Here is a 56714-nt window from a genome sequence, read left to right as displayed (position 1 = left end):
AGTTACCGGGATTTTTAGGAAATGACCAAGTTGTGGTAAACGGAATGAGAGGAATTTTCATTTACGACTTGGAAGGTAATTTGACCAAAGAAATCAAACATCCTGAGGCAGTAGGAGGAGCAGCATTTATGCCTCAAGTCGGGAAATCCATCGAAACCTTTACTCATCAAAACCAAGAATTCATTTTATCAAAATCCGTTCGGCCCAGAGACACCTACCCGGGAGAACAAGCTTTTTATGATCGTTTCAGAGCTTTGGAGTGGATCAATGTAGCTTCAGGTGAATCCACCGAAATCATCCCTTTTGAAACAGGTAGTATTTTTAAAAACGGGAAAGGTTACATCGAGAGTGACTATACCCCCTCTGTCGAATGGATAGAAGGTAAATTGTATATAAGTTTGGGAGGGGAGTCAATATTGAGAATTTATGATATGAGCGGGGAAAGTGTCAATCTGGATACCGCGATCAACTTAACCATTCCTGAGTTTAGGGAGCTACCAGTACGAGAGCGAAATGAATTTTCGGAAGGAAGTATTACAGTCGACGGAAGCACTCCTTCTGTCCGGAATATTCATCGAGTAGGTGATAAATTGATCCTTCATTATTATGCAGGAATGGACCCCGAGAAAGTAAAAGAAGCTGGAGAGCTTTGGCAATCCGGAAATCAAGAGGAAGCAGGGTTATTGTTTGATAAATTGGAAGAGGACGTACCCAAGGGTTTTTTGGTTTTTGATCTGGAAACACTCCAACTGCTGGACCGGATAGACTTACCTCAAGGAGTGGATACGGGAGGTTTCTTGGCGGCAGGAAATGTACTTTGGTTTCAAAAATCCGCCTCTGAAGAAGTGGAAGAAGATTTTGTGAGAATTTTTAAGTACAAATTTGATTGATTAAGTTTTTTGTTTTTACTAAATAAATAATTGACAGAATAAGCTTACTTTTAAAATATTAATTAGAGCACAAATGAGAGTTAATATCATTCTTTTTTCAATCCTCGTGGGATTTTTGACTGCCTGTGGTGAATCCGAAAGCGAAAAGCTTGAAATATCTTTAAGCGAGCAAAATTTAAAATTCGAAGTCTACGACTCCTTGGTTATAGATTATTTGGGGAATTTATTACTGATGGATATCAGTCCAGATGGGCAAAATTATCTGATGATCGATCAAAATACGGATACAATTTTAATTGCGAACCCAAAGGGAGATATCCAAGAGAAACTCTTTCTTAAAGGCGAAGGGCCGGGCTTATACAAAGATACTCGTTGGGGTCTTGCTAAGTTTATTTCCAACCAAGAATTTATTTTATCCACAGGCTCCACATTTTATATATTTAATAATACAGGGAAATTGGAGGAGGAATATGAGTTGGGTTTTTCTGTTTTTTCTACCTTACAAATCACGAATGGCAACAATATTCAGGTCCTAGGGAATCAGGTTTTTGCGAACATTTCAGGAAGAGATATTGATAAATGGGGCGCTGGAGGTATAGATTATCAGCAGAATGCTCGACATGTTGAAGTTTTAGATTTGACAACAGGTGAATTTGAGCCTGCCATCAAATTCCCTAAATCCTCAAAATTCAGCAACACTGAAAAAGCCTATTTTGACCTTCTTTATTTTCGTCAATTAGCGGTAACCAAAGACAGTCTCTTTTTGGTATTTAGAAACGAACCAAAAATTTATGGCTACCCAATAAATGACCTAGGACAAACTCCATCTGTAAAAAAAATCCCTTTTGAAAATTTTATAGAAAATGAACCAACAAGCGATAAAACATCGGATTCATTCAATATAAGAGATCTTTTTGTAGGGACTATCAATGGAATTCATGTGACGGAAGATCGGCAATTTTTAATTGATTATTTATCTGGTTTGACCGAGGAAGAATTCCAAAAAGTAAATTCAGAAACCGGCGGAAATTTTAGTAAAATTTTTGAAATCGCTGAAAAATCAAACCGCGGTGGCTTTGTGCTTTTCGATGGCTCCCAACTCAGTCCTGTTATCAAGAAACCAGAAATTCTGGGAAACCTTTATAAATCCATCTCCAAAGATGAAATCTGGTTCTCGCTTAATTTTTCAGAGGCCGAAAATGATTATTCAGTGATCTATAAAACCAGACTAGTCAGTCAATAAAAACCACTTATCTCTTCCCATTTCCATTTGCGGGCAAAGCTGATTCGGTTTTGCCCTCTTATGCTTATATTCCATCCTGATCTAAAAAATCCACATGAAATGCCCATGAGAATTAATTCTCACACGGGGGATGCCCCGATACATCGGGGTAGGGCATTCCATGTGGCAATTGAAAATCAAATTATAAACACATGAAATCGAGCATGACGCAAGCGACACACACTGGGATGATTGTAAATTGTGCGAGATTCCATCTGACCTCTAAAAAACAAATTATAATCAGATGAAAAAATCACCTACCTACCTGATTTTAGCTGCTGCAGGGATGCTCTTCATGGGCACAGCTTCCGCTCAGCAAATCAAACCCACCACGGAAAAAGAACTTATTGAAGCAGTCGAAAAACACAGACAACTCTATGCTTCCACCCCACTCAAAGACTTCAAGGCTCGAAATATCGGCCCCACGAATATGTCTGGCCGAATCGTAGACATCGAAGTAGCCCAAAATCCCAACACCTTTTATATCGCCGCAGCATCTGGAGGCGTATGGAAGACGGAAGACAATGGCCAGTCCTTCACTCCGATCTTCGACCATCAGGGAGTGCTGGGAATTGGAGATATGGCACTTTCCTCATCGGATAATAATGTCCTTTGGGTAGGCACCGGAGAAAACAATTCCAGCCGATCCACCTATGCTGGTGCAGGAGTCTACAAATCCACTGATGCCGGAAAAACCTGGCAATTCATGGGCCTACCCCACTCACAGCACATCGGTCAGATCCAGATTCATCCGACCAATCCTGATATCGTTTGGGTAGGTTCTATGGGAGGACTTTACTCTCAAAACAAGGAGAGAGGACTTTACATGACCACAGATGGAGGAGCATCTTGGAAGAAAGCCCTTTACATCGATGATAATACCGGAATCATTGACATCAAAGTGCATCCCAATAATCCTGACATCTTGCTAGCAGCTTCCTGGGAGCGTTTTAGGCAAGCACATGATTTCATTGGTAACGGAGAAGGCTCGGCTATCTGGCGCTCAGAAGATGGAGGTAAAACCTGGAAAAAAGCAGTGGATGGTTTCCCCCAAAACGAATTTGTAGGCAGAATTGGTTTTGATTTTGCACAGAGTAATCCTGATGTAGTCTATGCTTTGCATGACAACCAAGGCCCTTCAGACAAAGAACAAGAGGAGCCAAGAAGGCGGAGAAATCAAGAAGAGAACCCTTTGAAGTTTGAAGACTTTCAAGGCTTGTCTATAGAAGATGCTATGGGCCTAGAAGATGCTCGCTTAAATTCATTCCTTCGAAGAAATCAATTTGCTTCCAAATACACAGCCAGTGAAATCAAGCGACAGCTTCGAACCGGAAAAATCACAACAGCGCAAATCGCTAACTACAATGGAAATGCAAATGATGCCAATGAAGCTTTATTTTCAGCACCCATCATCGGAGCTGAGGTCTTTCGCTCCGAGGATGCTGGTAAATCCTGGAAAAAAGTATCAGAATCTGATCTAAGCAGACTTTACAATACCTATGGGTACTACTTTGGGGAAGTCCGAGTTGGTACCGAAAATGAAGATGAAGTATTCGTCTTGGGAGTACCGCTGTTGGTCTCAAGGGATGGAGGTAAAAACTTCACCCGAACTGATTCTGTGGGTCGCCCACACTCCGATCATCAGTCCATGTGGATCAATCCACAAGATGGAAAGCATATTCTTCTTGGGAATGATGGTGGACTCTACAGAAGCTATGGCGGTGGAGCCATTTGGGATCATCTGAATACCCAAATGCCTATTTCGCAATTTTATTCCATCATGACAGACAATGCTTCCCCGTACAATGTCTATGGCGGGATGCAGGACAATGGGGTATGGTTTGGTAGCTCTAAAAATGACCCATCCGATCGCTGGGAATCCTTGATGGGGGGTGATGGAATGGTCGTGGCAGTAGATACGAGAGACAATGACATTGTCTACACTGGGTTCCAGTTTGGAAATTACTTCCGTATCGACAAATCGACTGGTGACAGAAAACGGATAACACCGGGACATGATATCGGAAATGAACCCAATCGCTGGAACTGGAGGACACCTGCTCGTTTGAGCCACCATAATCAAGACATCATTTACATGGGCTCCCAGTATGTGTACCAAAGCCTGGATCAGGGCAGCACCTGGACTACTATATCTCCTGACTTGACCAAAAATCAAAAAAGTGGAAATGTTCCATTTGCTACTTTGACCGTTGTAGAAGAATCACCTTTTGAATTTGGGACCTTGTACGCGGGCTCTGATGATGGAAATGTATGGATTACCAGAAATAATGGAGGTATCTGGGCATCACTCAATGATGGTCTGCCTCAGGACCGTTGGGTAAGCTCCATCGCACCTTCAAAACACCGGGAGGGTTTGGTCTACATCACTTTGAATGGCTATCGCTATGATGAATTCAAAACCTATGTTTTCAAAAGTTCCGATTATGGCAAGAACTGGACTTCCATCAAAGGGAACCTTCCTGAAGAGTCTACCAATATCATCGTGGAAGATCACACTAACCCGAATATCCTTTATTTAGGAACAGATCACGGATTGTATGTCAGCATGGATGGAGGAAACAACTGGAATCTTTTCCAAGGCGAACTTCCAAACGTAGCCATCTATGACATGGTCATTCAGGAACGAGAAAATGATCTTGTCATCGGTACGCATGGCCGAAGCGTGTACATCGTTGAGCTGGAAGAAATCCAAAAACTAGCCCAACCTGATCAAAAAGTGATGCAGTGAATTAGGCTTTAATTAAAGTAGCCCGGTGAGATTCATACTTACCGGGCTATTTTTTTGGATTGAAATAGGATTTTAGAAGATTTTGAATCCAACAGAAAGAATCCACTGATTCAGTCGGTTGTCAGTCTCGAAACCAGCAACCTGTTGGGTTACACTACTCAAACCGCCTTCATATTTTACGTCTATAAAAAGATTGCCTATATCCACCCCTGCACCTGCTTGATATCCTATACTAGCCTCTTTAAAGTTGACATCATTTACCGTTCCGGCCGCATTTTCCAAATTGGAATTCACATTGAATGAAGCAATCGGTCCTGCTTGTAGCCGGATTAATTTGAACATTTTAACTCCCAGCATGACAGGTAAATCGATGCGGTTAAAATCTGCCCGGTAGCTTTCAGTGCCATTATTCCCTTGAAGATTGAGCTTAAATTCGCCGCTTGTTTGGGTAAAGAGTAATTCAGGCTGCACGTAAAAACCAGCTCCTCCAAGTCTTGCAAAAATCCCTAAATGATACCCGGTAGTAGATCCATCTGGAATGAATTGCTGAGATTCAAAATCCACCTTTGAACTACTGAGTCCAGCTTTAATCCCGAATCCTGAGTTTTGACTGAAGGCAGGAAGACTAAGACCTGCCAATAAAATAATGACAAATAGCTTTTTCATAACGGTATTGAGGTTTAATGATCAAACGAAAAGACTTGATCAACCGTACAATTCCATTGCCAAAAAATCAATTTAAGTCATGAAGTGCTTTTTCCTTCGCAATATGATGAAGGTCTGAAAAGTTTAAGGGTTTTGGCACAAGAGAATCAAATGGTATAGAAGATATTTTTCGGTAGTAACCCACATCTCCTGAGGTAAAGCCTACTACAGGTATCTTATTCGTTCGACCGTTTTCCTTTACTTTTGCCAAAAGTTCTACCCCATCCATCTCCGGCATTTGGATATCTGTAAGGATTACATGGAAATCCGAATTCTCACTCAAAATCTCAAGGGCCTCTTTACCGTTATGCGCGGTCACGACGATATCCTGCGAAGTTTCAAAAATTCGCTTTAAGATTAAAAGATGCATCAAATCATCATCGACAAGAAGGACCCGCATTTTTTTATATTTGAAATGATCATTCAATATTATGAAATAATCGTTCCAAACTTTTACTCCAGCTTGATTTTTTTAAAAAATAAAAAAAGCTGCCTTGTGAAAGACAGCTTTTCAATCGTATGATTTAATAAGATTATTAAGCAGCCTGAGGTGCTCCAAACAATCCTACCATGTTCAAAATCAATAGAATAATTACAATTGGACAAACCCATTTGATAAAGAAAACCCAGCCTATACGATAGATTCCCTTAAAACCTGGAGAACCCAACGCTAATTCGTCAGCAAACTTTCCAATTTTCTGCGCCCATCCGGTGTAAAGAGAAAGCATCAAACAAATTACAATTACTGCGAAAGTACCGAAGATAAAGTCCATTGCTCCAAAGAATCCTTCTATCGGATTGCTCAAGAAGTTGAATCGAATCTCAGCAAAGAAATTACCCTTAATTGAGGAAAGTGCAGAAGGTACAGACATCAACATCGCTGCAATACCTACAGTCCAAGTAGCTTTGGTACGATTCCACTTTCTATCATCAATCAAGTAAGAAACAGGAACCTCTAGCATCGAGATTGTAGAGGTCAAAGCTGCAACCATTAGCAATAAAAAGAATAGTGCACCAATGATGCTTCCGCCCGGCATGGCATCAAATACCCTTGGTAAAACGTCGAATACAAGTGCTGGTCCTGCTGCTGGATCTTTTCCTGGAAGAAGGGCAAACAATGCGGGAAACACCATCAAACCTCCCAAAAGGGCCACCATGGTATCCATTCCAGCAATCCAACCAGAGGACTGGATAATGTTGGAGTCTTTTGGTAAATAAGAACCGAAAGTGATCATCAAACCCCAACCAACAGACATGGAAAAGAAAGCTTGTCCCAAAGCTTGTAATACTACAGTACCGTTGATTTTAGAGAAATCAGGATTTAAGTAGTATTGAATACCTGCTTCTGCACCTTCCAGAGTGACAGAGCGTCCGGCGATGAAAATGATAATGATAAAGAGGATAGGCATTAGAAACTTAGCTGCCTTCTCGATACCACCAGAAATACCACCCAATACAATCAAAATTGTAATGAGGATAAACAAGAATGTCAGCGGGATAACGTAAAGAGGAGTCTGTACAAACTCTTCAAAATTCACCGGAATATTGATAATCTCTGTAACGATATATCCAACTGTCCAGCCTGCAATCACTGAATAGTAGCTAAAAACAAAAAAGCAGACCATCACACAAAGTACGCCTGCTAATTGCCAGAATTTATTTCCTCCCGTATCACGAATCGCTCCAATGGGGTTTTTACCCGATTTTCTACCTAGTGCGATCTCATTAAATAGAAGGGGTAAACCAATGAAGAGCACGCAGATGAGATAAACAAAAACAAAGGCTCCACCTCCATTTTCACCTGTCAAATAAGGGAATCTCCAAATATTCCCAAGGCCGACTGCCGACCCTGCTGCTGCCATGATAAACCCTAAGCTAGAACCAAATTGTCCCCTCGATTCGGGGTTTGCACTTACTGCCATAGATGATGCGAATGTTAAATTTTTGGGAAATAACGCTTTTTAAGAGCGGGCTAAGATAATTTGTTTTGCCAAAATACCAATTGCCGCTCGGAAAGTTTTCGGCTCGTATCCAAGCTCTTTTTGGGCTTTTTTGATTACAAAACCTGTTTTTAAGGGGCGTTTGGCTGGCTGGGTAAACTTCGTGCTATCCGTTTCCTGAATCAAGCTTTGATCCAAATCAAAATAGTCTGCTACTTCTAAGGCCATTTGATAGGGAGTCAATAAATCTGGACCAGAAATATTAAATACCCCTTTGGCACCCTTTTGAGCAATCAAGAAACAGCCCATTGCTAGATCTTCTGCCAAAGTAGGAGTACGGAACTGGTCATTGACTACCTGAATGGTCTTTCCTTGCTCCAGACTTTCCTTCACCCACAGCACAATATTACTTCTACTCAAACCGGGTGAGATTCCAAAAACTAAGACTGTTCGTGCTATTGCCCATTTAAGGCCCGATTTTTTTACGAGCTCCTCTGCCTCCAGCTTTGTCTGACCATAATAATTGACCGGAGCTGCGTCCTCCTCTTCGGTCAATAATTCTTTCTCTCCGGAGAAAATAAAATCTGTCGATACGAAAATAAAATGCGGGCTAAAGGACTGGGAAGCATCAATAAGATATTTTGTCGCCAAAACATTAGCGCTATAGCAGGCCTCCTGGTTTTGCTCACAAATATCGACATGAGTCATGGCAGCACCATGAATAATGATGTCAGGCCGAATTTCTTCAAGGGTTTTGGTGACAGTCTCCTTGTCTTCCAGATTACAGGAGACATACTTCACTGCTCTATCCCCAAGACGGGATGCTCCTCGTCCAGAAGCAATGAGCTCATAGTCTTGATGATTATCCAGCAAGTCTATCAGCTTCTGCCCCAGAAGACCATTTGCTCCCGTTAAAAATATCCGCTTTTTATTTTTCATTTTGATACACATAACCAAACTCCCGCTCGATTTGAGATCGGGACATGGATTCGACTTTGACGGTCATATATACAGGATTCACAGGCCTATCTCGAGAAGCTCTCGGCTCTTGAGCAATCTTCTCGGCGACATCGATTCCTGAAATCACCTCACCGAATACCGTATACTCCCCATCCAAATGTGGCGTTCCTCCTACGGTGGTATAAGCTTGAATTTGCTCTGCTGACATATCCTTGGTCAATTTCATGTTCAGCGACTGTTCTATCTCGTCCCGCTTTGATAAAATCACCTGTGTAAGCGAATCAAATTCCTCCTGCTCATATAGCTGATTGTATAGCACGCGTAGGGAATCCTGACTTTGAAGTTGCACATACTGCATAAATGCTGCCTGAAGCTTAGGCATATCAGTCGTAAGCTCTAATTCCGTGTATTCCTCGCCAAGGACAATGTAAAACTGTGAACCACTAGATCTACGTTCAGGATTGATATTGTTCCCTTGTCTGGCAGCGGCGATCATTCCTTTTTTGTGAAAATGATGAGGCAATATCTCAGCCGGCAATGTCGGCCACTCCTCAGCCGGCATTTCTTCCTTGCTAAAAACATCCCCACCCTGTACCATAAAATCAGGAATCACTCGGTGAAACTCAGTGGAATCAAAGCGACCTGATTCAGCCAAATCAAGGAAATTCGACTTGTGAACCGGAGTATCATCAAATAGCACAGCCACGATTTCACCATGCCTAGTATCTATTCGGATGACTTGTTCCTTCTGACCTGCGCAGCCAAGCATTGCGAATACAGCCAGCGCAATACCAAGAAATGATTTTATACTCATTGATTTAAATTGGATTTTATATCTTCTAAAATTTCTTTTCCTCCTGCTGCAAATACTTTCGCTGCGAGCTTTTCTCCTAGGCCCTCTGGATCAGTAACTGGCCCCTCTACTTCGAAGAAAATTCTTTTTTGCCCATCCAAACTGACAATTCCGCCTTTGAGTGTCAAGTCGTCATCTTTATGTCCAGCCAAAGCAAAAACAGGAATGCTACACCCACCTTCTAAAACTCTCAAATAAGCTCTTTCCGCCCTCAACTTTTGGGATGTCTGGGGATGATCACAAGTGGCGATTATTTTTTCCTTTAGAAATGGATCAAGATTGGTAGATGCTTCGATGGCGACAGAGCCCTGCCCCACCGCCGGAATGAATTTGTCCAGTGACAAATTCTCAGCAATCATCTCATCATACCCCATCCGATGAACCCCGGCATAGGCTAAAAGCAGGGCATCACACAAACCCTCTTCCATCTTTCGGATGCGGGTTTGGAGGTTGCCTCGAACTTCTACTGTTTTGACATGGGGATAAAAATGCTTCAAGGTGGCCACACGTCTAGTAGATGATGTACCCAAAAGAAGAGGCTTGGACGAATCGTCCAGATAAATGGATTTTTTGTGAGAAAGAATCACATCGTGGGGAAGCTCTCGCTCGGTAAATGCGATGATTTCGAAACCTTCCGGAAGGGAAGATTGCATATCCTTTGCAGAATGAACTGCAATATCTATTCGCCCATCTTGTAGTTGATCTTCAAGCTCTTGGGTAAAAACCCCCTTGCTTCCAATTTTTGAAATGGAGACATCCAGTATCTGATCTCCTTTGGTATCGATGATGACAATCTCGGCTTCTAACCCACCTTGCTCCAATAAATCCTGAACATGGTTTGCCTGCCAAAGCGCCAGTTTGCTCCCTCTCGTCCCTATTTTTATTTTCGTCATTGATCTGCACTACGTTTTGGAGAATTTTTCTGTACTCCTTCTTCTATAAATTTGATAATTGCCCCGGCGACATCTACACCTGTAGCCTTTTCGATACCTTCTAGTCCGGGAGAACTATTCACTTCCAAAATCAAGGGACCCCGGTCAGACTGAAGCATGTCCACACCCGCTACGTCAAGTCCTAGCGCTTTAGCAGCCCCCAAAGCCGCTGCTCGTTCAGCTCGGGAAAGTTTGATCACGGTAGCTTTCCCTCCACGATGTAAATTGGAGCGAAACTCACCCTCAGCTCCTTGTCGCTTCATTGCCCCGACGACTTTGCCATTGACTACGAAAGCTCGGATGTCAGCTCCTTTAGCTTCTTTGATAAATTCCTGAACAATAATTCTAGCCCTAAGCCCATGAAAAGCCTCGATGACAGACTGCCCGGCCTTTTTGGTCTCTGCCAAAACTACACCGAGCCCTTGAGTGCCTTCCAATAGTTTGATGATCAAAGGGGCTCCTCCCACATGCTCAATGATTTGCTTTTCTCCACCTTTGGAAAAATTAGTGAATGCCGTCTTAGGCATACCCAAACCTGCTCTAGAAAGAATCTGAAGGCTACGCAACTTATCTCTACTTCGGACAATTGCCTGGGAATTATTTGCCGAAAATGCTCCCATCAGCTCAAACTGACGAACCACGGCGGTACCATAAAAAGTTACAGACGCGCCAATCCTGGGAATAATAGCATCAATATCAGTAAGACTTTGGCCTTTAAAAATGATCGAAGGGCCTTCCTGCTCGATGATCAGATCACATATACTATGATCGACTACGACCGCCTCATGGCCTGCAGCTTTGACCGCCTCCACAAGTCTGCGCGTAGAATACAAGTTACTGTTTCGGGATAGTATGGCGATCTTCATGAATTCTTTGAATTTTTGTTTTTGGAAAGATTGATGGAGTCTACATCTACCAAAAATCTCCCTTTTAAAATTTTACGCCCGAGCAAGATGGCGTTTTTCATTTTGGACCGATCAGTCAGGGTAAACTCAGCCTGAAACTTCTTTCCTCCTAGCTCCAACTCGGTCTCAATCAAATATCGGATTTCTGCCTGCCCGAATGAATTTTTAACTTTCTTTTCTCTGAAGTTTTCAAAAACGACTTCCTCTCCTGTGAATTTTTTATGTCCGGGCATCAAAACCTGAAATACGAGTACCTCTTTTCCTTCTTGCTCCTCCAATCGGATATGCTCAGCATGTAGCGCGCTGGTGTAGGCCCCTGTATCAACTTTGGCCCAGACAGAGTCTAGTCCCAATCCATGTAAGCTGATGCGCTCTTTTCTTCCGATGGTGGTTTTAGGCTGCTTTGACATTGCGATACATTAAAAGCAGGACCTGCAAAGAGAGATCGGTAAATATCAACTTCGCATTTCCATTTCTATTTAAGTGATAGATGGCTGTATTAAATTTCTCATACAAAAGAGCTGCAGAGTCGGCATCAATTACAGACGCACTGATCTTTTGGATAAAATCCCGGTCATCACCTTGGGTACGCAAAAGCTTTTCGGCATTGGCATTTTGAAGCAAAATCTCCCGCACGACATTCAGGCCTGTTTGTAACAAGGACATTTGATAGTCAAGGTTGGATTTACTGAATTCATCAGCTCGCTGAAATAAAGCGGCAAACTTTCGTGTCATACAAAGCCTAAACCAGTCCCGGATCCAAATCACCTGCTTATCTTCGACCTGATCGACCATTCTCACAGCTGTACGAATATTGCCATCAGCTATCATCGCTACTTGACGTGCCACTTCTTCGTTACATCCTTGAGAGGCGATCAAATAATCCTGTATCTCCTGATCGGTGAAAGAGCGAATGTTAATTTTTTGGGTTCGAGATAAAATAGTCGTCAACAACTGATCCGGCTGGGAAGTGATTAGCATAAAAAACGTCCCGGGTTGTGGTTCCTCCAAAATCTTCAATAATGCATTGGAAGCTTCTGTATTGAGATGCTCCACAGCCCAAATCATCATAATTTTGTAGCTGCCCTCGAAGGAAGAGAGTGAAAGAGACTGGATGACTTCCCTTGCAGCGGCTACTGAGATATTGAGCTTTTTCTTTTCAAATTTATTCAGCTGAATAAAGTCGTGAATATTTGCATAGGGCGTTTTGGAAGCAAACTCACGAAAATTGGCTAATAGTTGAGCATTGATCTGATCTGCTTTTTTCTGCTCCTCTTTGGTTAGTGCTACACGAGGGAAAACGAAATTAAAGTCAGGAAGAACCAATCGGGCCATTCGCTGACAGTTGGAGCAAGTGCCACAGGAATCGGTTTCTGTTGGATTCTCACAGTACAGGTAAGTGGCAAGAGCCAATGGCATAGTCAGTGATGCCGAACCTTCCGGCCCATGAAAAAGCAAGGCATGCGCCAGATGGTTATTTTTAACCGCCTGTACAAGCCTGGTTTTGGTATCTTCTAGTCCGGGAATTTGAGCAAACTGCATGCAAATGAGGTATTATATTATTTTTCCCAAATTCTATAGTTCTTGCTGAAATCAAAAACTTTCTGAAGCATTTCTTGGTCTTTTTCCCCTAGCTCAACCTTTCTGCGCTGCATGACGGCTTGGGCAGTTTGGAGAAATTTTGGAAACTGGAAGGTAGAAAAACCTGCTGCCCCACCCCAGGCAAATGAAGGGATGAAATTTCTTGGAAAACCATCTCCAAAAATATTGGCACCTACCCCTACAACAGTTCCTGTATTAAACATGGTATTGATCCCACATTTGGAATGGTCTCCCATCATCAAGCCACAAAACTGCAAACCAGTATTGGTAAAGCCACCTCGGATATAATCCCAAAGTTTGACAGGAGCATAGTTGTTTTTCAAGTTGCTTGTATTCGTATCCGCTCCTAGGTTACACCATTCACCGATGACCGAATTTCCTAAAAAGCCCTCGTGGCCTTTATTGGAATAGCCAAAAATCACCGAATTTGAAACCTCACCTCCTACTTTGGAATGAGGACCTATTGTGGTATCTCCCCGGAGTTTTGCACCCATATTCACCGTAGAGCCTTCACAAAGGGCAAATGGTCCACGAATCAAAGAACCTTCTTGGATTTCTGTATTCTTTCCGATGTAGATCGGCCCTCCCTCAGCATTCAAAATAGATGCCCGAATGACAGCACCTTCTTCGATGAAAATATTTTCAGGAGAATAGACTTTGGTGTGAGGGTCTGTGATGACTTGACTTCTTCTGTCCTTGGTCATTAGCTCAAAATCCCGTCGTATTTCTCTGCCATTGAACTGGAAAATCTCCCAGCTTTTTTGAATCATCACAGGTTCAAAATTGAGCTGTACAGCTTGCTTTTTTGAGATGTGGCTCAAATTCTTTTCAGTCTCACCGATATAGCTAGCCACCAGTGTTTTTCCAAAATACAACGCCTGTCCATCACCTAACTTACCTAATTCCTCCCATAATTCCGGAGTGGGAATAAGTGCTCCGTTTACAGCTAAGTGAGCACCAGATTGACGAGGAAAAAGGTCCTGCAGATAGTCTTGGGTCAAAAAAGAAGGGGTAAAACCTGAGAACTTCTCCCATTTTTCGGATATTTTCAAAATACCTACTCTGATATCAGCGATGGGACGGGTAAAAGTGAAAGGTAGTAATGCCCCACGAATCGAAGGGTCATCAAACAAAAGGATATTTTCCATGAGGCAAAAATAAAAAAGTCTCCCAGAAACTTTGCTCTGGAAGACTTTTTGAATTTTGTGATAAATACGACCTTACTTTTTCGCGTATCTTCTGTTGAATTTCTCTACTCGACCAGCAGTATCCAAAAGCATCTTCTTTCCGGTGTAGAAAGGGTGCGACTGAGAACTTACCTCTATTTTGTATAGGGGATATTCATTACCATCTTCCCAAACGATTGTCTCGCTGGTTTCGATAGTAGACTGGGTTAAGAATTTAAACTCAGAAGAAGTGTCATAAAAGACTACTGGTCTGTAGTTTGGATGAATATCTTTTTTCATATTTTCAGTGTTTTTGTCGGCGCTTGCTCAAATGAGGCACAAAGTTACCCTTTTTGTAAAAAGAGACAAAATCTTTGCTAAAAATAATCTGACCATCAGACTTTTTTTAACAGAAATTGCCCTTACGGCAACTGAGTAGAATACAAAACTACTATTTTTCGATTTAAACAGCCCATAAAGGGCTTGCTATTTAAATTTCAGCCCTACATGAAGCAGCTCTTTTCTTGGGATAAATCTATATCAACTCTAATTATCGTCCTTTTCTTTAGTGCTTTCGCTTTGGAAAGCTTGGCACAAGGAAGTTACATCCCTTTTGAGCGGGACTACTATCACCGATTTGAGCGATACGAAATCCTCCAAGGGTACAACAATCCCTTTTTCCAGACAGGCTATAAACCCATACGCAGGGATAAACTGGCCCTATTTTTAGACAGCCTCGCTAAGGACCCGGTCATCCAAACTGCTTCGGATCGATTCAACCTCTCCTATCTCGCACAGGATAATTGGGAATTTGTAAATCAAGAAACTCCTGATTCCAAGAAACCTTTTCTCAAAAAGCTTTACCGACGACCCGGAGACTTTGCCCATTCCTACTCGGAGGACTTTGATATTCATCTCAGTCCCGTTATTTATTTGGCCGGAGGCATGGAAAATGACTACGATGATCGCCCGGCTCAACTCAGCCGTGGATTTGTAGTACGGGGAGCGATTGATAAAAAAGTGAGCTTTTTCACCTACCTCACGACTACCGAATTGTTTTTCCCAAGTTGGGTGAAAGACTATGCCGAGTACCGAGGAGCAGTACCCGGTGAGGGTTTTTGGAAAGAATATAATTCGAGCGGATATAGCTTTTTCTCCGCTAGAGGACATGTCAACTTTCATTTGACTAAAAGTATTCAAGCGCAGGTTGGGCATGATCGCAATTTCATTGGCGAAGGGTACCGATCCTTTCTGCTTTCAGATTTTTCAAACCCCTACATGTTTGTCAAAATCAACACACGATTTGGAAGGTTTCAGCTGACTAATCTCTGGACTCAGATGACCGCGGATGTGATTTTTGACAGGGGAAGACCTACCGACGGACGCTATCCCCAGAAGTATTTCTCTATGCATCGATTGGGAGTCGATATCGGCAAAAAACTGAATCTTGGTTTCTTTGAGTCTGTCATGACAGATAAGGTCAATTTCAATTATTTCAACCCTGTCGTGTTTTTCCGCTGGGTGGAGCAGCAGCTCGGGACACCCGACAAAGTGATGCTCGGAATGGATGCCAAATGGAACTTCCGCCCCGGGATGCAACTCTATGGGCAATTTGCACTGGATGAGTTTGTATTCAATGAATTCTTCGGAATAGACGGAAAAGGCTCAAAAAGAAATAAGTACGGAGTACAGGCAGGATATAAGTATATCAACGTGTTGGGGCTATCCAATCTCGATGTTCAATTGGAATTCAATACGGCTAGACCTTACACTTTTCAAGAAAAATTTGACTACCAATCCTACTCCAACTGGCGAACTCCACTAACTCATCCTCTTGGAGCCAATTTCAAAGAATTCCTGGGTATCCTTCGATACCAGCCTATCCCGAAACTTCAAATGACATTGCTAGGCAATTATCAACTGTATGGAAGCGATCCTGACCCTGAGACCAACTGGGGAGGTGATGTATTAAAAAACAGGCTGGAAGGAAGTCCGACAGGTCTTTTTGGAAATGTGACTGGACAGGGAATCGAGAATAAGGTATTCCAAACAAATCTGGTGGCTAGCTACATGCTCAAGCATAATCTCTTTGTGGATGCCACACATATATTCCGGAGACGAACAGCACAAGACCTTGATGCCCCTGATAATTCCCAAGTCATTCAGTTGGGTTTACGATGGAATTTCATTCGTCCGGAATATAACTTTTGAATTTGAAGAGCTTTCCTGGAATCACGATTCTGACCATCCAAGTGGAAAGCTCCTCACTAAATTTGCGTAACTTGCAAGCAAAAATTGGATTGTTTACTTCATGAAGACCTATCTAAGGATCCTGTCCTATGCCAGACCCTATGGCAAGTTCGTTCCTGCTTATATTCTTTACACCTTACTGTCCATTATTTTTGGCTTAGTCAATTTCACCCTTCTCAAGCCACTTTTTGATGTGATTTTTGATCAAGTTTCGGCAGATAAACTTGATCAGTTTCGGGAAGCTCCTTCATTCGAATTAAGTCTTTCCTATTTCTCTGGGCTGTTTAATCATTATTTTATTCAGGCTCAGGAAAGCTATGGCAAAGTAGGTACACTAGCCTTTGTCTGCATCGTGATTGTATTTTCGGTCTTTTTGGCCAACCTCTTCACTTACCTATCAGGGGTAGTTTTGGCTAAAGTTCGGGCAAAAGTCATCAAGGGAATGCGTACTGATATTTTCCAACGAGTCAGCGGTCTTCATTTGGGTTATTTTTCTGATGAGCGCAAAGGTGACTTGATGTCTAAAATGACCAACGACGTGCAGGAAGTTGAAAACACCATTGTACAGTCCCTTCGGGTGGTTTTCCGGGAACCCGCTACGATCATCCTCTATTTCGCGGTTCTATTTTTCATGTCAGTCAAATTGACCATTTTCACCATTTTATTGATTCCCATCTCAGGGGCAATCATTGGAGGCATCACCCGAAGACTAAAAAAACGGGCCGTAGAAAGTCAGCAGAGTTTGGGACGAATCGTCAATATTTTGGATGAAACGCTGGGCGGCATGCGGGTCATCAAGGCCTTCAATGCGGAGCGTTTTATGTTTGGAAAATTTGACGAAGAAACCGATCAATATGCGGCAGTCAATATTAACATGGCTCGTAAAAACGAACTAGCTTCTCCCATTTCTCAATTTTTGGGAGTGACCGTAGTGGCAGGCATTCTGGTCTATGGAGGAAGCTTGGTACTCAGCGGTGAATCCAGCTTAGATGCAGCGGAATTTATTACTTACATTATCATTTTCACGCAAGTGCTAAATCCGGCAAAGGAAATTTCCCGGGCTGTTTCAAGCATACAGCGGGGTATTGCCTCGGCAGAGCGGATATTTGAAGTAGTGGACACACAGCCAAAAATCCAATCCAAAGCAAAAGCCGAGAAACTTCAGGGCTTTCAAGACAGAATTTCTTTTCAACATGTCAGCTTTTCTTACGGAGATAAGCAAGTACTGAGGGACATACACTTTGACTTGGAAAAAGGAAAGACCATCGCGCTAGTGGGGCCTTCGGGAGGTGGCAAATCCACTTTAGCCGATTTGGTACCAAGGTTCTACGATCCTAGTGAGGGAAAAATTTTAATTGACGGAATAAACCTACAAGACCTCGACTTGCAATCTCTTCGAAGACAAATGGGCATTGTGACCCAGGAATCCATCTTATTCAATGATACGGTCTTCAATAATATAGCATTTGGACTGGAAGGAGTGACGGAGGAAGCTGTCATCGAGGCGGCTAAGATTGCCAATGCTCATGAATTTATCCTTAAAATGGAGAATGGCTACCAAAGCAGCATCGGTGAGCGGGGCAGTAAACTTTCCGGAGGACAGCGACAAAGACTGAGTATTGCTAGAGCTGTGCTTAAAAATCCACCCATTCTAATTTTGGATGAGGCCACTTCGGCCTTGGATTCTGAATCTGAAAAACTAGTGCAGGAGGCCCTAACCCAATTAATGAAAAACCGGACTACCTTGGTCATTGCACATCGACTGAGTACTATTCAGCATGCCGATGAAATTTTGGTCATCGAGCAGGGAAGAATCATCCAAAGGGGAAGCCACCAAGACTTGATTCAGGAGCAGGGCTTGTACCAAAAGCTTTCCAGTATTCAGTCCGTTTAGTATATTCGAATGATTTAATATTTATACCCATGCAAAAATTTCACAGGATTCTTCAGATTATTCTCCTTGTCTATTTTGTAGGCATTTTGATCTTTTTCATTGCATTTGACACCATGGGAAGCCTCGTGGGTATTGCAGAGGTCACTTCCAATTCGGTCGTAAAAATCATGCTCACGGGCTTGGTCCTTTTCTTGATTTCGTGGCTGATAGGAAAAGCTGTAAAATCCTCCCTAAATGGAAGAATCAAAAATTTGGAGTCTGAAATGAATTCCTTAAAAGCCAAAATTTACGATTTTGAGCATCCCAAGACAATGGACAAACCCAAGAAGGAGACACCACAAAAACCTGCAGAAGGAGATTCAGGGTCAATTCCTCCAAGACAAAATTTCACCGAAGATTAACGGTTTCAATCCGAAACCTGTATATTAAGGAAACCAAAAACGGTTTCCTTTTTTATTATGGTAGCAAAAACTTTTGGCAGTGCGGTATCAGGAGTAGATGCCAATCTCATCACGATAGAAGTCAATGTCGGACAAGGTACCAGTTTCTACATGGTGGGACTACCCGACTCGGCGGTCAAGGAATCTCAACAACGGGTGGAATCCGCTCTGAAGTACTTCGGATTTCGAATGCCGAGGCAAAAGGTAGTGATTAACCTAGCCCCTGCCGATATTCGGAAAGAAGGCTCAGCCTACGACCTTCCGATCGCCATGGGAATCTTGCAAGCTTCAGAGCAGGTGGAATTTCCTGAGCTAGATCGCTATGTCATCATGGGTGAGCTGTCCCTAGACGGTAACCTCAGACCGATCAAAGGAGTACTCCCTATCGCCATCGAAGCACGAAAGCGCGGATTCAAGGGTTTTATTCTTCCTCTGGAAAATGCCAAAGAAGCATCCATCGTCAATAATCTAGACATCATTGGAGTGGAAACTCTCCAGCAAGCCGCTGATTTTTTGATGGGGGATTTGGAGATCGAACCGCTCGTCACCGATACCAGAGAGATTTTCTATCATTCTCTGGATGATGTCGAATTTGACTTCGCTGATGTGCAAGGCCAGGAAAACATCAAACGGGCAATGGAAATCGCCGCAGCGGGCGGCCATAATGTGATCATGATCGGCCCTCCTGGAGCGGGCAAAACCATGCTTGCCAAGCGACTGCCATCCATCCTTCCTCCACTTTCACTTCAGGAAGCCTTGGAAGCTACAAAAATCCACTCAGTAGCTGGAAAGCTTGGAAAAAATGCATCCCTACTTGCCAATCGACCCTTCCGGAGTCCCCACCATACCATTTCAGACGTTGCTTTGGTTGGAGGTGGAGGAAATCCCCAACCCGGAGAGATCTCCCTTGCACATAATGGAGTGCTGTTTTTAGATGAATTGCCCGAATTCAAACGGACGGTATTGGAGGTAATGCGACAACCCCTCGAAGAGCGAAAAGTGACCATTTCCCGAGCAAAGGTTTCCGTAGACTATCCGGCCAATTTCATGCTCATTGCCAGTATGAACCCCTGTCCCTGTGGCTACTACAACCATCCCGAAAAGGAATGCGTCTGCGGTCCGGGCATCGTGCAGCGCTATCTCAACAAAGTCAGCGGCCCCCTACTCGATCGAATAGACCTACATGTGGAAGTCACCCCGGTGAAGTTTGACGAGATGACCTCCACCCGTAAAGCAGAATCCAGCAAAGCCATTCGTGAACGAGTAATCCAAGGGAGGGAAAGACAAAAAGACCGCTTCCAAAACAATCCTGAAGTCTATTGCAATGCCATGATGCCTTCACATATGGTCAAAGAAGTCTGCCAAATCAACGAAGCCGGAAAAGCCCTGCTCAAAACTGCAATGGAGCGCTTAGGGCTCTCCGCCCGAGCCTATGACCGAATACTTAAAGTTGCCCGAACCATAGCAGACATTGCCGACAGCAAGGACATCAAAGTGGAGCACCTAGCCGAGGCCATTCAGTATCGAAGCTTGGACCGTGAAGGCTGGGCAGGGTGAGCCTTTAATTCATTTTTTCGTACATTCAAAAAAAGAAATAAAGCCATGACAAAAGAAGCTATAATCCAAAAAACCATCGAAATCCTGGAAAAACTTCCTTCAGAAAAGATTAATGAAGTTTCAGATTTTGCTGACTTTATTTTGAAGAAATATGAAGAGCAACTGATTCAAAAAGGAATGGAGAAAATAGTCTCAGAGTCAGAAGCTTTTTCATTTTTACAGGAAGAGGAGGACTTATATGAGGAAAAAGACCTAAAGGAAAAATACTGATGGTGAAGGGTGACATCGTTCTAGTTCCATTTCCATTCACCGATTTGTCAGGAACGAAAAAACGTCCTGCATTGGTTCTTTTTGCTCGTAATTTAGATGTTACCGTTAGCTTCATTTCTACCCAACTACAGTGGAAGGAAGATTCTGATTTGTTGTTAAACCCAAATTCATTTAATGGTTTGAAGAAAGCCTCCCTCCTAAGGACTTCAAAAATTGCCACCTTGGATAAATCACTGGTAATAGGTAGGCTTGGTTCGCTCTCTGTTCCGGAAGTCAAAATGCTAAACAAAAAACTTTTGTCTCTTTTCGAGTTGGAATAACATTTTCAAGCTGATTTAAATTGATGTAGATGAAATCGAGCATGACGTACCCGTCACACAGAGGGATGATTATAACTGCGAGATTCTCCCGAATCAAGTTCGGGACAAGCTATGTGGCCTTTGAAAATCAAATTATAAACACATGAAAAAAAGAAAAGGTCAGGCTGAATTCGTACAATGGTTTGGACCATTATTAGACGCACTTAGAGAACTCGGATATTCCGGTAAACCTCGAGAAGTGTCTGAAAGGATAGCCCAAAATCTTGCGTTAGAAGATGATTTTTTAGATGAGACATTAAAGTCAGGAGGGAATAGGTTTCACAATCAGGTAGCTTGGGCTAGACAATATCTCATTTGGGAAGGACTTTTAGACTCTACTGAAAGAGGAACTTGGAAACTTACAGAAAAAGGCAAAAACACGCATTTGACACCGGTTGAATCACGGCAGACATTCCTCAAATGGGTAGATATCAATCAAAAAATTAGAAAAGAAAAATCGAAAAAAGAGATTATTGAAGACCAAGAGGAAGAAGAACCTGAGACAGCGGAAGTAACTGCTGAAAACAACCTTCTTTCCGTCCTAAAATCCCTCTCTCCCTTTGGGTTTGAAAATGTTTGCAAAGAGCTATTGAGAGAACATGGCTTTGAGAATGTGGAAGTCACCGGAAAATCTCATGATGGGGGAATTGATGGATTTGGGGTTTTAGAGTTAAACCCTTTTGTGAGTTTTAAAGTGATTTTCCAATGCAAACGATATGAAGGATCTGTCTCTAGAGCACAAGTTGGCGATTTTCGAAATGCAATGTTAGGCCGAGCAGAAAAGGGAATTATCCTAACAACTGGGACTTTTTCTCGCGATGCTGAAAAAGAGGCATCCCGAGATGGAGCTCCTCCCATTGAATTGGTGGACGGAAAAAAACTAATTCAAATGTTTGAAATGGTAAAATTAGGCCTTAAGCCAAAAACAGTCTATGACGTGGACTTAAATTATTTTCAAAAATTCAAAGAATAAACACTCTATTCCCACTATGAAAAAAATAACCAAAAGAGAAATCATAGCCTTTATCCTAGGCCTATTTACCTTTATAGTCTTGGATACTGCATTGAACTGGGAGGAAGCCAAAGAAGCCATGCGAAAAGGATATGAGGATGGTCGTGACCGTGGACTGGAATCAGTAAAATAAAAACAATTTATGCCCCACCCCAACGAATTTTTCTCGAAGGAATTTGTCCTAAAACTTCATCGAGAGCTTCGCGATGCAGATACGGAAACCAAAGTCCAATTCACGTTGGATTATATTGAAACTGTCAAAGCAGACTATCCCCTTGAGCTAGTCGAGTACAAGACAAAGACCCAACTCGCATATATTTATTTTCAGCAAGAGGAGTTTAAAAAGGCTCTACCCCTCCTAGAAGAAATCAATGAGCTAGATGTCCCAAAGGATACCGCAGGAAAACACCTTTACATCCTCCTCCTTATCCGGACAAATCGGCTACTTGGAAATTTCAACGCGGCATTCTCTCACTTGGAGCAAAATTTACTTTCTGAAGGAAATCCAGATAAAGGGTTCGATACTTTAGATTTTTTGGAAGAGTACCAAAAGCTATGTCAAGATACCGGATGGGCATTTGATCCAAGATTCAAGGCTAAAATTGATTTTGTTGTTGAAAGTTTGGGCTTTGAAGCCATAGACCTGGATTCGCTTGAAATGATTGATTATTTAGCCAAAACCAATAGAGAATGGAATATCCGGATGGGTAAGATCATTCTGAAAAAGGATATTTCAGGAGAAGAAAAAACCCAATTATTCGAAGATTTCCTGAAAGAGTGTCCAATCAGGTGCTATAGAGATTATGTAAAAGACATGATCAATCACTACAAAAGTCGAAATCAGAATTGATTTGTAAAAGAGTCATACAACAGCCCTGATTCATTCTGCACAAACTTTTATCATTCAGAAATCTTTGCTGTAGATATCTTTTTCCTAAAATTCACCCAAATCGACATCCCAAATGCCAAAAGGGTAAATGCTAGGGTACCCATATCCACCCACTCTTGTTTGGGCTGCCAGTTTAGAAGTCGTTCCAAAAGGTAGCTGATATAAGAATTGGGCAGTCCTTCAGTCCCCATCTTTTCCAATACTTGCCAGTGCCAGTCAGTCAGCGGACAATAACCCCAACCGTACCAAATCCCCAGAAAACCCCATGAGAGTAGCGTGAGGCTAATCGTAATGAGGTGGGCTTTTCTGGTTTTTCTCCATACCCAACCAAAAAGATTAAAAAGGATAAGTACCGAATGAAAAATGACAAAAAACCAATCTGCAAGAAATAGCGGTAAATTCAATACTATGGTGAAAATCATCATTTAATGGATTTTCTACAAGATAGTAAAGCGTCAGTTTTTTCTCTTTTTGGAAAAAATCACATGCTAAAAAGCAAGTACTATTTCTCTAAAACTTTTTGGTTTCAAAAAGGCCAGGGATCTTTAATTTTGGCACCCTTTTCAAGCAAATCCAATTCTCTCTCGGTCATCAAACAGACAGTTAACTCAAAAGTGATTTTCCCTACTTCCGGGTATTGACCGATGAGGACCAACTCATTCATTCGATCACCAAAGCGCTTATCCCATCTCGACTCGATCCATTCCTGATTATCCAAATAAGATGCATAGCGAATCCGCTTTTGAAAAGGCATAGATGCCCACCAAACTCCTGCAGGTTCGGCTTTGAGACTACCTCCAGCCTGAGACCAGGAAATGGCCTCATTCATCCGGGAACCGATGTAAAATAAGCCTTTGCTTCGGATAATCGACGCCGGCCAGTCTGACTGAATGTAGTTCCAAAATCGCTGAGGGTGAAAAGGTCTTTTGTCCCGAAAAACAAAGCTACTGATCCCGTATTCCTCCGTTTCGGGAGTATGTTCTTTTTCCAATTCATCCATCCAGGCCGCTGAGGATGCCTCCTGGGCCTCGTCATACAAGCCGGTATTGAGGATTTGATTCAGTCCAACCTGCCCCCTTTCAGTTCGGATGACCTGAGCATTGGGATTGAGTTTCCGGATTATGGCCTCGAGCTCTTCGGCTTGTTCCTTTGGCACCAAATCACACTTGTTCAGCAAAATCACGTTGGCAAATTCGATCTGATCGGTCAGTAGATTGACAATGGACCGTTGATCTTCAGGGTCATCGTTCATCTGTCGAGTCCAAACGGTATCTCCACTGCCAAAATCCTTCGGAAAGTTAAAAGCATCCACGACTGTCACCAAAGTGTCCAATTGACTTACGTCTCCCAAGATCGCCTTACCTTCCTCATCCACAAAGGTGAAAGTTTGCGCCACTGGCAAGGGTTCAGATATTCCAGAACTTTCAATCAACAAGTAGTCAAAACGCCCCTCACGGGCAAGCTTGCCTACTTCCTCCATCAAATCCTCCCGTAGTGTGCAGCAAATGCAACCATTGCTCATTTCTACCAGTTTTTCCTCAGTTCGGGAAAGGGTATTTCCCTGCTGAATGACTTGTGCATCCACATTGATTTCACCCATATCGTTGACGATTACGGCTACTTTCAACCCTTCTTTATTATTCAAAACATGGTTAAGTAAAGTGGTTTTTCCAGCTCCCAAGAATCCGCTCAGTACAGTTACGGGTAGTTTTTTCATAGTCAATCAGATAATAGTAGCATTTTGGATAATGAAGGTCATTTCTTCCACATCTGTGGCATTTAGCTCTAAAATCCCTCTGACCTCCACGATTTCATCGACCTTCATTCGAGGAACTTTTGATTGCAAATAGACCACGGCAACAGATTCAGGTCCTGCTGCTCCACAAAAGAAACATTCTGCCATAGGGTACTTGGACAATACCAGCATTTGGGAGTCGATAAGGTCCAGAGGAATATAGAATCCCCTCAATACCACCTCTTTACCTTTTAAAGCTTTCAGTTCCTCAGTAAATTCAGGATAGAAGAAATACATCCCAAAATCACGGTTTAGCTTTTCTTTGAAAGGAACACGTTGAAACATGCTCCATAGGTCCTCTTTAGGTTGAGTTTGGAATTGAAAACCTATGCCTCCAAACAACAGAAGCACTGAGACCAATATGTTTAAAATGATTTTCATTAATGTTTTGCAACAAAGTTGCAATTTTTAACAATAACTTTCCCTCTGTTTAATATTTTTTTTGCAACTTTATTGCACTTTCACTTCATATCTACTCATTTATGCTTGAAATTCAAGGAGTAACCAAAAAATTTAAACAGCAAACTGCTGTGGATGGGCTGTCTCTTTCCATTCCAGAAGGAGAAGTTTTCGCACTTCTTGGGCCCAATGGAGCCGGGAAGACGACCACATTAAATCTGATTTTGGGTTTTGAAAAAGCCGATCAAGGTAGCATCCTTGTAGATGGGATTGATGTAGCCAAAGATCTTGGAGAGGTCAGAAAGCGATTGGCCTTTATTCCTGAAAATGTACAACTCTACCCTCATCTTTCCGGGAAAGAAAACCTCGCCTACTTCTCTCAATTAGCCGGAATCCAATACAGCGATGAGCAACTTAAGAATCTTCTTTTGGAAGCGGGGCTTCAGGAGAAAGCCCATGACTCGCCCATATCTACCTACTCCAAAGGTATGCGCCAAAAGGTCGGGGTGGCTATCGCCTATTCCAAGAAGGCAAAACTCCTGCTTTTGGATGAACCAGCTAGTGGATTGGACCCGCTTTCCAGTGCAGAATTATCCCAACTCGTCCGAAAAGTGGCTGCGCAGGGAGCTACTGTCTTGATGGTGTCCCATGATCTTTTCCGGGTAAAAGAGACGGCCGACCGGGTGGGAATTTTCAAGAATGGAGAACTGAAAAAAATTGTCAAAGCCAGCGAGGTCACTGCCAATGACCTGGAACTTATCTATCAAGGAATCGTCGTATAGCCATGAAATCGAGCCTTTCTGAAGCAGACAGGCATGTCGAAAGCAACATACAATTGTATATGCCTATGGATCGGGGAATTCATTCGACCTACCTACCGCGAGCAGGAATTCTGCCGATTCTCAGGATAGGCTATATGACCTCTAAAAAACAAATTATAAAAAGATGAAATCAATCCTATCCACCGAATGGAAAAACCTCCTCCGAATGCCAGGGATGGTTTTTGTCTTACTCGTACTGGCAGCAGCCCTTGGATTCACTGCTTGGGCTGGTCTGGAGGAGTATCGGGTAGTAGCCCGGATGGAGACAGAAGCCAAGACCCATCTCCGTCAACAATGGGAATCCATGGGGCCGAGCAATCCGCACTCTGCTGCACACTACGGAACCTATGTTTTCAAGAAAAATCACGCACTCACGGCTTTTGACGAAGGTGTGAATGGCTATGTCGGTCGAACACTTTACTTGGAAGGCCACCGGCAAAACGAACTGGTGCAGAGTGATGCGGCTCAGGGAGACATTCTTTCCCGATTTGGCAAGCTCCGACCTGCATTGATTCTTCAGATCATCCTGCCACTTTTGCTCTTGCTTTTTGCCTTCCAATCCGTCCGAGGCGAGCGGGATGCCGATCGAGTTAGGATTTTGCTGGTGCAGGGAGTTTCTTATTCCAAGATTCTCTTCGGAAAACTTTGGAGTCTGTGGATTCCGGGGATGCTGTTTGTACTGATCACTTTGGGGATTCAAATAAGCTTACTGGGCTTTTCGACTCACCTTCTGGGAAGAGCATTACTATTGGCTATCGGGTATGGCTTATTTTATTGGATAGTCATCGCCTTGGCCCTTTGGCTGAGTTCCAAAACTGAAAAATCCTACACAGCTCTCTCCTGGTTGCTTGGAATTTGGATCGTTTGGGTGGTTTTTTACCCAAAAGTCACCTATTCTGTAGCCGCCTTACTCTATCCCTTACCGGATAGGGTGGAATTTTCCGCAGGCATGAAAGAAGACAGAAGTGCGCTTTTGGACGGGCATAATCCAGAAGAAGAAGCTCTGAAATCCCTGGAAGACAGTGTACTCCAAGCTTATGGCGTCAGTTCTAAAGAAGAACTCCCCATCAATTTTGACGGACTGCTGATGCAGGCAGATGAAGAGTTTGGCAACCGGGTATGGGACAAGCATTTCGGAGAGCTTTACCAGCAGATGCAAAAGCAAAAAAGCCTGGTACAATGGGCTTCCCTGCCCAATCCTTTTGGCAATCTGCAAAGTCTGAGCATGGGTGCGGCAGGCACGGACAATTTTCACCAGGTGGATTTCCTACAAGAGGCCGAGTCCTACCGAAGAGTTTTTATCCGCACGCTCAATGAGCGCCATGCCTACGGAGGGTCCCGAACCGGTGACTGGGGACACAAGGAGGATCAGGAATTTTTCAATTCCATCGCGGACTTTCAGTATGCTGAGCCTCCTTTTCTTTCCCTTATAAGCCAACAAATGCCCTCCTTACTTCTATTATTAGCTTGGATAGGACTACTCGGAATCGGACTGGCGAAGGTAAAACCTAAAATCTCTGCGCTATGAAGCTACACCAAACAATTCGCTGGGAGTGGAAAAACATTCTCTCTTCCCCTTTTCTAAAAAGTATCATCTTGATATTTTTCCTAGCCTCGGTCTATGGCTTGTATAAGGGAAAACAGGTTTATTCCCATCAAAAGGAGGTTTTGGAACGTCTACATTCCGAGTCAGAAACCCAAATAGCAGAAGCATTAGAGCTGTATCAAGCCGGAAAGGTAAGTCCAGATGATCGCCCTTGGCTGAATATCCGCACGCCATTTTATGCCTATTTGATTTATTTGCAACCTTTGGTAGGATTGAAACCAAGCCCTCTGATGGTTTTTTCTGTGGGCCAGGCTGAGTCTTTCCCATTTTTCAAACGAGTTTCGGTGTTCAGTTCACCCTACGATCATGACCTAGCCCCAGAAATCAGCAATCCAGAACGGATTTCCATCGGTAGCCTGGACTTTGGCCTGATATGGATTTATCTCCTTCCTTTAGTGCTAATTGCATGTGCCATGCGGATTGGGAGCTTTGAGCGGGAGGTGCAGCTTTACAAGCTAATTGGCATCCTAGGAAACGAAAAGAAATGGAAAATCCAGCGATTTGTCGCTTTGGCTAGCTTCTTTTTGATCCTTCTGGGTCTGCTTCTCCTGATCGGCTGGTTCATGGGAGAAATGAAAGCTTCGGTTGCAGAAATCGGCACCATGGGCTTTTGGGCTGGCCTTTACCTTTTCTTTTGGTTGGTTTTAATGTTTTTCCTTTCCGAATTCCGACTTCATCAAACCGGGCAGGCTTTGATTTTCTTCTTGGCTTGGATTCTTTTTGCACTACTCATCCCCGGAGCGGTACAGCTGGCCCTAGCCCTGCAGTTTCCCAATACACTGTCACTGGAAATGATCGATGCCAAGCGAAGCGGAAGAACAGAAATCTATGAGCAGGAGTTTGAAACTACCAAAAAAGAAATTTTACAAAAACATCCAGAATTAGACCGAAGCCTGCCTGATAGTCTCCGAACAGAAAGAGCCTTGGAAGGAATCTACATGATGGCCTATCGCGAATACCTTAGCGAAGTAACCCATAAGCTCGACTCTGTCCAATCTGAAAAAGTTTCCCTTTCCAGGGCTTGGTTTCCTGTCAATCCGGTGTCTTTCTTCCACCATCGCCTCAGTCACCTCGCAGGTACGGATTATGATGCCTATCAGCAATTCAAAGATCAAATCACCCAAAAAGCTGAGCAACTTCACAATCTGATTTTCTACCAAGAATGGGAAGGAATGGTCGTAGATGAAAAGGTTTTTCTAGAAACCAGGAAAGCTCTGGAATAAAAATCTCAAATTTCACCTTGCACTAGTTCTGTTTTTGATCTTAGCCCCAGTCAGTGGCATACTTACCCAGAATGCAGCCCCCAAAGTAGCCTCATGCAAAGTCCAGACAAGAATCAATCTCTGATCTCGAAAATCACTTATCTGAATCAGTTTTTAGCTTGATTTTTCACATCATCAAACGAAAAAATATGAAATCCGACATAAAAAAAATCTCAATAAATAAGCTAATGATCTATTTGATTTTAATCGTCATTTATTTCTCAAGCTGCGCAAATGTCAACAAATCCAATTTAGCGGAAGAACAAAGTCAAATTGAAAAGCAGAATTGCAAACTGCCTAGAGTCGTGGATGGAGCTATTGCCCTCGGCTTTCCAAAGGTAGAAGGATTAGCCCCCTCCACGGGAAAGGTAACCATGACAGTTCTCTTTGCGGATTTTGATGATTTCCCCTCTTCTACAAGTACAGATAGCCTTTTTTCAGTAATTAACCCTATTGCGCCTGAGTTTTTCAAGGAGGTTTCATACGGCCGAATAGAATTGAATCTGGTACCATATCACAAATGGTTGCGATTGAGCAGGCCTTCCACTTATTATGGGACTGCAATCTATGAGTTTGAACCTCACCGGGATTTCATCCAAGAAGCGGTGGATTTGGCAAAAGATGAGATTGACTTTGGTGATACAGACATTGTATTAGTCATGTCAAACCCCAAAGCAAAAGCTATAGCAGTGGGTCCTGTTTTTAAAACTTTGGATCCCAATTGGCATATTAAAGCTCCCGGAGCAAATATGTCAGTAGGCATCACTTCGGGCTATGATTTGAACTACTGGGGAGGACTTTGGCTAGCACATGAAATAGGACATACTTTTGGTTTACCTGACCTTTATGATTTTGAAGGTGAAAACTTTCTTAAATCGGTGGGAACGTATGGCATAATGGGTACTCAAGCAGGGAATGCGCCGGGCCATTTTGCCTTTGAGCGCTGGGTTCTTGGTTGGATTGATGATGATCAAATCTATTGTCATGAAAATGGGGAAGCGACCATCAAGTTGGAAGCTATTGAAAATCCGGGAGGAATAAAGGCGGCAGTGATCCCAATAGATAGCACAAGCGCATTAATGATAGAAAGCCGGAGAAAAATTGGTTTTGATATAAAAACAAAAGAAGGCGCTTTAGTCTATCTCGTCAACACGGCTCTTCCAGGAGGCAGTGGCCCTATTAAAGTAAGACCGGGTTTTGAAAGTGAATATGAATTCCTTCAAGATGCTCCTTTGGTCAAAGGTGATATTTATACTTTTCAGGACATAACTATAGAAGTGATGGAATCAAGTCCAAAAAGTGACTTAGTCAAGATATGCACTGAAAATTAGATAACAATTAAACTTTGTATCTTTAGTGAGGTTGAACATTTAGTAGAAAATAAGCCATGAAACCTCACTTTAAATCCAAAATTGAAATGATAAAGAAAGCTCTCACACTGTTTTTAGTAGTTTTTTCATTTTTCGCACAAGGTCAAGATATCGTCAAAACTGATCGCTCCCAAGTAGAAATCAACCCAATTTTGCATGGTTCGTTGGCTCTTGAATATAATGATCTGACCATCTTCGTTGATCCTTATGGTGGAGCGGAGCGATTTGAGTCTTTTGGTCCCGCCGATCTGGTATTGATCACAGATATCCATGGTGATCACCTCAATCAGGAAACCCTCGATGGTCTAGATCTTTCTCAAGCTACTATAGTTGCCCCTCAGGCAGTCGCAGCGCAACTTCCTGCTGAGAAATATAAAAGTATCGTAGTGATCGGGAATGGAGAGATGAAAAGCATTTTGGGACATAATGTGGAGGCTATTCCCATGTACAATCTACCAGAGACAGCCGATAGCCGCCATCCAAAAGGACGAGGCAATGGCTATATTGTAGAGCTAGATGGCAAAAAATTCTATTTCTCAGGAGATACAGAGGATATTCCCGAAATGAGAGCTTTGGAAGGGATCGATGTTGCCTTTGTATGCATGAACCTTCCTTACACCATGGATGTGGATCAGGCTGCTAGTGCCGTATCGGACTTTAAGCCCAAAGTCGTTTATCCTTACCATTATCGGGGTACAGGAGGTCTGGCAGATGTTGAGAAGTTTAGATCTCTTGTCAATTCGACTGCCCCTGGAGTAGATGTAAGATTGAGAAATTGGTATCAAGAGAATTAAATTACACCGGACTAACCCTGATGGAAATCCTGCTCCGCTACCTCCACTTCATCTCCGTCATCACCCTTTCAGGAACTTTGATTGCTGAGTTTTTTCTTTTGAAGAGTTCTTTAGAGAAAAAAGAGATTCGTCTACTAGGCCAAATTGATGCAGTCTATGGCATTTCTGCCCTGATTCTGCTAGGCGTAGGTCTGACGCTTTGGCTTGGTGGATATGGAAAACCAACTGCGTTCTACAGCGAAAATCCAACCTTCCACCTTAAGCTTGGCCTGTTTGTATTGATCGGCCTGATTTCAATTTACCCGACAGTTTTTTTCATCAAGCAAGGAAAAGGTGAGTCAGAGGATCAAGTCGAAATCCCCCGCATGGTTCGATGGTCCTTAAATGCCGAACTGATCCTACTTGCTTGCATTCCATTATTAGCTGGATTGATGGCAAAGGGTATTAATATTTTCTGAGGACTTTTTCGCAGAATCTATTCGATTTTTCTAAAAGTCAGAAAACTATCAAATAAGTCCACGGAAATTCGGTTTTGATCGTTCTTTAATGTTGTAATTAAGGAAACTCCCTTCTTTCCAAAAGCCCAGGAAGCTTTATCCATAATAGGGGACTTTCTTTACTTTTCCATACAAAAATCCTTATAATTAAACTCAACCGAACCAAATACCCATTCTAACCATGTACGTCTATCATTTACTTTCTAGGATCAGTAAACTTTCCAAATACAGCTATAAGTTTTTGTTCATAGCTTTTTTGGGAATCCATATCCCCCTAATCGGAATCATTATTTATAGTCTCTTAGGCAATCATGTTGAACTTACTCAAGGACAGATTATTTTTTGGATCTTGATCTTCACTCTTATCGCCACAGGAATCACACTCTACCTATTAAATCAACTTTTGGCTCCTTTGATTCTAAGTAAGGAGGCCTTGGAGAACTATATAGAATCAAGAAAACTCCCCAGCCTTCCTAGTGGGTATAAAGATGAAGCGGGAGTCCTGATGCAGAAAGTCCAAAATACATTGGTGACCATGGATGAATTGGTTCAGGCAAAAAATGATATGATTGAATTAATTTCCCATGATTTGAGATCTCCTATCAATCGAAACCTAGGCCTGATCGCATTGGCAATTAGTGAAAATCAAGAATCCGAAATTGATGAATACCTAAAAATGATTGAGAAGGAAAGCAAAAAGCAGATTAACCTACTTGGACATCTTTTAAAGCAGCTTGAACGTGAAGAAATTGAAATCGGGGAGGATCAAAAAGAAATAGTCTTACTTAAAAATCTCATAACTCAAAAGCTAGAAACACTTGCTGATATCATCAAACAAAAGCGATTACAAGTAAACATCAATATTTCAGATCAACTTAAAATCAAAGTTGACAAGGAACTTTTTGGTCAGGTCCTGCAGAATTTGATTCACAATGCATCCAAATTTTCCAATTCAGAACAAATAATCGAAATCTCTGCCGAACAAGAACCTAACCATCTTAAAATCAAAGTAAGGGATTTTGGAATTGGCTTTTCTACTGAAAACTCTGAGAGACTTTTTAGACGCTTTACAGATATGGGAAGACTGGGAACTCAAGGAGAAGAAAGTACAGGAATAGGCCTTTATTTGAGTCGTAGAATAATCGAAAGACATTCTGGATCTCTAAAGGGATCTAGTGATGGGAAAAATAAAGGAGCAACATTTGACATCATAATCCCTAACTAACTAAGCAATAAAAGATTAATCCTCAGAATCAGATTTCGCTTAAACGGCACTTTTCACCTTATTCGAACATTAATCAAAACTTTGATAAAATTTTTACTCATCTGAATTCTGGAGTCATTTTCCTTAAAACCAGCTAGATCAAAATAAAACTAAACCTGAATATTCTAATCCCCAAAACACATCCCCATTCCTTTGGCTGCATGAACCAAAGTACCGGATGGATCTACCACATTGTAGGTACTAATCGCTTCCTTGATCGGAGCTGAGGAAAAGTCATTATTTCGAAGCACGACCAATTGACCGAATTTTCCATCCAAAACCAATTCCATCGCTTTCACTCCAAAAACAGAGGCTATCACTCTGTCAAAAGCAACTGGAGTGCCTCCACGCTGGATATGCCCAAGAATCGTCTCACGGATATCTGCTTCCAAGCCCGCATCTTTGAGCTGCTGGCTGAGTGTAAAAGCAACTCCACCTAATTTTACTGCCTGCCGTCCCTCCTCACCTTTCGTGGAGGTAATCGTCCCATCTTTGGCATACGCGCCTTCAGCGATGACAATATTGACAAATCCACGTCCATCATCATAGCGGGACTTGATTCGATCAATTACCTTTTCTAAGTCGTACGGAATCTCCGGTATGAGGCAAATTTCAGCTCCTCCGGAAAGTGCTGTGTAGAGAGCAATCCAACCAGCATTTCGACCCATCACTTCCATAATCATCACCCGATGATGACTTGCTGCGGTAGTGACCAACCTGTCCAATGAATCTGAAGCCACCTGAACTGCTGTCTGAAAACCAAAAGTAAAATCCGTGGAAGACAGGTCATTATCAATCGTCTTTGGCACGCCTACTACTGGTATGCCTTGCTCAAATAGCGCTTGGGAAATTTCCTGTGAACCATCCCCTCCAATATTAATTACAGCATCAAACCCTTGATTTTTGATTTTCTGAATCAATACAGGGAGACGATTCTCAATTTCAATCGTTCCATCTGCTTTTTTGACCGGAAATCGCATTGGGTTGCCTTTGTTGGTAGTACCGATTAGAGTGCCACCTTGCACATGGATTCCAGCGGTATTGGATTCATTTAGCTGCATCAACCTCGGAGGATCTTCCATCAGCCCGTTGAAAGCCTCAAAACTTCCCCAAACCTGCCATTCACCAGTCTTTGCTGCTCTTTTGGTGATTCCTCGGATCACTGCATTCAGTCCCGGACAGTCTCCACCGCCGGTCGTAATCAATACCTTTTTCATGTGTTTATAATTTCCTTTTTAATTGTCACATAGCTTGTCCCGAACTTGATTCGGGAGAATCCCTGCCTGCAGAAGGCAGGTCGCAAAATATATACATTCCAGTGTGTGACTTTGTAGTCATGCCTGCCGGTAGTCAGGCTCGATTTCATATTCTTGTGGTAATAGATTTCTCTTGCAAAAAGAAGAAATCAAGAGTAAAAACCAACTTAAAACTCCATCAATAAGGTACAAAAGCTCAAGTACCAAAAATATACTCAGCACCCTCACGACACATCTCGACCGAAAAATCGAGTTCCTTCCCAGCTAGCCTTTCAGCGAGAATCTCATCCAACCGGGAGTCTGTATTGTTGGGTTCATGATGAAAAATCCCCAAATGCTTCACATTACACATGCTTGCAAACTCAATGGTATCCTGAACAGCACTATGCCCCCAGCCAGCTTTCTCCTCATACTCAGCTATGGTGTAGGCACCGTCATGAAGCAACAAGTCTGCTTTTTTGGCAATTTCATACCCACTGGTCCATTCTGGATCATTCGGAAAATCGTTTGACCCCAATCGAACCTCATGGTCAGGAATGTAAGCCAAGACAGTATCCCCATGACTGATTCTAAAACCTAAAGTAGGCCCTGGATGACAGACAAATTCTGAATGAATAGCAAAACTCCCAATTTGGATTTGGTCGTCAGAAAGCTCGTGAATAATGGGATGATTGGGTAAATCTCCCAATCTCACTGGGAAAAGCGGCGGTGAAAAGTATTTTCGAAGTCTTTGGAGAAGTGGAGTATCAGAGGTACTTGGTCCCCATAAATGCACCTCGACGTTTGGATTGTACAAAGGCAGAAAGAAACCTAGCCCCATAGTATGATCAATATGTAAATGGGTAAGAAAAATATGAATCTGCCGAACATCTTGATCTAAAAACCTCCCTAATCGCTGAATACCTGATCCTGCATCTAAAACCAAACAAGTCTCTCCATCCGAAACCTGCACACAGGATGTATTCCCTCCGTAAAAATTATTCTCTGGACCTGGCGCAGGAAGGGAACCACGACAACCCCAGATTTTGACTTTCATCATTCATCAAGGGTCCAAAAGATTGCCATTGCTCCTAGAAAGCGGTCAGGTCTTGCGATAATGGGAAATGCGGTGACTTGAATATGTTCATCTCTCCCCTGCATATTCTTAATAAAGAAGCTACCAGAAGTAGGTTTTTTGGTTTGAAGTGTTTGCACAAGCGGAAGACCTTCAGGGGAGATGAGTTCTCCTTTTTCATTGTATGGAGTAAAAATGGTAGCCCATTCTTCTACCCGCATTCCTCCTGTCTCACCAAATTTCAACCCAAAAACAGTCTCGGCCGATTCATTGTAAAACAATAAATTCCCTTCCGTATCAACAAGAAAAGCAGGTAAGGAAATCGTATCAATGAATTGTCGACCCAAAATCAACTCCAAAGGTTGTGCTGGCATATCAGTAGAACATTGTCCAAAATCAATTAAAAGTTAAGAAAATTCTTGAAATAATTATTTTATAATTAAAAAACTCTATGAATTAGATTAAGTCGATTCAATTAATTTTAGAAAAAGCCTGATCTAAATCCTCCAACAGATCGTCTGTATGCTCCAAGCCAACTGAAACCCGGATCAAATTCGGAGGCGTGAGGGTATCAGGCCCCTCCACCGCTGCTCTTCGTTCGATAAGACTCTCTATTCCACCTAAGCTTGTTGCGTTTGCAAAGAGTTTTAACTCGGAAATCAATTTATCCGCAGCCTCAGCACCTCCTTTGACCTGAAAGGAAACTACCCCTCCAAAACCGCTCATTTGAGAAGCGGCTATCTCATGTCCGGGGTGACTTTTTAGGCCTGGATAGAAAACTTTTTCCACTATCGGATTTACCAGAAAGTAATCCGCCAATACCATTGCATGCTCGGCATGTCCTTTCATCCGGTAGGCCAAGGATCGAATGCTCCGAGCCAACCAGTAACAGTCACTGGCAGAAGGTACAGCCCCTCCTACTCGTTGAATGGTTCTGATTTTTATCCAAAAATCATTTTGCTCTTTGGTCACCAAAGCTCCTCCAAGGATATCACTATGCCCTCCAAAATACTTGGTACTACTATGCATGACGATATCTGCTCCAAGCAAGAGTGGATTTTGGAAAACAGGAGTCGCAAAAGTATTATCACAAGCCAAAATCGCTTGATGCTCATGAGCGATTTCTGCAATTCTTCGGATATCACTGATCTTCAACAATGGGTTAGAAGGAGTCTCCACCCAAATAAGTCTTGTATTCGGTTGAAGCGCAACTTTGATAGCTTCCAGATCGCTCATATCTACAAAACTGACTGTGTGAATTCCCTTGAAAAGCTTGGTCATGGAATTATGTAGACCATGATACATATCATCCGGTGCGATGATATGTGAGCCAGGCTCGAGTGCCTGAAACACGGCAGTTCCGGCAGCATTTCCAGAGGAAAAGGCCGCGGCATCAGCTCCCTGCTCTAGGGAGGCAATCAATTCTTCAAGGGAGATTCTATTGGGATTACCAGCTCTGGTGTAAAGTAAACCGGCTTCATTTCCATGCTCAAAAGTGGTACTAAGGGTAATTGGCTGTACCACGGAGCCAGAATTATCAGTCACATGGTTACCTTTATGGATGGCGCGCGTTTCGAATTTCATATCTAGGTATTTCTGGAAATTTAAGAAAACCATTTGGAATGAAAACAGGAGAAAAGACACACAGTATTTAATATTTTTTCTTAGAGCCTTTCCAACCTTTCCGCTACGAGCTGACTCTTAAAGTTAGAAAAAGCTAAAATGAACCAAATCCAACTAGATTCTGAATTGATTGAGCGGGTGATTTCTCAAGAGAGAAAAGCTCAATTTCAGCTCTTTGAGCTAACAAAAAGGATGGTTTATTCGCTCGCTTTTCGAATGCTGAATGATGAGGAACTTGCGCATGATGTACTTCAGAACACTTATGTCGAAGTCTTCCAACAAATACGAAACTTGAAGCATCCGGAAGCTTTGATTTCTTGGATGAAAACGATCGCAGCAAGAAAGTCCATCAAGGCTGGAAAAAGGCAGTTCGAATTTGATCAGCTGGACCAGCATCATGATCCTGTAGACAATCAATTCGATTCTTGGTTTGATGGGGAACTACTAGATCAAGCGATCAGAGCATTACCTCCGGGGGCTCGTGCAGTATTTATGTTGACAGCGGTGGAAGGTTACTCTCACAAGGAAGCGGCAAACCTTCTCGGGATCTCAGATAGCACTTCCAAATCCCAATTGAACTATGCAAAGAAGCTGCTGAAAACTCGAATTCAAACCTTACTACGAGCATGAAAAATCTACCAGAACACGAACCGCAGAGCAACAGCTGGGAAAGAATCATGCAAAAGAAAGATTTTGATTCTCAGTTGAGTAAAAACCTAGAGGAACTTCCTTCCTATGCTCCCTCTGATTTGGCTTGGGATAAGATTGAAGAAAAGCTCGACGGACAAAAGAGAGTTTTCCCTTGGAGAACATTCATGATTGCAGCCTCGCTTGCCGCATTATTCCTTGTGGCTTTCTTCCTAGTCAGGCAAGAAACTGTTCAGTTTGAACCTCAACAGCCAATTGCTGAATCAATTACTGAAAGACAAGTGCCAGAAACCGACACTGCTCAAAAGACAAAACCATTAGATCAGAATCAAATCCTTTCTAATTCAAATGAAAAAGAATCAGTCCCTGAAATAATTACCCAATTATCTCGGAGAAGAGAATTTGTTCCAAAGATTTCTTCTAGACCACCCATTTTGGTCAGGACTGAACTGACTGTAAAAGGAATGGATCTGGAAGCAAAGGAAAAATATAATCCCATCGCTGAAACCAAGGACGAAACTTACCATTCGGTCGCCATTTCCTGGGGTCTTGATAAAATCAAGTTTCAGGTAAAAACAAATTTTGGAGCTCAAGACCCACTATTGCTAGAATCCTCCAACACTGAGAAGCGGGATTATCAAGCCCGAATCAGACTTACCCCGAAAAAGTAAACTAGACTAAACGAACTATCAAAATGAAACGATTCCTACTTATCGCGCTATTCCTATGCCTTTCTGGCTCTATCGGCTTTGCCCAAGAACTGCAAAATAAACTTCCAAAAAATCACCAGGCATGGGCGGACAGAAGCTTTCCAATCACCGATACCTTGGCTTTTGATTTCCCAAATGAGGGAAAGCTTCTTATTCTTTTCAATCGAGAAGAATTTACGCCCGAAATGCTAGAGGAAGAGTTTCGACCTTTGCTGGAGCAGGCCACCCAATTTCCTGCTTTTGAAACTCATGTTTATAGACTATGCCAAAATTTTTCACCAACTAGCTTAAATCGAGTAAAAAAGGATGTTGAAAAAAAATACTCGAAATGGCTCACTTCAATTGAATTAGGCTTTCCAGTAGGTTTGGATTTTACAGCGGGAAAATTTACGCCCGAGATCGGATTTCAGGCAGCATTAAGCCTGCCCGGATTTCAAATAGGCGGTTCTATCACCAATACTGTTTATTTCCCTGAGTCAGAGTCTGGATTTTCGGTCAACAGCAACTGGTTTGTCAACGCCGAGTACCATTGGAAACCGGGAAGCCTATACGCCAACCAACATCAAACCATACAGGTTGGGTATTTACTCAATAACTCCAACAGTCAGCTTTTTGAAGGGACTACGATGAGAGCCACCTATAAGCAAACTTTGAGTAGATACATGAGTGTACAGGCCGGAATAGTTGGCACAAAAAATCTAACCACCTTTTATCCAGTATTGGGATTCAGAATCAGATTCTAGAACCTTAAAAAACAAAAAGAGCCGTTTCTGGCTCTTTTATTTTTTTATCTAATTCGATCAACCGACCTGACCAAAGCTTCATCCTTACGGATAAAACGATTAGCCAGCATATTGAAGACCATCGCTGCCAAGACTACCCAAAAACCCAACTGATAAGTGCCGGATGAAGTAGCATTGATGGCAGAATTGATTCCATTAGTCGTCAGAAATACTGCTACAACCAAGCCAACCATCACTAGGCTATTGATCATATTAAACAGCATCTGCCGAGTGCGATTTTTATACTGAAAAATAGAAATTAAGGCCATCAGACCTGCAAAAGCAGCCAAAGTCGCAATATACCACTTGGATGATTCCTGAATTACCTCGCCTGAGGAGTCGAGATTACTGAGCATAAATGCAGATAATTGCCAGGAATCATCAGTCCCTGAACCCGTCTCTGTTTGCACCCAAAGGGTGGAGCCGATGGTAACACCCATACAGATGACTACTAGGAAAAGAAATATGGTTTGAACGCGTTGGATCATTTTATTAATTTTTTGGCAAAGAAAAGGCCAATTCCCCGCTTTCACAAGGATTGAATAAATCTGATATCAGGAATCCTTACGGAATTGTATCTTTGCGGGGTATGAGTCAAAAAAAGCGTTATTTTCTGGAATTAAGCTACCATGGCAAACCCTTTCATGGCTGGCAGATACAGAAAAATGCCTTTTCCGTCCAGGAATCAATCGAATCGGCACTTTCCACTTTCTTTCAAAAACCCACCACCATCATGGGTAGCGGGAGAACGGACACAGGAGTACATGCAAGTCATCAAGTCTGTCATTTTGACTGCGATGTGGCGTTTGAGTCTGAAAGATTGCTGAAAGCGCTGAATGGAATCTTACCAAAAGAAATAGCCATTAAACGGATTCGAGAGGTAGAAAAAGATGCCAATGCCCGCTTTGATGCAATCGAACGTTCCTATTTCTACCGAATTATATTTCAAAAAAGTCCTTTTCAGGATGAGTTGGCCTGGACTCTTTTTGCCAATCCAGATTTAGAAAAAATGAATCTAGGGGCTAATTTTCTTGTAGGCGAGCAGGATTTTGAGGCATTTAGCAAAGTTCATACGGAAGTCAATCACTTCCGCTGTCAAATAAAGAAGGCCTATTGGGAACAAAAAGACGGGGAATTGTTATTCCATATAACCGCTAATCGATTTTTGCGTGGGATGGTACGGGCAATTGTCGGAACTTTGGTAGATATTGGTCTCGGAAAGCGACTTCCAGAGGATATGCCAAAAATCATAGCTTCCAAGGACAGAGCACAAGCAGGTAAAGCTGCACCCGCAAAAGGTTTGTTTTTGTGCAAAGTCATTTATCCCGAGAGCATTTATTTAGATTAAGAAATCTTGAGCTTAGAAAAAGAAAAAACTTCTTCCGGAGAAATTTTAGACACCAAAGTCCTGAAGCAATTGTACCGCTATGTACAGCCCTACAAGTTTCAGTTTTACCTGCTGGTGTTTTTGACCATTTCCTTGGCTTTGTTGGCTCCGACTCGCCCCTATTTCATCCAGGTAGCGATTGATGATTATGTGGCCATTGGGGACAGTGCTGGGCTGGTCCGGATGATCTATATCCTAGTAGGCCTGATGATTTTGCAGGCGATCGTGCAATGGGCCCATACTTTTTATTCAGGCTGGATAGGTCAGGTCATTATCAGAGACCTACGAGTCAAACTCTTCAATCACTTACTGAAACTCAAGTTGAAGTTTTTTGACAATACACCCATTGGAAGGCTGGTTACCCGAAACGTCTCCGATATCGAAACATTGGCAGATGTTTTCAGCGAAGGCCTTGCAGCGATTATCGGTGACTTACTACAGCTTGTGACCATTTTGGGTGTGATGTTTTACATCGACTGGAAGCTCACCTTGGTCAGCTTGTGTACTTTACCGCTGATGATTATTTCGACTTACATCTTCAAGGAGAAAATCAAAGTCACCTTCAACGATGTCCGAAACGCAGTATCTAACCTCAACTCCTTCCTTCAGGAGCACATTACCGGGATGAATATTGTACAAATTTTCAATCGAGAAGAGCGGGAATTTGACAAATTCAAAGAAATCAACCGAGAGCACCGAACGGCACATATTCGCTCGGTACTTTATTATTCTATTTATTTCCCGGTAGCTGAAATCATCCAAGCAATCGGTATCGGCTTGGTAGTTTGGTACGGAGCAGTTGGAGTTTTAGGGATGGAATTGCAGGTAGGAGTATTGATCTCTTTCATCATGTACCTTCAGCTTTTCTTCCGCCCCATTCGGATGATTGCGGATCGATTCAACACCCTACAAATGGGAGTGGTCAGTTCATCTAGGATATTTAAGCTGTTGGACAGTGACGAGTATATTGCAAATGAGGGTGATTTCAAGCCAGAAAAAGTCAAAGGAAATATCCAATTTCAGGACCTCTGGTTTGCCTATGTGGATGAGGACTACGTTTTGAAAAACATCAATTTTGAGGTAAAAAGCGGACAAACTGTTGCTTTGGTTGGTGCCACAGGAGCTGGAAAGTCTTCCGTCATCAATTTGCTTTCACGTTTCTATGAAATCAATAAGGGAGCCATTACCATCGATGGGACTGATATCCGGGATTTTGAATTGGGCACCCTTCGCAAGCACATTGGGGTAGTACTACAAGATGTTTTTCTTTTTTCGAATACCATTTACTACAATATCACCCTTGGCAATCCAAAAATCACCCGTGAGCAAGTCATGGAAGCAGCAGAAATGGTTGGCGCTCGAAAATTCATCGAGCGACTTCCCGGAGGATTAGACTACAATGTGATGGAACGTGGAGCAACCCTCTCGGTTGGTCAGCGCCAATTAATTTCCTTCGTAAGAGCCATGGTGTACAATCCGGAGATCATTATCCTGGATGAGGCGACTAGCTCAGTTGATACTGAAACTGAAGAATTGATTCAGGAATCCATCGAAAAAATGATGAAAGGCCGAACCTCCATCGTAATTGCTCACCGACTTTCTACCATCCAAAAAGCTGATCAAATTATTGTTTTGCACAAAGGAGAGATCATGGAGCAAGGTCGACATGACGAACTTCTGGAAAAAGGAGGATACTACACCCAATTGCATCAAATGCAACTTAAAAGCATGGCAATCTAGCCTGGAATTTGCTTAAATCATCAAAACCAACTAATCATTCATCGTGAGAAACAAATTACTATTGCTTCTTTTTATGCTCCCATTTGCCTCTCTAGCCCAAGAAAGGGGAGCCGGAATCAGACTGGGCGAACCTTTTTCACTGACCTACAAAGATTTCTTTGACGACTATTGGTCTTGGGAAGTCATGCTAGGAAGTGGTGGAGTTAATGGCCCGAGCTACTATCAGCGGGATTTTGAAAACAATCCACCCAACTCCAATGCATTCTATATCGGTCATTCTACCCGTAAAGGCGCCTCTATCCATGGTCGGGTAGCCTATCACGAAGATATCACCGATGCCTTTGACATTACCCAGGGCTATTTGCTAGGATATGGAGGAGCGGGAGTTCAGATACGTACCACTCAAGTCAATTATACCTACAATGTAGGAGATGGAAACGGCAACATATTCTCGGAGGATAGAAGCAACATAGATTTTGGTCCTGAAGTATTTGGAGGAGCTGAATATTACTTGGATGAGTTACCAATTTCGGTTTTTGGTGAGGTAGGACTTTTTGTAGAGCTACTGGACCGTGTCGGCCACATCAAATTCCAAGGCGGGATCGGGGTCCGTTATTTATTCTGATCTATGCAAAAGAGAATAGCAATCTTGGCTGTGGTGATATTTCTCCTCATCGTAGGAGGATATATTGCATTCACATCTTTGGGAGGAAACACACCTATCGAGGTCAGCCTTGTAAATCGATCTCCAGAACCGCTCTCGGGGATTTATTATGTAGGCACTCCGCAGAACCCAGAACTTCAAAGCGTTTTCGAAAAAATTGAGGCAGAAAAATCCTTAAGACCGGGAAGTTTTCTCCATACAATCTATGAAGTAGAACCTGCAGGCAAATTGGACACGATGCGAGTTTTTGTGGGACTGAATCAGCTGCTTTCAGGAGATGATATCCAAGAACGAATATTCCCTGAAAAGAGCTATTTACTCGCCAAAATCAAAGCCAATAAATGGGTAATGCCAGGTCCGGAAAAAGTCAAAGAAAAACTTTTGGCTTTTGCCGACTCAGCAAATCTTGAACTATCAGAATTTTTTATCGATAAGATAGTCTCTGAAAATGAGGTACATGTAATTGCCCCGATTAAGAATGAATAGGTATTTACATTTATTAACAAAACCTATTTTCAAAATTTTCGTGACAAAATCTAAGAACTAAACCAAATAAAATTTTATCAAATCACGGATCATGTCTGTTTCATTACAATAATCTAAGCTGCTACGAGATTTGATAACAGTACGAAAACCACACTAAAAATGAAAAGACTACTAGCAATCATTGGCATCGCAAGCATTTTTGCGTTCCAAGCCTGTGAAGGTCCCATGGGCCCTCCAGGACCTCCCGGACTAGATGGCCTCGATGGTGTAAATATTGTCGGCGAGGCTTTCGAAGTAGAAGTTGACTTTACGGAAGCAAACGATTATAGAGAAATCTTCGAATTTGATCCCGAAATTTTCGAAAGTGATGTGGTACTTGCCTACGTTCTATGGGAGACGAATAATGGGACTCCTATTTGGCGCCCACTTCCCCAAAATATATTCTTTCAAGAAGGTGTGCTGATTTACAATTACGACTTCTCACAATTCGACTTCAGTGTATTCTTAGATGGTCCGATAGATTACAGCCTACTCGCTGATGACTGGACACAAAATCAAATATTCAGAATCATTGTAGTACCAGCTGATTTTGCAGGATCGAGAATTGATTTTAGTGATTACGAAGCCGTGACCAAGTTATTGGAAATTGAGGAAAATGACTTTATTAAGCTTTCTCCCAAACCCAAGCAATAATATTCACTAAACCAACTCCTACCACAAACAGGATTGAAGCCATGCTCTAATCCTGTTTTTTTATGTCCAAAATTTTAAAGGCAAAACGCATTTGCTTCCTATCTTTGCCCTATGCAATTTCAAAATGATCTGCTGCTCCGGGCAGCCAAAGGCGAAAAAGTAGAACGAACACCCGTATGGCTTATGCGACAGGCAGGAAGAATCCTACCTGAGTATCGAGCAGTCCGAGAATCCGTTTCGGGTTTTATAGAATTGGCTCAGACACCTGAGTTGGCGGCGGAGGTTACTATTCAGCCAGTGGATCTACTGGGGGTGGATGCAGCGATTATTTTTTCAGACATTTTGGTGATTCCCGAGGCCATGGGTTTGCCATACGAGATGGTGGAAAAAAGAGGCCCTTGGTTCCCAAATACCGTAAGCTCTGCAGCAGACTTAAAAAATCTTCGGGTAGCAGATGGTGCCAATGACCTCAGTTACGTGATCAAGGCGATCGAAATCACCAAAAAAGAATTGAATGGACGGGTTCCACTCATCGGATTTGCTGGAGCACCATGGACCATTTTTGCCTACATGGTGGAAGGCAGTGGAAGCAAAACTTTCTCTAAGGCTCGGGCCATGCTGTACCGAGAGCCGAAGCTTTCCCATCAACTACTTCAGATGATCACGGACAGCACCATCAATTACTTGAAAGCTCAAATCAAAGCGGGTGCCGACCTTGTCCAAATTTTTGATAGCTGGGCAGGAATCTTGGGACCAGAGCAATACGACGAATTTTCTCTCCAATACATCGCCCAAATCTGTGACGCGATACAAGAAGTTCCCAAAACCGTCTTTGCAAAAGGCGCATTTTTCGCTCGGGAAGCCATGGGCAAGTTGAACTGTGACACAATCGGCTTGGACTGGAATATGGGCATAGCTGAATCCAGAAAAATGATCGGTGCAGACAAAACGCTTCAGGGAAATCTTGATCCAGCAGCACTTTACGGAAATCCCGAGCAGGTACATAAGGCCACCCAAAATATGATGGAGCAATTCAAAGGAAGCAGACACATCGCCAATTTGGGGCATGGCGTCTATCCGGATATAGATCCTGAAATGGTCAAGGTCTTCATCCAAAGCGTCAAGGATTTCCAATAAATTTCTTTCACATATCTAATATCAAACTGTGATTTTTTAATCAGAGCGTGGACCTCTATGCTTTTTTCCATCTCGGATATTGTCTACTTGCTTTTTCTCTTATTCCCAATTCAAAGGTAGAATTATTACGCTTTCCCCAATAAACTCTCAGTCTATTTGAAAAAATATTAACAAAAAGATTGATATTTTATTTTTTGGTATATTTTTGAACCAATATTTCTCATTTTGATAATCTAAAATTAAAATGAGGGTAAAATTCAAACCTATTATATTATCTAAACCTATCAAATCATGAAAAATCAGTTTAAAATGAAACTGAAAGTATTCTACCTTATTCTGGCAGGATACTCGTTGCTGACCTATTCGAATGAAGCCGCTGCTCAGGAAGAAAAGGAATTCAACTTTAGTGCGACCTTGAACTCTGATCAATTCTTCGGGTTCTATCCTACATTTGCGGGATCCTACGGCTTTTCGGACAAAGCCAGCTTTACGTTCTACGGCATTCTTTGGTCTGGTGGTACCGGCGGGGGCTGGGGCAATTGGACTGAATTCGGTGTAGGAGCCAACTTCACAGCCACTGAAGGCCTGGATATCAATCCACAGATTGGTATTTTAGGCGGGAACTTGTTGAGTTCAGGAACAGCTGGCCCGGCAGTATTCGGTGATGGAATTGTCCCTAATTTGACAGTCAATCTCAACAAAGCAAAAACTGAAGGACAACTTTATTTTGGCTACTACGCGCCACTTCGAGATGAGACCTTCGCTGATGGTACCACACTAGCCTACATTCACTATTGGGTGAACTTTGGGTTCAAGGCCAGTGACTTCTTCTCCATCGGTGCTCACTATGAGCATTTGATCAATTCGGGCGGATCCAATGTCGCTACCTCCACGGATGTCTATCAATGGTTAGGTCCATATGTGCAATTCGCTGATCCCAAAGGCGGTCCCTTTGCGCGCTTTTCATTCGGAACAGACCTGGTCGAAGGGAATGACTCCTTCTTTAAGTTGACAACTGGATTTTCTTTCTAGGAATCATTAAGTAAAACCAAAAAAAGAGTCGATCAATTCTGGTCGACTCTTAATTTAAAATTTCGATTTTGTCCCCTATACGGACTACTCCCTCGCCTAGCGCCACCATATTTTGTCCAAAAAGCACCTTATTACCTACCGTTCGGTAGCTTGCCAAAGTTTTTAATGGCTCCTTGCTAGTTTCAGCTGTATTTTGATTCACGGTCGTCATCACACAGCGCGCGCAAGGCTTGACTATTTGGAAAGCCACATCCCCGATTTGGATTTTTTGAAGAGAATCTTCCTGGAAAGCCTCTCCTCCGGAAAAAACAATATTTGGCCGAAATCTATCCATGGGTACGGGTTGCTCCAATCGACGATTCAAGTCTTCCAATGACTCTTGACCGATTAATAAATAAGGCATTCCATCCGCAAAACTGACCGCTTCTGCATTGACAGCATATTTGGGGCTCACTGCTCGTCTGGTAGATTCAGGCATGATAACCAGCCTAACTTCTTTATCTAAAAATTCCGAAAACCATTGATCATATTGCTCGGCAAGTAACCTAGCTTTCATCGTATCATCCCAGACTACCACAGAAACTTCTTCCCCCGGCGCCAAAGCATAGGGAATAAGAATGGAGTCATGTTGACGCTTCTTTTGATAGACCAAAAGTCCCTCAGGGGTGAGTTCCACTCCAAGTAGAGCAAGCTTAGGATAGGTTCTTTGCGATACAAAAAGTCCTTCTGAATCGATCAGCATCCACCTCCGGTCATATTTAAACCCCTTTTCTTCAACCTCAGCTTGATCCAAGCGGATACCACCCAAGGACTTGATCGGATAGATGAAAATATCTTGCACTACCATAGAATTCTAGCTATTTATTCCTACCCTGAAAGATACTGGGAAGTTTGGAGAAACTTCAATAAAACCACTGGAAGAGAAACAAGACAAGACCTGTCCTGTAAACCAAGCTAAAACCCAATAGTACAAAGACAATCAAAAACCACCGAAGCCGATCCTGATTATTTTTATTATCAAAAAAACCTCTCATGACCAATAGATGCAGTCTAGATCATCAAAGTTGCATCGAAGGAAGAAAAAATCTGTCAGGAAAAATCAGCCACTGTGCCAATATGCAGGAAAAGTCAGGAATCCACCCACATAAAATCTGACATTGTGACACAAAAATCTCAAAAACCCGGGATGGCATACGCATTGATTCAATGGAATTAAATCAAAAAAGCAACTAAATAAAATTTATAATCATGGGAAAAATTATAGGCATTGACTTGGGTACCACCAACTCCTGCGTAGCCGTGATGGAGGGAAATGAACCTGTAGTCATCCAAAACAGTGAAGGAAGAAGAACCACACCATCAATTGTGGCTTTTCTTGACAATGGAAATGGAGAACGAAAAGTAGGTGATCCTGCCAAGCGTCAGGCTATTACCAACCCTGCCAATACGATTTCATCTGTGAAGCGATTCATGGGTAAAAAGTTTTCTGAAGTTTCTGAAGAAAAAAAGCATGCTTCCTATAAAGTAGAGCAAGGCTCAAATGACACGGTAGCCATCAAAATCGGTGATCGTTCTTATACTCCACAGGAACTTTCTGCGATGATCCTTCAAAAAATGAAGAGCACTGCGGAAGATTTCTTGGGTCAAGAAGTGACTGAGGCGGTAATTACTGTACCGGCTTACTTTAACGATTCCGAGCGTCAAGCAACAAAAGAAGCCGGACAAATTGCCGGATTGGAAGTGAAGCGTATCATCAACGAGCCAACTGCAGCAGCATTGGCATACGGGATGGACAAGAAAAATCAGGATATGAAAATCGCTGTGTATGACCTTGGTGGTGGTACATTTGATATTTCTATCCTTGAGCTGGGTGATGGAGTATTTGAAGTGAAGTCTACCAATGGTGATGTACACTTGGGCGGTGATGACTTCGATCAAGTGATTATCAACTGGCTAGCTGACGAATTCAAAGCAGAGGAACAAATTGACTTGAGACAAGATCCAATGGCTCTTCAAAGACTTAAAGAGGCTGCAGAGAAAGCTAAAATCGAACTTTCGAGCTCTTCTTCCACTGAGATCAACTTGCCTTACATCACTGCAACTCAGACTGGTCCAAAACACTTGGTACGCAATCTTTCTAGAGCAAAGTTTGAACAGCTGTCCGAAGATTTGGTAAGAAGAAGTATGGAACCTTGTAAGAAGGCGCTTCAGGATGCTGGATTGAGTGCTTCCGATATCGATGAAGTAATCCTAGTGGGTGGTTCTACGCGAATCCCTAAAATCCAGGAAGAAGTAGAAAAATTCTTCGGCAAGAAGCCATCTAAAGGTGTAAACCCTGATGAGGTAGTAGCTATCGGAGCAGCTATCCAAGGTGGTGTCTTGACAGGTGAAGTGAAGGACGTGCTTCTATTGGATGTCACTCCTCTATCACTTGGTATTGAAACCATGGGCGGAGTGATGACCAAACTTATCGAGGCTAATACGACTATCCCTACCAAAAAATCTGAAGTATTCTCGACAGCTGCTGATAATCAGCCTGCTGTAGATATACATGTGCTACAAGGTGAAAGACCGCTAGCGAAGGACAACCGTACAATCGGTAGATTCCAACTAGCAGATATTCCACCAGCACCACGTGGTGTACCTCAGATCGAAGTGACCTTTGATATCGATGCCAATGGTATTCTAAATGTATCTGCAAAAGATAAAGGAACCGGCAAAGAGCAAAAAATCAAGATCGAGGCATCTTCTGGACTTTCTCAGGAAGATATCGACCGAATGAAGAAAGAAGCAGAAGCAAATGCTGCAACAGATAAAGCTGAAAAAGAGAAAATCGAAAAGCTGAATCAAGCTGACAGCTTGGTGTTCCAGACAGAAAAGCAGTTGAAGGAATACGGAGACAAGCTTTCCGAAGGTAACAAAACAGCTATCTCCGGAGCTTTGGATCAGTTGAAAGCAGCACATCAAGCTCAGGATTTGGGAGCAATCGACTCTGGGATGGAAGCTCTAAACAAAGCTTGGGAAGCAGCTTCTCAGGAAATCTATAACGCAACTCAAGGTGCAGGTGCACAGCCAGGAGCTGATGCAGGTGCCGGAGCCTCTGCCGAAAGCGGAGATGGAGTTTCTGACGTAGATTACGAAGAGGTAAGCGAAGACAAAAAATAATCAAAGCTAAACCAATAAAAGATGGCATCTGTATACAGTACAGGTGCCTCTTTTTTTGATTCAAATACCGATCTTCTATGCAACTGACAGCCGACAATAAATTGAAAAAAATAATAGTGGTTGGAGACCGGGTTCTGATCCGCCTCAAAAAGCCCAATGAAAAAACCTCCTCCGGACTCTACCTTCCTCCAGGAGTGCATGAGAAAGAAAAGGTTCAGCAAGGCTATATCATCAAAGCTGGTCCCGGATATCCGATTCCGATGCCTGTAGACGATCACGAGCCTTGGATGGACAGTGAAGAAAAGGTGAAATACGTACCACTTCAGGCAAAAGAAGGTGATTTAGCCATCTTTCTACTCTCAGGAGCACATGAGGTGATGTACGAGGGAGAGAAATACTATATCGTTTCGCAAGGAGCTATTTTGATGCTAGAGCGAGAGCAAGACTTATAAAAAAAGAGGCTTTTGAGCCTCTTTTTTGTTTTTATTTAAGAGAAGCAAACTCTTTGGCAAAGTAGGTCAATATGATTTTTGCCCCTGCACGCTTAATAGATGTCAGAACTTCTAGCATAGCTCGTTCTCCATCTATCCAGCCTTTTTCTGCTGAGGCCTTGATCATGCTATATTCACCGGAGACATTATAGGCAGCTATTGGTAGCGGGAAATTGTCTTGAAGAAGTTTAATAATGTCCAAATAACTCAGGGCAGGCTTCACCATCAAAAAATCAGCACCTTCCTCCATATCCAAATCTGCCTCAATTAAGGCTTCTTGACTATTTGCAGGATTCATTTGATAGGTCTTCTTGTCTCCAAACTTCGGAGCGGAATCCAAGGCATCCCGAAACGGTCCGTAAAAAGCACTGGCATACTTAGCCGTGTAAGACATGATCGAAACATCAGTGAATCCATGACTGTCCAACTCTTCGCGGATATAGCCTACACGACCATCCATCATATCAGAAGGACCTAAAATATCCACTCCGGCATCAGCCTGAGCCAAGGACATTTTGGCTAAAATCTCCAAAGTCTCGTCATTCAGGATTTTTCCATTCTGCACGATCCCATCATGACCGTCAGAGCTATACGGATCCATGGCGACATCCGACATCAAGCAGATTTCAGGAAACTCCTTTTTGATCGCACGAAGCCCTTGAAGATAAAATGTCTCCGGATTGTGGCTTTCCTTAGCAAAGGGATCTTTTAATGACTCCGGATAAGCCGGAAAAACATCAAAAGCCTGGATCCCCAGCTTTAGACATGACTCAATTTCCAAAAGCATTTGATCTATCGAAAATCGATAAATCCCGGGCATGGAATCCACCTCGATTTTCTTCTTCTGACCATCAATTAGGAAAAGAGGAAAGATCAAGTCTTTAGTGCTCAAAGATGTTTCTTCCACCAATTCACGAACTGATGCTGATTTTCGGTTTCTTCTTGGTCTACGGTATTGCATAATTATAGCGAATGAATTGCTTCGAATGAAAGTTTAGAATAATCCTCGATATATAAGTCACAGGTTGGCAAATCCTCTTTACCATGCGATGAAAGTACTCCAACCACTTTCATTCCTGCATTTTTTGCTGCCATGACTCCTGAGAAAGAATCCTCAAACACCACGCACCTATCCGGAGCTACTTCCAACTTGGACGCACTTTTTAAATATACTTCGGGGTCGGGTTTGTGTTTATTTACATGCTCGCTGGCAAAAGTAGATTCGAAGTGAGGGAATAAATTCAATTTCCCTGCAATCAATTCCAAGTTGAGTAAAGGAGCAGAAGTTGCTACACCAGTCTTAAAATTATTGGATTTCAGCATTGTCAAGAATTCCAAAAATCCAGGAATTGGGTCAATATGATGCTGATAAATCTCTCTGAAAAGCCCCTCTTTTTCATCTTCCAGTTCCAAAAGTTCTTGACCTTCAATTTTCCTACCCAAAAAATGGCTCAGAATGTAGGAGTTGTTTTTCCCATACATATGCTGAGCAAATTCCTCCTCGGTGGGGTATACATTTCTTTTCTCGAAAAAAATCCTAAACGCTTTAGAATGGTATGGATTGGTGTGACATATAACCCCATCCATGTCGAAAATCACTGCTTGATTCATACTATTTTAAAAGAAAGGCCGCCATTCTTATCGAACAAAGCGGCCTTAGCATTTGATCTTTTATTCAATTAATTAAACTCGGCAATTACTCGCTCGATAATATCACAGCATTCATGAAGCTGCTCTTCAGTCATCACAAGCGGCGGAGCAAATCGAATAATATTCCCATGGGTTGGCTTAGCCAATAAACCATTCTCTGCAAGCTTTATACAAATATCCCAAGCAGTAGAACTATCCTCTGAATCGTTGATAACGACGGCATTAAGTAGCCCTTTGCCCCTCACTAGCTTGGCGATTGGGAATTTATCCACCATTTTTTGCATACGATCTCGGAAAATCTGTCCCAGTTTTCGAGCATTTTGAGCTAGTTTCTCATCCCTCACCACTTCAAGGGCTGCCATAGCTACTTTAGTACCGAGAGGATTACCACCAAAAGTGGATCCATGCTGTCCTGGCTTGATGACATCCATGACATCTCGATCTGCCAATACTGCAGAAACAGGATAAAAACCTCCCGAGATAGCTTTCCCTAGAATCAACATGTCTGGTTTGGTGTACGTGGACTGACGCTCACAGTGACCTTCACAGCTACAATTCCCACAGACTGCCAATAATGAGCCAGTGCGGGCAATACCTGTTTGGATTTCGTCTGCTATGAAAAGCACATTTTTCTCCTTACAAGCCTCTTTGGACTTTCGGATGAAATCTTCCGAAGGAGTATATACTCCAGCTTCCCCTTGAATTGGCTCGACCAAAAATGCAACAACTTCGGGGTCTTGAAGTGCCTCTTTTAGAGCATTGACGTCATCATACGGAATCTTTATAAATCCCGCTGTGTAGGGACCAAAGTTCTTTCGCGCATTAGCATCATTAGAGAATGAAATGATGGTCGTCGTCCGGCCATGGAAGTTGTTTTCTGCAACAATAATTTTGGCTCGGTTTTCATCAACTCCCTTTCGCTCGTAGCCCCACTTTCGAGCAATTTTGATAGCGGTCTCCACTCCTTCAGCCCCCGTATTCATCGGTAGGACTTTTTCAAAGCCGAAGTACTCGGTGATATACTTTTCAAACGGCCCTAATACATCATTATAAAATGCTCTAGAGGTAAGCGTCAAAGTACCCGCTTGCTCGATTAGAGCATCCTTGATCCTAGGATGACAGTGTCCTTGATTGACCGCCGAATAAGCCGATAGAAAATCATAATATCTTTTTCCTTCTACATCCCAAAGAAAAACACCTTCCCCCTTTGTCAATACTACGGGCAGTGGATGATAATTATGAGCACCGTATTGGTCTTCAAGTTGGATTGCCTGCTTACTGGAAGTGATGGTCTGCATATCTTTTAGTAATTTTGGGATTGTATTAGAATTAGAAAGTTCAAATATACAAAATGCCCTTTTGCCCACGGAATGAAACCTGAAAAGAAAGCTAGCAATCCTCCTTCTTTAGAGCCCGGAGATTATTATTTCAATGAGCAGGGCTTGATGGTTTTTACAGAGAAATACCATCTCAAGCGGGGCTATTGTTGCGGAAGTGGGTGTAAGCATTGTCCTTTTCCAAAAAGCTGAGGATTTAACCAGAATATTTTCAGGGGCTTTATTGCTTATTCGCAAAAAGTTCCGATATTTGCAGACCAATTACAGAAACGCACATCCATTACGATACTGAATCATGGCAAAAGTTTGCGACATTACCGGAAAAAGACCTCAAGTGGGTAACAATGTGTCCCATGCTAATAACAAAACCAAGCGTAGATTTTATCCAAATCTACACAAGAAGACCTTCTACGTACCAGAAGAAGATGCTTGGATCACATTGAAAGTTAGCTCCAAGGCATTGAAGACGATCAACAAAAAAGGTATCTCTGCAGTATTGAAAGAAGCTCAGAACAAAGGGATGATCGTTATCAAATAATCATATCTCAGCGATAAACATTTAGAAAGATGGCTAAGAAAGGAAATAGAGTTCAGGTGATTTTGGAGTGCACAGAGCACAAGACATCCGGAATGCCAGGTACTTCTCGGTATATCACGACCAAGAACAGAAAGAATACAACAGAGCGATTGGAATTGAAAAAATTCAATCCTATTCTTAAGCGTGTGACCGTACACAAAGAAATTAAGTAATTCACAAGGAGCAATCCCTAACCCATATTCATCATGGCAAAGAAAGTAGTAGCAACCCTGAAAAAAGAAGGTGGTGTGACTTACGCCAAAGTAATCCGTGCTGTCAAGTCTGACAAAACCGGTGCTTATACCTTTAAAGAAGAAATGGTCCCTAGCACACTCGTGCAGGATACGTTGAAAAAATAAGTTGCCATCAGGCATATTTCATAGCAAAGTCCCTCTGTACTTCGGTCAGTAGGGACTTTTTTAGTATTTTTCAATTCATACAATCGAATCAACATGGGAATCTTTGGTTTTTTCTCAAAAGAAAAAAAAGAAAGCTTAGATCAAGGACTTCAAAAGTCGAGTCAATCCATCTTTTCAAAACTCAGTAAGGCAGTCGTAGGGAAATCCAAGGTGGACGAGGAGATCCTTGACGAACTCGAAGAGGTATTGATCACTTCCGATGTAGGAGTGGATACGACCATCAAAATCATCGAGCGGATCGAAGAAAGGGTAGCTCGTGACAAATATGTCAATACGGAGGAACTTGACACCATTCTCCGAGAAGAAATCATTGGGCTTTTGGAAGAAAATCAATCCCAAGACTTTTTAGATTTTGACATTCCTCAAGATAAAAAGCCCTACGTCATCATGGTGGTTGGAGTCAATGGTGTTGGGAAAACTACCACAATAGGAAAATTAGCCAGCCTATTCAAAAATGCCGGAAAATCAGTGGTATTGGGCGCAGCCGATACTTTTCGTGCTGCGGCAGTGGACCAATTGATTTTATGGGGAAACAGAGTAGGTGTACCGGTAGTTTCTCATGGCATGAATACGGATCCAGCTTCCGTAGCTTTTGATACGGTCAAAAAAGGAAAGGAAGAAAATGCAGACGTAATCATCATTGACACCGCAGGAAGACTACATACCAAGGTAAACCTGATGAATGAGCTTACCAAAATCAAGCGGGTGATGCAAAAATTCATCCCTGATGCTCCGCATGAGATACTATTGGTGCTCGATGGATCAACAGGTCAAAATGCTTTTATCCAAGCAAAGGAGTTTACTAAAGCCACCGAAGTCACTTCTCTTGCCATCACCAAACTAGACGGCACAGCAAAAGGTGGCGTAGTCATCGGGATTTCTGATCAATTTAAAATCCCAGTAAAATATATCGGTGTAGGAGAAAAAGTAACTGACTTACAACTGTTTAACCGAAAGGAGTTTGTAGATTCTCTTTTCTCGAAGAAGTAATTTTGCCCTTCAGACAAGCTATAAATCCCCGTTTTGGGGATTTTTTTTTGCCAAAATTTGAACCTTAAATTTTTTTTAGCGTAATTCAATGTGATATCAATTTAATATCATACTGAAATGGAAAAAATAACGAAACCCATCACTGGCTATTTGATCATCTTAATTGATCTTTTGATGATCCCGGCTGCAGTTTTCTCATTCCTCAATGAAATGCCGATTCTCGGAGTAATCTGCATTTTTCTTTTGATTTTGATCATTCCAGGCTTTTTCATCGTGGAGCCAAACAAATCCATGGTATTACTTCTCTTTGGTGAATACAAAGGGACCGTCAAAGCCAATGGCTTTTTCTGGGTAAACCCTTTTATGACCAAAAAGAAGATCTCTTTGAGAGTTAGAAACTTCGAAAACAAACCTTTGAAGGTTAATGACAAAATCGGTAATCCCGTCATGGTCGGAACTATCGTGGTGTGGCAAGTGGAAGATACTTTCAAAGCCACTTTTGATGTAGAAGACTATGAAAATTTCGTCCATCTCCAATCCGATGCAGCAGTTCGGAAAATGGCTGGACTTTATCCTTATGATAATTTCGAAGATGAAGATGCCGAGATCACACTTCGATCTGGGGTCGAGGAAGTGAATCAGTCCCTAGAGGAGGAAATATCTGAAAGACTACACCATGCTGGTATTAAAGTAATCGAAGCCAGAATTTCCCACCTTGCCTATGCATCTGAAATCGCATCGGCCATGCTACAAAGACAGCAAGCAACCGCAATTGTAGCAGCAAGACAAAAAATTGTAGAGGGTGCGGTTGGAATGGTTGAAATGGCACTCGAGGACTTAAAAGTCAAAGACATTATTGAATTTGATGAGGAGAAAAAAGCAACCATGGTGTCTAACCTGATGGTAGTTCTTTGCTCTGACAAGAGTGCAAGCCCAGTATTAAATGTTGGTACCCTGAATCAATAAGTCATGGCACATCAAATATTTCAGGAAAGCCAGAGTTATCGGGGCACTTGGATTATGTATTTGTTGCTCATGACTGAGTTACCCATCATTGTATTGGTACTTGTAATCATGCAGACCACTGATTCAGACCCGAATGAAACAGCTATGGGGATGGCAATATTGGTTGGAGTGTCTGCTTTAGTCTTTATTCTGATGATGGCTATTCGCCTAGAAAGTAGAATAGACGAAAAAGGGGTCCATTATCGATTTTCTCCTTTTATCAATAAATGGAGAACGCTTCCAAAATCTCAAATCAGGAGCCTGAAAGTAATCAATTACTCGCCTTTGACGGATTATGGAGGTTGGGGAATCAAAGGAAATAAAACAACAAAAGCCTTTAGCATCATTGGTGATATGGGGCTTCTAATAGACACAGGTGAGAAAAAGAAAATAATGATTGGTACTCGAAAAGAATCCGAACTAAAGGCTTTTCTAAGATACTGGCAGGAGGAAAATAATGAGTAAGAAAAAGGCTTTTGCACTACGAATTAATGAGGATACCATGCAAGCGATTGAGAAATGGGCTGCGGATGAATTCCGCAGCACCAACGGTCAGCTGGAATGGATTATTCGTGGGGCACTCAAAAAAGCCGGGAGATTACCCAAAAACCATAAGTCACCCGAGGAATGAATTTTACCTGCTTTTTTATTTGATTGATGAATTTTGTAATTTATCATAAACTAACCAATGGAAATTATGAAACGATTTATCCAACTCATACTGCCCCTTTTTCTTTTGACATTATTTGCAGTGCCCCAATTGGTACATGCTCAGAAATCAGAAATGACTAAGGAAGAAAAAGTTGCTGCCAAAGAAGAGCAAAAAGCAATGAAAGCGAAGGCCAATTATGAAAAGGCTAAAGAATCACTTGCTAAAAACGAGGAGAAACTCGCCAAAATGAAGGAAAAGCTTGAGAAGAGCAGAGCAAAATTTGATAAGAGTAATACGGGGGGTAAACTTTCTCCAAATGATGTTGCAAAATTGACTAAGAAAATTCAAAAAGAGGAAAAATCAATCGAAAAGCTCGAAAAAGACATTGAAAAACTAAAAGAAGAAATAGCTGAATATGAAGAAGAAGGGGTAGTGTCCCGATAAGTGTGTAAATGGTAGGAAAAGTTATTCTGGAATTTTTGGGCCCTTTGAAAGGCCAGGAAAAATTACGGAAATAACTTTTTCGGGGTACCTTCACACACTTAAAGCTATGAAAAAAGAAGATGCATTCAGCGAGGAATTCCTCAAGCAGTTCAAAAACGGAGAAGAGCTCTATGCTTTTCTCGGCCAACTTCAAAAACGGGGCGTAGAAGCCATCCTCGAAGGAGAGATGGATAATCACCTGGGCTATGAAAAACACGGGGAGTCCACCGGGGATAATACCCGGAACGGCCACAGCAGGAAGAAACTTCG

The 56714-nt window shown here is 42.3% G+C and carries 63 protein-coding genes and 1 pseudogene (1 of these 64 running past the window's edge); 41 read left to right on the top strand and 23 right to left on the bottom strand.

Features of this window, described 5'->3' with window-relative positions:
* The 3 genes from G457_RS0113230 to G457_RS21490 form a co-directional block, all read left to right on the top strand.
* Positions 1-890, top strand: the 3' portion of a protein-coding gene (locus G457_RS0113230; protein ID WP_026946909.1) for a DUF4221 family protein. 307 nt of this gene lie to the left of the window's left edge; only the last 890 of its 1197 coding nucleotides appear in the window; its start codon lies beyond the left edge, outside the window; its stop codon occupies positions 888-890.
* 73 nt (positions 891-963) lie between these two features.
* Positions 964-2133 carry a hypothetical protein gene (locus tag G457_RS0113225; RefSeq protein WP_026946908.1) on the top strand — a complete coding sequence of 390 codons (1170 nt, stop codon included), beginning with the start codon at positions 964-966 and terminating at the stop codon, positions 2131-2133.
* Positions 2134-2416: 283 nt separating this feature from the next.
* Entirely contained in the window at positions 2417-4921 is a 2505-nt protein-coding gene (locus G457_RS21490) for a VPS10 domain-containing protein (RefSeq protein WP_248602861.1), read from the top strand.
* Positions 4922-4993: 72 nt separating this feature from the next.
* On the opposite strand, the gene G457_RS0113215 is transcribed toward G457_RS21490, so the two are convergent.
* From G457_RS0113215 to G457_RS0113160, 11 genes are all read right to left on the bottom strand, one after another.
* Positions 4994-5587 carry a porin family protein gene (locus G457_RS0113215; RefSeq protein WP_026946907.1) on the bottom strand — a complete coding sequence of 198 codons (594 nt, stop codon included), beginning with the start codon at positions 5585-5587 and terminating at the stop codon, positions 4994-4996.
* Positions 5588-5654: 67 nt separating this feature from the next.
* Complete coding sequence (locus tag G457_RS0113210; protein ID WP_026946906.1) at positions 5655-6026, bottom strand: response regulator; 372 nt, start codon at positions 6024-6026, stop codon at positions 5655-5657.
* 136 nt (positions 6027-6162) lie between these two features.
* Positions 6163-7548 (bottom strand): sodium-dependent transporter, encoded by a 1386-nt coding sequence (locus G457_RS0113200; protein WP_026946905.1) that lies wholly within the window; start codon positions 7546-7548, stop codon positions 6163-6165.
* Positions 7549-7587: 39 nt separating this feature from the next.
* Positions 7588-8505: an SDR family oxidoreductase gene (locus G457_RS0113195; protein WP_035483891.1), complete on the bottom strand. Its 918-nt coding sequence runs from the start codon at positions 8503-8505 to the stop codon at positions 7588-7590.
* Positions 8495-9340 (bottom strand): peptidylprolyl isomerase, encoded by an 846-nt coding sequence (locus G457_RS0113190; protein WP_026946903.1) that lies wholly within the window; start codon positions 9338-9340, stop codon positions 8495-8497. The genes G457_RS0113195 and G457_RS0113190 overlap by 11 nt, the downstream gene beginning before the upstream one ends.
* Positions 9337-10272 carry a hydroxymethylbilane synthase gene (gene hemC / locus G457_RS0113185; protein WP_026946902.1) on the bottom strand — a complete coding sequence of 312 codons (936 nt, stop codon included), beginning with the start codon at positions 10270-10272 and terminating at the stop codon, positions 9337-9339. Before hemC ends, G457_RS0113190 begins: the two co-directional genes overlap by 4 nt.
* On the bottom strand, positions 10269-11177 hold the full coding sequence (rimK, locus tag G457_RS0113180; protein ID WP_026946901.1) for a 30S ribosomal protein S6--L-glutamate ligase: 909 nt from the start codon (positions 11175-11177) through the stop codon (positions 10269-10271). Before rimK ends, hemC begins: the two co-directional genes overlap by 4 nt.
* Complete coding sequence (locus G457_RS0113175; protein ID WP_035483888.1) at positions 11174-11626, bottom strand: ATP-dependent zinc protease family protein; 453 nt, start codon at positions 11624-11626, stop codon at positions 11174-11176. The genes rimK and G457_RS0113175 overlap by 4 nt, the downstream gene beginning before the upstream one ends.
* Positions 11610-12758: a DNA polymerase III subunit gene (locus G457_RS0113170; protein WP_026946899.1), complete on the bottom strand. Its 1149-nt coding sequence runs from the start codon at positions 12756-12758 to the stop codon at positions 11610-11612. Before G457_RS0113170 ends, G457_RS0113175 begins: the two co-directional genes overlap by 17 nt.
* 17 nt (positions 12759-12775) lie before the next feature.
* Positions 12776-13966, bottom strand: a complete 1191-nt coding sequence (locus tag G457_RS0113165; RefSeq protein WP_026946898.1) for a GlmU family protein — start codon at positions 13964-13966, stop codon at positions 12776-12778.
* Between the two features lie 72 nt (positions 13967-14038).
* A complete protein-coding gene (locus tag G457_RS0113160) occupies positions 14039-14284 on the bottom strand; it encodes a type B 50S ribosomal protein L31 (protein WP_024283367.1) in 246 nt (81 codons plus the stop codon).
* 207 nt (positions 14285-14491) lie between these two features.
* On the opposite strand from G457_RS0113160, the gene G457_RS0113150 reads away from it, so the two are divergent.
* The 9 genes from G457_RS0113150 to G457_RS0113105 all read left to right on the top strand — a co-directional run bounded on the left by G457_RS0113150 (position 14492) and on the right by G457_RS0113105 (position 22616).
* Positions 14492-16195, top strand: a complete 1704-nt coding sequence (locus G457_RS0113150; RefSeq protein ID WP_035483883.1) for a hypothetical protein — start codon at positions 14492-14494, stop codon at positions 16193-16195.
* A 100-nt stretch (positions 16196-16295) separates the two neighbouring features.
* Complete coding sequence (locus tag G457_RS0113140) at positions 16296-18128, top strand: ABC transporter ATP-binding protein (RefSeq protein WP_026946896.1); 1833 nt, start codon at positions 16296-16298, stop codon at positions 18126-18128.
* Positions 18129-18157: 29 nt separating this feature from the next.
* On the top strand, positions 18158-18529 hold the full coding sequence (locus G457_RS0113135) for a hypothetical protein (protein ID WP_026946895.1): 372 nt from the start codon (positions 18158-18160) through the stop codon (positions 18527-18529).
* Between the two features lie 57 nt (positions 18530-18586).
* On the top strand, positions 18587-20125 hold the full coding sequence (locus G457_RS0113130; RefSeq protein ID WP_026946894.1) for a YifB family Mg chelatase-like AAA ATPase: 1539 nt from the start codon (positions 18587-18589) through the stop codon (positions 20123-20125).
* Positions 20126-20170: 45 nt separating this feature from the next.
* On the top strand, positions 20171-20395 hold the full coding sequence (locus G457_RS0113125) for a hypothetical protein (protein ID WP_026946893.1): 225 nt from the start codon (positions 20171-20173) through the stop codon (positions 20393-20395).
* Entirely contained in the window at positions 20395-20715 is a 321-nt protein-coding gene (locus tag G457_RS0113120; RefSeq protein ID WP_026946892.1) for a type II toxin-antitoxin system PemK/MazF family toxin, read from the top strand. Before G457_RS0113125 ends, G457_RS0113120 begins: the two co-directional genes overlap by 1 nt.
* 142 nt (positions 20716-20857) lie before the next feature.
* Complete coding sequence (locus G457_RS0113115; protein ID WP_026946891.1) at positions 20858-21727, top strand: restriction endonuclease; 870 nt, start codon at positions 20858-20860, stop codon at positions 21725-21727.
* A 16-nt stretch (positions 21728-21743) separates the two neighbouring features.
* Positions 21744-21899, top strand: a complete 156-nt coding sequence (locus G457_RS22815; protein WP_155847155.1) for a hypothetical protein — start codon at positions 21744-21746, stop codon at positions 21897-21899.
* Between the two features lie 9 nt (positions 21900-21908).
* On the top strand, positions 21909-22616 hold the full coding sequence (locus G457_RS0113105) for a tetratricopeptide repeat protein (protein ID WP_026946890.1): 708 nt from the start codon (positions 21909-21911) through the stop codon (positions 22614-22616).
* Positions 22617-22666: 50 nt separating this feature from the next.
* Here the strand turns inward: G457_RS0113105 and G457_RS0113100 are convergent, their stop codons facing one another.
* The 3 genes from G457_RS0113100 to G457_RS0113090 form a co-directional block, all read right to left on the bottom strand.
* A complete protein-coding gene (locus tag G457_RS0113100) occupies positions 22667-23080 on the bottom strand; it encodes a DUF2784 domain-containing protein (RefSeq protein WP_026946889.1) in 414 nt (137 codons plus the stop codon).
* Between the two features lie 101 nt (positions 23081-23181).
* Positions 23182-24372 carry a GTP-binding protein gene (locus G457_RS0113095; protein ID WP_035483881.1) on the bottom strand — a complete coding sequence of 397 codons (1191 nt, stop codon included), beginning with the start codon at positions 24370-24372 and terminating at the stop codon, positions 23182-23184.
* A 6-nt stretch (positions 24373-24378) separates the two neighbouring features.
* Positions 24379-24831 (bottom strand): hypothetical protein, encoded by a 453-nt coding sequence (locus G457_RS0113090; RefSeq protein WP_246628920.1) that lies wholly within the window; start codon positions 24829-24831, stop codon positions 24379-24381.
* 101 nt (positions 24832-24932) lie between these two features.
* Here G457_RS0113090 and G457_RS0113085 point away from each other — a divergent pair, with 101 nt between their 5' ends.
* The 7 genes from G457_RS0113085 (at position 24933) to G457_RS0113050 (ending at position 32424) form a co-directional block, all read left to right on the top strand.
* Positions 24933-25631 (top strand): ABC transporter ATP-binding protein, encoded by a 699-nt coding sequence (locus G457_RS0113085; protein WP_026946886.1) that lies wholly within the window; start codon positions 24933-24935, stop codon positions 25629-25631.
* Between the two features lie 163 nt (positions 25632-25794).
* A complete protein-coding gene (locus tag G457_RS0113080; protein ID WP_026946885.1) occupies positions 25795-27198 on the top strand; it encodes a DUF3526 domain-containing protein in 1404 nt (467 codons plus the stop codon).
* Positions 27195-28499 (top strand): DUF3526 domain-containing protein, encoded by a 1305-nt coding sequence (locus G457_RS0113075; RefSeq protein WP_026946884.1) that lies wholly within the window; start codon positions 27195-27197, stop codon positions 28497-28499. Before G457_RS0113080 ends, G457_RS0113075 begins: the two co-directional genes overlap by 4 nt.
* A 188-nt stretch (positions 28500-28687) precedes the next feature.
* On the top strand, positions 28688-29869 hold the full coding sequence (locus G457_RS0113070) for a metallopeptidase domain-containing protein (RefSeq protein WP_026946883.1): 1182 nt from the start codon (positions 28688-28690) through the stop codon (positions 29867-29869).
* A gap of 86 nt (positions 29870-29955) precedes the next feature.
* Positions 29956-30702 (top strand): MBL fold metallo-hydrolase, encoded by a 747-nt coding sequence (locus G457_RS0113065; RefSeq protein ID WP_026946882.1) that lies wholly within the window; start codon positions 29956-29958, stop codon positions 30700-30702.
* 20 nt (positions 30703-30722) lie between these two features.
* On the top strand, positions 30723-31160 hold the full coding sequence (locus G457_RS0113060; protein ID WP_051260827.1) for a DUF2214 family protein: 438 nt from the start codon (positions 30723-30725) through the stop codon (positions 31158-31160).
* A 220-nt stretch (positions 31161-31380) separates the two neighbouring features.
* Entirely contained in the window at positions 31381-32424 is a 1044-nt protein-coding gene (locus tag G457_RS0113050; protein WP_026946880.1) for a sensor histidine kinase, read from the top strand.
* A 164-nt stretch (positions 32425-32588) separates the two neighbouring features.
* On the opposite strand, the gene G457_RS0113045 is transcribed toward G457_RS0113050, so the two are convergent.
* The 4 genes from G457_RS0113045 to G457_RS0113030 form a co-directional block, all read right to left on the bottom strand.
* Positions 32589-33680, bottom strand: coding sequence for a 6-phosphofructokinase (locus G457_RS0113045; RefSeq protein WP_026946879.1), 1092 nt, complete (start codon positions 33678-33680; stop codon positions 32589-32591).
* Positions 33681-33915: 235 nt separating this feature from the next.
* Positions 33916-34758: an MBL fold metallo-hydrolase gene (locus tag G457_RS0113040; RefSeq protein WP_155847154.1), complete on the bottom strand. Its 843-nt coding sequence runs from the start codon at positions 34756-34758 to the stop codon at positions 33916-33918.
* Positions 34755-35147: a PAS domain-containing protein gene (locus G457_RS0113035; RefSeq protein ID WP_026946877.1), complete on the bottom strand. Its 393-nt coding sequence runs from the start codon at positions 35145-35147 to the stop codon at positions 34755-34757. Before G457_RS0113035 ends, G457_RS0113040 begins: the two co-directional genes overlap by 4 nt.
* A 97-nt stretch (positions 35148-35244) precedes the next feature.
* A complete protein-coding gene (locus G457_RS0113030; RefSeq protein ID WP_026946876.1) occupies positions 35245-36357 on the bottom strand; it encodes a trans-sulfuration enzyme family protein in 1113 nt (370 codons plus the stop codon).
* Positions 36358-36495: 138 nt separating this feature from the next.
* On the opposite strand from G457_RS0113030, the gene G457_RS0113025 reads away from it, so the two are divergent.
* Genes G457_RS0113025 through G457_RS0113015 form a run of 3 tightly spaced genes read left to right on the top strand, consistent with a single transcriptional unit; the run spans position 36496 to position 38497 of the window.
* Positions 36496-37026: an RNA polymerase sigma factor gene (locus G457_RS0113025; RefSeq protein WP_026946875.1), complete on the top strand. Its 531-nt coding sequence runs from the start codon at positions 36496-36498 to the stop codon at positions 37024-37026.
* Entirely contained in the window at positions 37023-37715 is a 693-nt protein-coding gene (locus tag G457_RS0113020; RefSeq protein ID WP_026946874.1) for a hypothetical protein, read from the top strand. The genes G457_RS0113025 and G457_RS0113020 overlap by 4 nt, the downstream gene beginning before the upstream one ends.
* A 23-nt stretch (positions 37716-37738) precedes the next feature.
* Positions 37739-38497, top strand: a complete 759-nt coding sequence (locus G457_RS0113015; RefSeq protein ID WP_026946873.1) for a hypothetical protein — start codon at positions 37739-37741, stop codon at positions 38495-38497.
* 44 nt (positions 38498-38541) lie between these two features.
* On the opposite strand, the gene G457_RS0113010 is transcribed toward G457_RS0113015, so the two are convergent.
* Positions 38542-39024 carry a DUF4293 domain-containing protein gene (locus G457_RS0113010; RefSeq protein ID WP_026946872.1) on the bottom strand — a complete coding sequence of 161 codons (483 nt, stop codon included), beginning with the start codon at positions 39022-39024 and terminating at the stop codon, positions 38542-38544.
* A 101-nt stretch (positions 39025-39125) separates the two neighbouring features.
* Here G457_RS0113010 and truA point away from each other — a divergent pair, with 101 nt between their 5' ends.
* The 7 genes from truA (at position 39126) to G457_RS0112975 (ending at position 45675) form a co-directional block, all read left to right on the top strand.
* On the top strand, positions 39126-39884 hold the full coding sequence (gene truA / locus G457_RS0113005; RefSeq protein WP_026946871.1) for a tRNA pseudouridine(38-40) synthase TruA: 759 nt from the start codon (positions 39126-39128) through the stop codon (positions 39882-39884).
* Positions 39885-39890: 6 nt separating this feature from the next.
* Complete coding sequence (locus tag G457_RS0113000) at positions 39891-41663, top strand: ABC transporter ATP-binding protein (RefSeq protein ID WP_026946870.1); 1773 nt, start codon at positions 39891-39893, stop codon at positions 41661-41663.
* 43 nt (positions 41664-41706) lie between these two features.
* Positions 41707-42288, top strand: coding sequence for a hypothetical protein (locus G457_RS0112995; RefSeq protein WP_026946869.1), 582 nt, complete (start codon positions 41707-41709; stop codon positions 42286-42288).
* A 3-nt stretch (positions 42289-42291) separates the two neighbouring features.
* Positions 42292-42813, top strand: a complete 522-nt coding sequence (locus G457_RS0112990; RefSeq protein ID WP_051260823.1) for a hypothetical protein — start codon at positions 42292-42294, stop codon at positions 42811-42813.
* 159 nt (positions 42814-42972) lie between these two features.
* Complete coding sequence (locus G457_RS0112985) at positions 42973-43506, top strand: hypothetical protein (RefSeq protein WP_026946867.1); 534 nt, start codon at positions 42973-42975, stop codon at positions 43504-43506.
* 111 nt (positions 43507-43617) lie between these two features.
* Positions 43618-44643 carry a uroporphyrinogen decarboxylase gene (hemE, locus tag G457_RS0112980; protein ID WP_026946866.1) on the top strand — a complete coding sequence of 342 codons (1026 nt, stop codon included), beginning with the start codon at positions 43618-43620 and terminating at the stop codon, positions 44641-44643.
* A 291-nt stretch (positions 44644-44934) separates the two neighbouring features.
* On the top strand, positions 44935-45675 hold the full coding sequence (locus tag G457_RS0112975) for a DUF6733 family protein (protein ID WP_026946865.1): 741 nt from the start codon (positions 44935-44937) through the stop codon (positions 45673-45675).
* 49 nt (positions 45676-45724) lie between these two features.
* Here G457_RS0112975 and G457_RS0112970 read toward each other — a convergent pair whose 3' ends face one another.
* On the bottom strand, positions 45725-46522 hold the full coding sequence (locus G457_RS0112970) for an MOSC domain-containing protein (protein WP_026946864.1): 798 nt from the start codon (positions 46520-46522) through the stop codon (positions 45725-45727).
* 401 nt (positions 46523-46923) lie between these two features.
* On the opposite strand from G457_RS0112970, the gene dnaK reads away from it, so the two are divergent.
* Both dnaK and G457_RS0112950 read left to right on the top strand, forming a co-directional pair.
* Positions 46924-48840: a molecular chaperone DnaK gene (gene dnaK / locus G457_RS0112955; protein ID WP_026946863.1), complete on the top strand. Its 1917-nt coding sequence runs from the start codon at positions 46924-46926 to the stop codon at positions 48838-48840.
* A 77-nt stretch (positions 48841-48917) separates the two neighbouring features.
* Entirely contained in the window at positions 48918-49292 is a 375-nt protein-coding gene (locus G457_RS0112950; RefSeq protein ID WP_026946862.1) for a co-chaperone GroES, read from the top strand.
* A gap of 31 nt (positions 49293-49323) precedes the next feature.
* Here the strand turns inward: G457_RS0112950 and hemB are convergent, their stop codons facing one another.
* The 3 genes from hemB to rocD form a co-directional block, all read right to left on the bottom strand.
* Positions 49324-50292, bottom strand: coding sequence for a porphobilinogen synthase (gene hemB / locus G457_RS0112945; RefSeq protein WP_035483878.1), 969 nt, complete (start codon positions 50290-50292; stop codon positions 49324-49326).
* Positions 50293-50294: 2 nt separating this feature from the next.
* Positions 50295-50942, bottom strand: a complete 648-nt coding sequence (locus tag G457_RS0112940; RefSeq protein ID WP_026946860.1) for an HAD family hydrolase — start codon at positions 50940-50942, stop codon at positions 50295-50297.
* Positions 50943-51010: 68 nt separating this feature from the next.
* Complete coding sequence (gene rocD, locus G457_RS0112935) at positions 51011-52279, bottom strand: ornithine--oxo-acid transaminase (protein WP_026946859.1); 1269 nt, start codon at positions 52277-52279, stop codon at positions 51011-51013.
* Between the two features lie 72 nt (positions 52280-52351).
* On the opposite strand from rocD, the gene G457_RS22900 reads away from it, so the two are divergent.
* The 10 genes and pseudogenes from G457_RS22900 to G457_RS0112885 all read left to right on the top strand — a co-directional run.
* Positions 52352-52510: a DUF5522 domain-containing protein gene (locus tag G457_RS22900; RefSeq protein WP_162142704.1), complete on the top strand. Its 159-nt coding sequence runs from the start codon at positions 52352-52354 to the stop codon at positions 52508-52510.
* A 103-nt stretch (positions 52511-52613) separates the two neighbouring features.
* A complete protein-coding gene (gene rpmB, locus G457_RS0112925) occupies positions 52614-52856 on the top strand; it encodes a 50S ribosomal protein L28 (protein ID WP_026946858.1) in 243 nt (80 codons plus the stop codon).
* A gap of 29 nt (positions 52857-52885) precedes the next feature.
* The gene (gene rpmG / locus G457_RS0112920; protein ID WP_026946857.1) at positions 52886-53068 is read left to right on the top strand and encodes a 50S ribosomal protein L33; all 183 of its coding nucleotides are present in this window, start codon (positions 52886-52888) and stop codon (positions 53066-53068) included.
* A 33-nt stretch (positions 53069-53101) separates the two neighbouring features.
* Positions 53102-53254 carry a DUF4295 domain-containing protein gene (locus tag G457_RS22560; RefSeq protein ID WP_081701440.1) on the top strand — a complete coding sequence of 51 codons (153 nt, stop codon included), beginning with the start codon at positions 53102-53104 and terminating at the stop codon, positions 53252-53254.
* 93 nt (positions 53255-53347) lie between these two features.
* Positions 53348-54304: a signal recognition particle-docking protein FtsY gene (gene ftsY, locus G457_RS0112910; RefSeq protein ID WP_026946856.1), complete on the top strand. Its 957-nt coding sequence runs from the start codon at positions 53348-53350 to the stop codon at positions 54302-54304.
* A gap of 117 nt (positions 54305-54421) precedes the next feature.
* A complete protein-coding gene (locus G457_RS0112905; RefSeq protein WP_026946855.1) occupies positions 54422-55270 on the top strand; it encodes an SPFH domain-containing protein in 849 nt (282 codons plus the stop codon).
* A gap of 3 nt (positions 55271-55273) precedes the next feature.
* Positions 55274-55774, top strand: a complete 501-nt coding sequence (locus G457_RS0112900; RefSeq protein WP_155847153.1) for a hypothetical protein — start codon at positions 55274-55276, stop codon at positions 55772-55774.
* Positions 55767-55940, top strand: a complete 174-nt coding sequence (locus G457_RS22555) for an Arc family DNA binding domain-containing protein (protein ID WP_081701439.1) — start codon at positions 55767-55769, stop codon at positions 55938-55940. The genes G457_RS0112900 and G457_RS22555 overlap by 8 nt, the downstream gene beginning before the upstream one ends.
* Before the next feature lie 66 nt (positions 55941-56006).
* Complete coding sequence (locus tag G457_RS0112890; protein ID WP_155847152.1) at positions 56007-56405, top strand: hypothetical protein; 399 nt, start codon at positions 56007-56009, stop codon at positions 56403-56405.
* A 106-nt stretch (positions 56406-56511) separates the two neighbouring features.
* Positions 56512-56714 (top strand): annotated as a pseudogene (locus tag G457_RS0112885) (IS256 family transposase); the annotation flags it as partial.

Origin of the sequence: Algoriphagus marincola DSM 16067, from assembly GCF_000429405.1 — a bacterium.
GTDB classification, from domain to species: Bacteria; Bacteroidota; Bacteroidia; order Cytophagales; family Cyclobacteriaceae; genus Algoriphagus; species Algoriphagus marincola.
The sequence above is the reverse complement of the archived record's forward strand: the minus strand, read 5'-3'. Positions and strand labels throughout refer to the sequence as shown.

Coding starts and splice junctions, on each gene's coding strand:
- G457_RS0113225 (WP_026946908.1), top strand. CDS start 964: ATGAGAGTTAATATCATTCTTTTTTCAATCCTCGTGGGATTTTTGACT.
- G457_RS21490 (WP_248602861.1), top strand. CDS start 2,417: ATGAAAAAATCACCTACCTACCTGATTTTAGCTGCTGCAGGGATGCTC.
- G457_RS0113215 (WP_026946907.1), bottom strand. CDS start 5,587: ATGAAAAAGCTATTTGTCATTATTTTATTGGCAGGTCTTAGTCTTCCT.
- G457_RS0113210 (WP_026946906.1), bottom strand. CDS start 6,026: ATGCGGGTCCTTCTTGTCGATGATGATTTGATGCATCTTTTAATCTTA.
- G457_RS0113200 (WP_026946905.1), bottom strand. CDS start 7,548: ATGGCAGTAAGTGCAAACCCCGAATCGAGGGGACAATTTGGTTCTAGC.
- G457_RS0113195 (WP_035483891.1), bottom strand. CDS start 8,505: ATGAAAAATAAAAAGCGGATATTTTTAACGGGAGCAAATGGTCTTCTG.
- G457_RS0113190 (WP_026946903.1), bottom strand. CDS start 9,340: ATGAGTATAAAATCATTTCTTGGTATTGCGCTGGCTGTATTCGCAATG.
- hemC (WP_026946902.1), bottom strand. CDS start 10,272: ATGACGAAAATAAAAATAGGGACGAGAGGGAGCAAACTGGCGCTTTGG.
- rimK (WP_026946901.1), bottom strand. CDS start 11,177: ATGAAGATCGCCATACTATCCCGAAACAGTAACTTGTATTCTACGCGC.
- G457_RS0113175 (WP_035483888.1), bottom strand. CDS start 11,626: ATGTCAAAGCAGCCTAAAACCACCATCGGAAGAAAAGAGCGCATCAGC.
- G457_RS0113170 (WP_026946899.1), bottom strand. CDS start 12,758: ATGCAGTTTGCTCAAATTCCCGGACTAGAAGATACCAAAACCAGGCTT.
- G457_RS0113165 (WP_026946898.1), bottom strand. CDS start 13,966: ATGGAAAATATCCTTTTGTTTGATGACCCTTCGATTCGTGGGGCATTA.
- G457_RS0113160 (WP_024283367.1), bottom strand. CDS start 14,284: ATGAAAAAAGATATTCATCCAAACTACAGACCAGTAGTCTTTTATGAC.
- G457_RS0113150 (WP_035483883.1), top strand. CDS start 14,492: ATGAAGCAGCTCTTTTCTTGGGATAAATCTATATCAACTCTAATTATC.
- G457_RS0113140 (WP_026946896.1), top strand. CDS start 16,296: ATGAAGACCTATCTAAGGATCCTGTCCTATGCCAGACCCTATGGCAAG.
- G457_RS0113135 (WP_026946895.1), top strand. CDS start 18,158: ATGCAAAAATTTCACAGGATTCTTCAGATTATTCTCCTTGTCTATTTT.
- G457_RS0113130 (WP_026946894.1), top strand. CDS start 18,587: ATGGTAGCAAAAACTTTTGGCAGTGCGGTATCAGGAGTAGATGCCAAT.
- G457_RS0113125 (WP_026946893.1), top strand. CDS start 20,171: ATGACAAAAGAAGCTATAATCCAAAAAACCATCGAAATCCTGGAAAAA.
- G457_RS0113120 (WP_026946892.1), top strand. CDS start 20,395: ATGGTGAAGGGTGACATCGTTCTAGTTCCATTTCCATTCACCGATTTG.
- G457_RS0113115 (WP_026946891.1), top strand. CDS start 20,858: ATGAAAAAAAGAAAAGGTCAGGCTGAATTCGTACAATGGTTTGGACCA.
- G457_RS22815 (WP_155847155.1), top strand. CDS start 21,744: ATGAAAAAAATAACCAAAAGAGAAATCATAGCCTTTATCCTAGGCCTA.
- G457_RS0113105 (WP_026946890.1), top strand. CDS start 21,909: ATGCCCCACCCCAACGAATTTTTCTCGAAGGAATTTGTCCTAAAACTT.
- G457_RS0113100 (WP_026946889.1), bottom strand. CDS start 23,080: ATGATGATTTTCACCATAGTATTGAATTTACCGCTATTTCTTGCAGAT.
- G457_RS0113095 (WP_035483881.1), bottom strand. CDS start 24,372: ATGAAAAAACTACCCGTAACTGTACTGAGCGGATTCTTGGGAGCTGGA.
- G457_RS0113090 (WP_246628920.1), bottom strand. CDS start 24,831: ATGAAAATCATTTTAAACATATTGGTCTCAGTGCTTCTGTTGTTTGGA.
- G457_RS0113085 (WP_026946886.1), top strand. CDS start 24,933: ATGCTTGAAATTCAAGGAGTAACCAAAAAATTTAAACAGCAAACTGCT.
- G457_RS0113080 (WP_026946885.1), top strand. CDS start 25,795: ATGAAATCAATCCTATCCACCGAATGGAAAAACCTCCTCCGAATGCCA.
- G457_RS0113075 (WP_026946884.1), top strand. CDS start 27,195: ATGAAGCTACACCAAACAATTCGCTGGGAGTGGAAAAACATTCTCTCT.
- G457_RS0113070 (WP_026946883.1), top strand. CDS start 28,688: ATGAAATCCGACATAAAAAAAATCTCAATAAATAAGCTAATGATCTAT.
- G457_RS0113065 (WP_026946882.1), top strand. CDS start 29,956: ATGATAAAGAAAGCTCTCACACTGTTTTTAGTAGTTTTTTCATTTTTC.
- G457_RS0113060 (WP_051260827.1), top strand. CDS start 30,723: ATGGAAATCCTGCTCCGCTACCTCCACTTCATCTCCGTCATCACCCTT.
- G457_RS0113050 (WP_026946880.1), top strand. CDS start 31,381: ATGTACGTCTATCATTTACTTTCTAGGATCAGTAAACTTTCCAAATAC.
- G457_RS0113045 (WP_026946879.1), bottom strand. CDS start 33,680: ATGAAAAAGGTATTGATTACGACCGGCGGTGGAGACTGTCCGGGACTG.
- G457_RS0113040 (WP_155847154.1), bottom strand. CDS start 34,758: ATGATGAAAGTCAAAATCTGGGGTTGTCGTGGTTCCCTTCCTGCGCCA.
- G457_RS0113035 (WP_026946877.1), bottom strand. CDS start 35,147: ATGCCAGCACAACCTTTGGAGTTGATTTTGGGTCGACAATTCATTGAT.
- G457_RS0113030 (WP_026946876.1), bottom strand. CDS start 36,357: ATGAAATTCGAAACGCGCGCCATCCATAAAGGTAACCATGTGACTGAT.
- G457_RS0113025 (WP_026946875.1), top strand. CDS start 36,496: ATGAACCAAATCCAACTAGATTCTGAATTGATTGAGCGGGTGATTTCT.
- G457_RS0113020 (WP_026946874.1), top strand. CDS start 37,023: ATGAAAAATCTACCAGAACACGAACCGCAGAGCAACAGCTGGGAAAGA.
- G457_RS0113015 (WP_026946873.1), top strand. CDS start 37,739: ATGAAACGATTCCTACTTATCGCGCTATTCCTATGCCTTTCTGGCTCT.
- G457_RS0113010 (WP_026946872.1), bottom strand. CDS start 39,024: ATGATCCAACGCGTTCAAACCATATTTCTTTTCCTAGTAGTCATCTGT.
- truA (WP_026946871.1), top strand. CDS start 39,126: ATGAGTCAAAAAAAGCGTTATTTTCTGGAATTAAGCTACCATGGCAAA.
- G457_RS0112990 (WP_051260823.1), top strand. CDS start 42,292: ATGCAAAAGAGAATAGCAATCTTGGCTGTGGTGATATTTCTCCTCATC.
- G457_RS0112985 (WP_026946867.1), top strand. CDS start 42,973: ATGAAAAGACTACTAGCAATCATTGGCATCGCAAGCATTTTTGCGTTC.
- hemE (WP_026946866.1), top strand. CDS start 43,618: ATGCAATTTCAAAATGATCTGCTGCTCCGGGCAGCCAAAGGCGAAAAA.
- G457_RS0112975 (WP_026946865.1), top strand. CDS start 44,935: ATGAAAAATCAGTTTAAAATGAAACTGAAAGTATTCTACCTTATTCTG.
- G457_RS0112970 (WP_026946864.1), bottom strand. CDS start 46,522: ATGGTAGTGCAAGATATTTTCATCTATCCGATCAAGTCCTTGGGTGGT.
- dnaK (WP_026946863.1), top strand. CDS start 46,924: ATGGGAAAAATTATAGGCATTGACTTGGGTACCACCAACTCCTGCGTA.
- G457_RS0112950 (WP_026946862.1), top strand. CDS start 48,918: ATGCAACTGACAGCCGACAATAAATTGAAAAAAATAATAGTGGTTGGA.
- hemB (WP_035483878.1), bottom strand. CDS start 50,292: ATGCAATACCGTAGACCAAGAAGAAACCGAAAATCAGCATCAGTTCGT.
- G457_RS0112940 (WP_026946860.1), bottom strand. CDS start 50,942: ATGAATCAAGCAGTGATTTTCGACATGGATGGGGTTATATGTCACACC.
- rocD (WP_026946859.1), bottom strand. CDS start 52,279: ATGCAGACCATCACTTCCAGTAAGCAGGCAATCCAACTTGAAGACCAA.
- G457_RS22900 (WP_162142704.1), top strand. CDS start 52,352: ATGAAACCTGAAAAGAAAGCTAGCAATCCTCCTTCTTTAGAGCCCGGA.
- rpmB (WP_026946858.1), top strand. CDS start 52,614: ATGGCAAAAGTTTGCGACATTACCGGAAAAAGACCTCAAGTGGGTAAC.
- rpmG (WP_026946857.1), top strand. CDS start 52,886: ATGGCTAAGAAAGGAAATAGAGTTCAGGTGATTTTGGAGTGCACAGAG.
- G457_RS22560 (WP_081701440.1), top strand. CDS start 53,102: ATGGCAAAGAAAGTAGTAGCAACCCTGAAAAAAGAAGGTGGTGTGACT.
- ftsY (WP_026946856.1), top strand. CDS start 53,348: ATGGGAATCTTTGGTTTTTTCTCAAAAGAAAAAAAAGAAAGCTTAGAT.
- G457_RS0112905 (WP_026946855.1), top strand. CDS start 54,422: ATGGAAAAAATAACGAAACCCATCACTGGCTATTTGATCATCTTAATT.
- G457_RS0112900 (WP_155847153.1), top strand. CDS start 55,274: ATGGCACATCAAATATTTCAGGAAAGCCAGAGTTATCGGGGCACTTGG.
- G457_RS22555 (WP_081701439.1), top strand. CDS start 55,767: ATGAGTAAGAAAAAGGCTTTTGCACTACGAATTAATGAGGATACCATG.
- G457_RS0112890 (WP_155847152.1), top strand. CDS start 56,007: ATGAAACGATTTATCCAACTCATACTGCCCCTTTTTCTTTTGACATTA.